The 52,637-nt window shown below is 52.9% G+C and carries 45 protein-coding genes and 1 pseudogene (1 of these 46 running past the window's edge); 34 read left to right on the top strand and 12 right to left on the bottom strand.

The annotated features are described in order from the left end of the window. Positions 1-1,803: 1,803 nt before the first annotated feature. From AC5S26_RS22430 to AC5S26_RS22415, 4 genes are all read left to right on the top strand, one after another. Complete coding sequence (locus tag AC5S26_RS22430) at positions 1,804-2,718, top strand: NADP-dependent oxidoreductase (RefSeq protein ID WP_494187161.1); 915 nt, start codon at positions 1,804-1,806, stop codon at positions 2,716-2,718. An 835-nt stretch (positions 2,719-3,553) separates the two neighbouring features. Then, positions 3,554-4,588: a ferritin-like domain-containing protein gene (locus AC5S26_RS22425; RefSeq protein ID WP_494187160.1), complete on the top strand. Its 1,035-nt coding sequence runs from the start codon at positions 3,554-3,556 to the stop codon at positions 4,586-4,588. 302 nt (positions 4,589-4,890) lie between these two features. Next, positions 4,891-5,478 carry a cytochrome P460 family protein gene (locus AC5S26_RS22420; RefSeq protein WP_494187159.1) on the top strand — a complete coding sequence of 196 codons (588 nt, stop codon included), beginning with the start codon at positions 4,891-4,893 and terminating at the stop codon, positions 5,476-5,478. 28 nt (positions 5,479-5,506) lie between these two features. Then, complete coding sequence (locus AC5S26_RS22415; protein ID WP_494187158.1) at positions 5,507-6,139, top strand: cytochrome P460 family protein; 633 nt, start codon at positions 5,507-5,509, stop codon at positions 6,137-6,139. A gap of 657 nt (positions 6,140-6,796) precedes the next feature. On the opposite strand, the gene pdxR (AC5S26_RS22410) is transcribed toward AC5S26_RS22415, so the two are convergent. Beyond that, positions 6,797-8,212, bottom strand: coding sequence for a MocR-like pyridoxine biosynthesis transcription factor PdxR (gene pdxR, locus AC5S26_RS22410; RefSeq protein ID WP_494187181.1), 1,416 nt, complete (start codon positions 8,210-8,212; stop codon positions 6,797-6,799). Between the two features lie 489 nt (positions 8,213-8,701). On the opposite strand from pdxR (AC5S26_RS22410), the gene AC5S26_RS22405 reads away from it, so the two are divergent. The 9 genes from AC5S26_RS22405 (at position 8,702) to AC5S26_RS22365 (ending at position 14,651) form a co-directional block, all read left to right on the top strand. Next, entirely contained in the window at positions 8,702-8,812 is a 111-nt protein-coding gene (locus tag AC5S26_RS22405) for a hypothetical protein (protein WP_494187180.1), read from the top strand. Positions 8,813-8,850: 38 nt separating this feature from the next. Then, positions 8,851-9,372 (top strand): peptide-methionine (S)-S-oxide reductase MsrA, encoded by a 522-nt coding sequence (msrA, locus tag AC5S26_RS22400; protein WP_494187157.1) that lies wholly within the window; start codon positions 8,851-8,853, stop codon positions 9,370-9,372. 450 nt (positions 9,373-9,822) lie between these two features. Continuing rightward, entirely contained in the window at positions 9,823-10,428 is a 606-nt protein-coding gene (locus AC5S26_RS22395; RefSeq protein ID WP_494187156.1) for a sulfite oxidase-like oxidoreductase, read from the top strand. Next, complete coding sequence (locus AC5S26_RS22390; protein ID WP_494187155.1) at positions 10,349-11,176, top strand: ferredoxin reductase; 828 nt, start codon at positions 10,349-10,351, stop codon at positions 11,174-11,176. The genes AC5S26_RS22395 and AC5S26_RS22390 overlap by 80 nt, the downstream gene beginning before the upstream one ends. Before the next feature lie 308 nt (positions 11,177-11,484). Continuing rightward, complete coding sequence (locus tag AC5S26_RS22385; RefSeq protein WP_494187154.1) at positions 11,485-12,021, top strand: peroxiredoxin-like family protein; 537 nt, start codon at positions 11,485-11,487, stop codon at positions 12,019-12,021. A 443-nt stretch (positions 12,022-12,464) separates the two neighbouring features. Beyond that, positions 12,465-12,824, top strand: coding sequence for a cupin domain-containing protein (locus tag AC5S26_RS22380; RefSeq protein WP_494187153.1), 360 nt, complete (start codon positions 12,465-12,467; stop codon positions 12,822-12,824). Positions 12,825-13,250: 426 nt separating this feature from the next. Continuing rightward, a complete protein-coding gene (locus tag AC5S26_RS22375; RefSeq protein ID WP_494187152.1) occupies positions 13,251-13,427 on the top strand; it encodes a hypothetical protein in 177 nt (58 codons plus the stop codon). Positions 13,428-13,568: 141 nt separating this feature from the next. After that, a complete protein-coding gene (locus AC5S26_RS22370; RefSeq protein WP_494187151.1) occupies positions 13,569-13,973 on the top strand; it encodes a YybH family protein in 405 nt (134 codons plus the stop codon). A 366-nt stretch (positions 13,974-14,339) separates the two neighbouring features. Further along, positions 14,340-14,651, top strand: coding sequence for an NAD-dependent epimerase/dehydratase family protein (locus tag AC5S26_RS22365; protein WP_494187150.1), 312 nt, complete (start codon positions 14,340-14,342; stop codon positions 14,649-14,651). 248 nt (positions 14,652-14,899) lie between these two features. On the opposite strand, the gene AC5S26_RS22360 is transcribed toward AC5S26_RS22365, so the two are convergent. Together AC5S26_RS22360 and AC5S26_RS22355 are read right to left on the bottom strand one after the other, a co-directional pair. Then, positions 14,900-15,352 (bottom strand): transaldolase family protein, encoded by a 453-nt coding sequence (locus AC5S26_RS22360; protein WP_494187179.1) that lies wholly within the window; start codon positions 15,350-15,352, stop codon positions 14,900-14,902. A 67-nt stretch (positions 15,353-15,419) separates the two neighbouring features. Continuing rightward, positions 15,420-15,890, bottom strand: coding sequence for a transaldolase family protein (locus AC5S26_RS22355; protein ID WP_494187149.1), 471 nt, complete (start codon positions 15,888-15,890; stop codon positions 15,420-15,422). A 464-nt stretch (positions 15,891-16,354) separates the two neighbouring features. On the opposite strand from AC5S26_RS22355, the gene AC5S26_RS22350 reads away from it, so the two are divergent. Both AC5S26_RS22350 and AC5S26_RS22345 read left to right on the top strand, forming a co-directional pair. Further along, complete coding sequence (locus AC5S26_RS22350; RefSeq protein WP_494187148.1) at positions 16,355-16,861, top strand: YkgB family protein; 507 nt, start codon at positions 16,355-16,357, stop codon at positions 16,859-16,861. Positions 16,862-17,588: 727 nt separating this feature from the next. Then, the gene (locus AC5S26_RS22345) at positions 17,589-18,515 is read left to right on the top strand and encodes an NADP-dependent oxidoreductase (RefSeq protein ID WP_494187147.1); all 927 of its coding nucleotides are present in this window, start codon (positions 17,589-17,591) and stop codon (positions 18,513-18,515) included. Between the two features lie 180 nt (positions 18,516-18,695). Here AC5S26_RS22345 and AC5S26_RS22340 read toward each other — a convergent pair whose 3' ends face one another. After that, a complete protein-coding gene (locus AC5S26_RS22340; RefSeq protein ID WP_494187146.1) occupies positions 18,696-19,148 on the bottom strand; it encodes a response regulator in 453 nt (150 codons plus the stop codon). Positions 19,149-19,504: 356 nt separating this feature from the next. On the opposite strand from AC5S26_RS22340, the gene AC5S26_RS22335 reads away from it, so the two are divergent. From AC5S26_RS22335 to AC5S26_RS22325, 3 genes and pseudogenes are all read left to right on the top strand, one after another. Then, a complete protein-coding gene (locus AC5S26_RS22335; RefSeq protein WP_494187145.1) occupies positions 19,505-20,155 on the top strand; it encodes a carboxymuconolactone decarboxylase family protein in 651 nt (216 codons plus the stop codon). A 109-nt stretch (positions 20,156-20,264) separates the two neighbouring features. Then, positions 20,265-21,032: pseudogene (locus tag AC5S26_RS22330) on the top strand (indole-3-glycerol phosphate synthase TrpC). Positions 21,033-21,311: 279 nt separating this feature from the next. Continuing rightward, the gene (locus AC5S26_RS22325; protein ID WP_494187144.1) at positions 21,312-21,851 is read left to right on the top strand and encodes a hypothetical protein; all 540 of its coding nucleotides are present in this window, start codon (positions 21,312-21,314) and stop codon (positions 21,849-21,851) included. A gap of 266 nt (positions 21,852-22,117) precedes the next feature. Here AC5S26_RS22325 and AC5S26_RS22320 read toward each other — a convergent pair whose 3' ends face one another. Further along, on the bottom strand, positions 22,118-23,473 hold the full coding sequence (locus AC5S26_RS22320) for an NAD(P)/FAD-dependent oxidoreductase (protein ID WP_494187143.1): 1,356 nt from the start codon (positions 23,471-23,473) through the stop codon (positions 22,118-22,120). Positions 23,474-23,803: 330 nt separating this feature from the next. Here AC5S26_RS22320 and AC5S26_RS22315 point away from each other — a divergent pair, with 330 nt between their 5' ends. Then, positions 23,804-24,232, top strand: a complete 429-nt coding sequence (locus AC5S26_RS22315; protein ID WP_494187142.1) for a styrene oxide isomerase — start codon at positions 23,804-23,806, stop codon at positions 24,230-24,232. 402 nt (positions 24,233-24,634) lie between these two features. Here the strand turns inward: AC5S26_RS22315 and pdxR (AC5S26_RS22310) are convergent, their stop codons facing one another. Further along, entirely contained in the window at positions 24,635-26,110 is a 1,476-nt protein-coding gene (gene pdxR, locus AC5S26_RS22310) for a MocR-like pyridoxine biosynthesis transcription factor PdxR (protein WP_494187141.1), read from the bottom strand. Between the two features lie 41 nt (positions 26,111-26,151). Between pdxR (AC5S26_RS22310) and AC5S26_RS22305 the strand changes: the two genes are divergently transcribed. From AC5S26_RS22305 to AC5S26_RS22245, 13 genes are all read left to right on the top strand, one after another. Beyond that, positions 26,152-26,685 carry a carboxymuconolactone decarboxylase family protein gene (locus AC5S26_RS22305; RefSeq protein ID WP_494187140.1) on the top strand — a complete coding sequence of 178 codons (534 nt, stop codon included), beginning with the start codon at positions 26,152-26,154 and terminating at the stop codon, positions 26,683-26,685. Between the two features lies 1 nt (position 26,686). Then, positions 26,687-27,067: a cupin domain-containing protein gene (locus AC5S26_RS22300; protein WP_494187139.1), complete on the top strand. Its 381-nt coding sequence runs from the start codon at positions 26,687-26,689 to the stop codon at positions 27,065-27,067. Between the two features lie 56 nt (positions 27,068-27,123). After that, positions 27,124-27,594, top strand: a complete 471-nt coding sequence (locus tag AC5S26_RS22295; protein ID WP_494187138.1) for a DoxX family membrane protein — start codon at positions 27,124-27,126, stop codon at positions 27,592-27,594. Positions 27,595-27,808: 214 nt separating this feature from the next. Then, complete coding sequence (locus AC5S26_RS22290) at positions 27,809-28,441, top strand: response regulator transcription factor (protein ID WP_494187137.1); 633 nt, start codon at positions 27,809-27,811, stop codon at positions 28,439-28,441. Positions 28,442-28,644: 203 nt separating this feature from the next. Then, positions 28,645-28,935, top strand: coding sequence for a GNAT family N-acetyltransferase (locus tag AC5S26_RS22285; RefSeq protein WP_494187136.1), 291 nt, complete (start codon positions 28,645-28,647; stop codon positions 28,933-28,935). A 330-nt stretch (positions 28,936-29,265) separates the two neighbouring features. Continuing rightward, positions 29,266-30,249, top strand: a complete 984-nt coding sequence (locus tag AC5S26_RS22280; RefSeq protein WP_494187135.1) for a zinc-dependent alcohol dehydrogenase family protein — start codon at positions 29,266-29,268, stop codon at positions 30,247-30,249. 22 nt (positions 30,250-30,271) lie between these two features. Then, the gene (locus AC5S26_RS22275; protein ID WP_494187178.1) at positions 30,272-30,868 is read left to right on the top strand and encodes a GNAT family N-acetyltransferase; all 597 of its coding nucleotides are present in this window, start codon (positions 30,272-30,274) and stop codon (positions 30,866-30,868) included. A 2-nt stretch (positions 30,869-30,870) separates the two neighbouring features. Further along, positions 30,871-31,464 carry a peptide deformylase gene (gene def, locus AC5S26_RS22270; RefSeq protein WP_494187134.1) on the top strand — a complete coding sequence of 198 codons (594 nt, stop codon included), beginning with the start codon at positions 30,871-30,873 and terminating at the stop codon, positions 31,462-31,464. Positions 31,465-31,536: 72 nt separating this feature from the next. Further along, the gene (locus tag AC5S26_RS22265; RefSeq protein ID WP_494187133.1) at positions 31,537-32,175 is read left to right on the top strand and encodes an FMN-dependent NADH-azoreductase; all 639 of its coding nucleotides are present in this window, start codon (positions 31,537-31,539) and stop codon (positions 32,173-32,175) included. A 1,621-nt stretch (positions 32,176-33,796) separates the two neighbouring features. Then, positions 33,797-37,159, top strand: a complete 3,363-nt coding sequence (locus AC5S26_RS22260; RefSeq protein WP_494187132.1) for an FG-GAP-like repeat-containing protein — start codon at positions 33,797-33,799, stop codon at positions 37,157-37,159. A gap of 41 nt (positions 37,160-37,200) precedes the next feature. After that, positions 37,201-41,664: a choice-of-anchor D domain-containing protein gene (locus AC5S26_RS22255; RefSeq protein ID WP_494187131.1), complete on the top strand. Its 4,464-nt coding sequence runs from the start codon at positions 37,201-37,203 to the stop codon at positions 41,662-41,664. 357 nt (positions 41,665-42,021) lie between these two features. After that, a complete protein-coding gene (locus AC5S26_RS22250) occupies positions 42,022-42,555 on the top strand; it encodes a hypothetical protein (RefSeq protein ID WP_494187130.1) in 534 nt (177 codons plus the stop codon). Positions 42,556-42,573: 18 nt separating this feature from the next. Then, the gene (locus AC5S26_RS22245) at positions 42,574-43,236 is read left to right on the top strand and encodes a hypothetical protein (RefSeq protein ID WP_494187129.1); all 663 of its coding nucleotides are present in this window, start codon (positions 42,574-42,576) and stop codon (positions 43,234-43,236) included. Between the two features lie 650 nt (positions 43,237-43,886). Here AC5S26_RS22245 and AC5S26_RS22240 read toward each other — a convergent pair. Beyond that, positions 43,887-44,801, bottom strand: a complete 915-nt coding sequence (locus AC5S26_RS22240) for a hypothetical protein (RefSeq protein WP_494187128.1) — start codon at positions 44,799-44,801, stop codon at positions 43,887-43,889. Positions 44,802-44,816: 15 nt separating this feature from the next. Beyond that, positions 44,817-45,191, bottom strand: a complete 375-nt coding sequence (locus tag AC5S26_RS22235) for a DsrE family protein (RefSeq protein ID WP_494187127.1) — start codon at positions 45,189-45,191, stop codon at positions 44,817-44,819. A gap of 89 nt (positions 45,192-45,280) precedes the next feature. On the opposite strand from AC5S26_RS22235, the gene AC5S26_RS22230 reads away from it, so the two are divergent. Next, a complete protein-coding gene (locus AC5S26_RS22230) occupies positions 45,281-45,844 on the top strand; it encodes a TetR/AcrR family transcriptional regulator (protein WP_494187126.1) in 564 nt (187 codons plus the stop codon). An 86-nt stretch (positions 45,845-45,930) separates the two neighbouring features. Here AC5S26_RS22230 and AC5S26_RS22225 read toward each other — a convergent pair whose 3' ends face one another. The 4 genes from AC5S26_RS22225 to AC5S26_RS22210 form a co-directional block, all read right to left on the bottom strand. After that, the gene (locus AC5S26_RS22225; RefSeq protein WP_494187125.1) at positions 45,931-46,269 is read right to left on the bottom strand and encodes a DUF1348 family protein; all 339 of its coding nucleotides are present in this window, start codon (positions 46,267-46,269) and stop codon (positions 45,931-45,933) included. 130 nt (positions 46,270-46,399) lie between these two features. Next, positions 46,400-47,857, bottom strand: a complete 1,458-nt coding sequence (locus AC5S26_RS22220; protein ID WP_494187124.1) for an efflux transporter outer membrane subunit — start codon at positions 47,855-47,857, stop codon at positions 46,400-46,402. Next, positions 47,854-49,080, bottom strand: coding sequence for an efflux RND transporter periplasmic adaptor subunit (locus tag AC5S26_RS22215; protein WP_494187123.1), 1,227 nt, complete (start codon positions 49,078-49,080; stop codon positions 47,854-47,856). Before AC5S26_RS22215 ends, AC5S26_RS22220 begins: the two co-directional genes overlap by 4 nt. A gap of 15 nt (positions 49,081-49,095) precedes the next feature. Next, the gene (locus AC5S26_RS22210) at positions 49,096-52,272 is read right to left on the bottom strand and encodes an efflux RND transporter permease subunit (protein ID WP_494187122.1); all 3,177 of its coding nucleotides are present in this window, start codon (positions 52,270-52,272) and stop codon (positions 49,096-49,098) included. 193 nt (positions 52,273-52,465) lie between these two features. On the opposite strand from AC5S26_RS22210, the gene AC5S26_RS22205 reads away from it, so the two are divergent. After that, positions 52,466-52,637, top strand: the beginning of a protein-coding gene (locus AC5S26_RS22205; protein ID WP_494187121.1) for a TetR/AcrR family transcriptional regulator. It continues 548 nt past the right edge of the window; only the first 172 of its 720 coding nucleotides appear in the window; it begins with the start codon at positions 52,466-52,468; its stop codon lies off the right edge, out of view.

The following is a 52,637-nucleotide window of genomic DNA, read 5'->3' as shown; positions in this document are numbered from 1 at the left end:
TGATGATTGCCATTGACAAGCTGGGGCCCTTGCATTGGACAGTGGGTATGACAGCTATTAACGATGGGTAGCATTCACAGTCAAGCAAAGCAGCGTTGGCTGAACAAAGCTCACACGTGAATTTCCCACTCATTTGACGCGAATTTCGGGTACAAAGTCAGGTACAGTCATCAGGTTGGCTTCTTTACGCTCAGATCCCCTAAACTCTTCAATAGCAGTGATTTCTTGATCTTGAGGTTACGCTCGACTACATTTATTTTTCATAGACTTACAGTAATCGTTAGAGACTCAAAATCCGTCGGAGTCAACTCCATGGGGGTTCAACTCCCCCTCCCGGCACCATCTAGTTTTCCCCTAAATCATTTCCTATTAGTTACTTAGATCCGCCTCGGATGCGCCGCTGAGGTGATCGCGTGCCCCTTCGGGTACAAATTTAGGTACAGCGCGCATCTCATTCACTTTGAGTGACTTAGAAGGCTAAGAGACTTTCATGGCGTCGTCGGATGCGCTCTGTTTCTCCTATTTACGCTCGATTACGGAATGCGCAGCGGATAAAGTGTCCGCTCAAATCTTCAAACCGCTCGATGCCGACCATTCCCCTGAAGGCATCGTTGCCGCGCTCCTTGGGACCGATCATGATTCGATGAGTGCATGGCCATTTATCACTCATCGAGAAGAAGAGTGTCGAGCTTGTACCAACTGTCCTGTCGTTGTTGCACATGCGAGATCCCAGACGCGTTTCCTAGAGATTTCTTGGGTGCGTCTGTATTTGGAGTTACACGCTCTCATCACATCAACCCTCCGAAAGCCCTACGGAAACGCCGACGCAAACGGATGAGGTTTGGATCGAGCCAGCCGGCTCTGCATCGGTCGCAATTTTGATTTCATCTGCAACATCGACCCAGATCTCCACTAATTCGACGTCCCGGCCGCACAACTTATCATGCAGCGTCACGGAAAGCTATCGGTCGCTTGCATTCTCTTTTAGAGAATCGACTCCGTGACGTAGATCGCTAGCCATGAATGCGCCAAACGTTCTCGATAATCTTTAGGTGGTCATTGAAACCTGTTGTAAAAATGCTCGGGCAATGCTTGTTCATCGCGAAATCCTTAAGGGCCTTGGATCGCCAAGAGGGTCGAAAAAGGTTAACTGTATCCAGAGTCGCAGCGATGTTTCAAAGTTGTGACCGTCGATATCTTCACCAGGTTAGCTATACCTTTCTACAGGTAATGGTGGCGGCTAGATCTCTAGAATAGGATCGTCGCGGTACACCAAAACGCTGCTTACACAGCATTGTGAGACCAGGCATTTGGATGAATCATCTTTGTACCAGGTTCTCAAGCTTTGAGGAGTTGCTAGCAGCGATAAAGACCGGCCGATCGACGCCGGAATGAAGAGGTGAAGCTAATGGATAGGGAAATCGAAGCAATCATAGCCCGTGAGGCCGGTTACGGCCAAGTAAGTAAACACGAACGCTCTCGAGGTAAATCGGCAGAAAGGGAAGAACTTCGTAGCGACGCCTACAGTGATGCCGACGCTCGGGAAGAGATGATCGAATCGGCGAACGACTCAATGACACCCTCGTCAATGACAGCCAGGATGCCTCTACGGAAGGCATTGACAATGGCGGTTGGAATCACGACGACTAGCGTGTTGAGCTCTTCGAACTAGAAGATTTCCATGTACTGCTTCACCTCAGCATTTATTAGCTACCCATTGGCCCCTCGCATTAGAGGTCGTGCGGGCTTTTCATTTCTGCAACAGTTCACTAAAGCCAACAAATGACCGAGGAGAAACCTTTCATGAAAGCAATCATTGCGACGGATCAGGCTGCAGGAACGGCCGGGGTGAAGCTGGTGGAACGGCCCAAGCCGGAGGCGGCGATAAACGATGTCGTTGTCCAGATTCATGCCTCGGGATTCACCGGGGATGAGCTGACGTGGCCCTCGACCTGGACCGATCGGACAGGCCGTAATCGGGCACCTGTGATCCCAGGACACGAATTCGCCGGCGTGGTCACCGCTCTTGGCTATGGCACGACAGGGCTATCGATTGGACAGCGGGTCTTCGGCCTTACAGATTGGTATCGGGACGGCACGCTGGCTGAGTATGTGGCCGTTGAGGCACGCTACCTTACACCATTGCCGGGCGACGTTGACTTCACAGTCGGCGCGGCTCTCGCGATGCCAGGCCTCACCGCATGGCAGGGTCTGTTCGATCACGGCCGCCTTCAGACTGGGCAGACCGTTCTTGTGCACGGTGCAGCCGGCATAGTCGGTTCGATGGCTTGCCAGCTTGCACATGACGCCGGTGCGTACGTCATTGGTACCGGACGGACCGGCAGCCGTCAGACGGCTCTCGACTTCGGCGCACAGGAGTTTGTCGACCTCGATCACGACGCCCTGGAAGACGTTGGCGAAGTCGATCTAGTGTTCGACGTTGTCGGCGGCGACATCGCGAAGCGGTCTGCGGGCGTGATTCGTCCCGGTGGGACGCTGGTGACTGTCACAGGTCCGACCGAGGCGCGACCCTCTGGTGGCCTTATGATCGACTTCGTCGTTGTACCCGATCGGGCTCAATTGAGTGAAGTCGTCCAGCGGGTGCGGCGTGGTCAGCTGCGGACAAACATCGGCAACGTTGTTGCCCTCGACGATGCCGTTACCGCCTTCAACCGGACTGAGCGAATCAGGGGAAAAACGATCATTCGCGTGATTTAGTGCGGACTTGAAAGATTGGACAACATCCACGCCGTCAGGACAGCCGGAGTCAACGTGGCACTGACTTCATTCACAAACGCATGGTGTCGGACTGCACACAAGTGCCGGAAACTTTGCTTTGGTGTCACCACAACTTCGCAGAACTAAATATCAAAATTCTAACTTCACATGTTAATCCCAGGCGGCTGCTGTCTACATCTACGACCTCACGCCCGTGATATTTGCAAGCCAGTGAAAAGCTAATGGAGACCGCGGTAAAAAGACCTTCTATCTCAAACTGCGCCGTGATCATTCTTTAAGAAATACAACGTATCGAAGCGCCTTTTACTCCAGCAGGAATTCATCGTTAGGCGGACTGCACACGACGTTGCTTAACTTATAGACTTACGCGTTCTCTGGCTTCCTGTCGTCCCGCCAAAGTATTCGGGTATGTGGATTGCGTACAGGCAAGGTTCAATACAAACCACGGGAATAAAGACGCTGACACAACGAGACCATCGAGGTAGTCGTGCGTCGCCTCTTGCAACTCGAATACACAGCAGAGCGACGCTCCTATAGAAAACTTCAGGCCTCTGGCTGTGACGGCGGTCAGCCAATTTGTCCGATTTGATGATTAGCCTACAAGTGTTCCGGGCGCTCTCGACGGTCTCGGTCGTTAGGCAACCCACAAGCGAGACTTTGCCCAACGAGAACCACGGATGAAAGAAAGGTTATCCATTCAGAAAAATTTCTGCCTCCGATAACACGTCTACTTGACGCGGTTATCTCGGCATTTCTGTACGTCCTTCGCGTCTCGGGCATAAAACGCGACAACAACTATTGATCGGAGAAAGTCATGAACGTTTCAATACCAGGATCTACACTAAGTCGCCGCTCGTTCTTCAAAAACACAGCAGTTGGAACTGCGGCACTTGCGATACCCGGCTTCACACTTATAGGTGGCGCGGAGCCAGCATTTGCTGGCCCACCTCCCAAGCTCAATCGGAGCGACATTGACGTTCTAAAGTTTCTTGCGGCAGCGGAACTCATCGAAGCAGATCTTTGGGGGCAATACAGTGAGCTCGCTACTAATAACCGTGAATTCCGTGCGGCCCTTCAGAGGATCGACGACTCCATGCCTGACTATGTCACCGGGGACTTTGATGACGAGACGAGTCACGCGGCATTCATCAATGCATTCTTGGTTGCTGCTGGCCAGGAGCCCATCAATCTCGATCCGTTCCGTACCTTACCTAGTGTTCAAGTCGAAGGAGCCCGGAATATGGGGCGCCTCACAAATCTCACAAATTTGACCGTAGATACCAGTTACTACGAGCGGTACCGTAGCGCGGGAAATCCAGACTTCGGTAACACGTTCGAACAAGTCGTAAACATTACAAATCAACCTACGATACCGACGTCTGACTCGATTCGCGGCCTTCATATGCTGTCCGTCGCACAGACAGCTGCTTTTCACTTCGCCGCTATCGAACAGGGCGGAAGCAGCCTGTACAACTCGCTGATCACTAAGGTGACGAATCTCGATGTTGTGTCGATTCTTGCTTCAATCGGTCCCACCGAGGCCTTTCACTTCGGTATTTTCCAGACAGCACTAGAAGGCATCCGTAAGCTGGAAGTCCGAAGTGGCCCCGACTTCCCTGATATCAAAGTTCGTCCAGACAAGGGTGCCATAACGCCCCATCCGTGCACCTTCATTGACACCAAGTTTCCTTCTTGCTCGGTGATCCGGCCTCGTAATACGAGCACGGGAGGCGCCCTCGCAGCTGCGACGGGGCTTGTAAAGTCCGGCCTATTCGAAGGGCAGAGTACGGAATTCTTCAACGCAGTGGTCGCGCTTGCGACAGCAGCTGATGCAGCCGTCCGAGGCTGAGGAAATCGTGTTTTCGGGGGGATATCAAACCGTTAGGCGAGATATTCCCCCGGCTCATCCTTATGAAGGCTGGATTTACGAAGACGACCTTTCCATTTCAGGAGACTTCTCTCGTGGCAGCCGATACTGGAGAAATCTATAGCAAGCTGAAGTCATCATCTCGCTATCCTCTGTTTGACTGCCGCTTCACATGAGGTCCATCAGACGTCTGGACCATTTGACGGTTTTTAACAAAGAACAGAAACGGTCCGTCTATCCATGAGCTGGCGCTCTCGCAATTTGAACTCCTGGAGGGAACTCACGTGAAATACTACCGAGTCGCAATCTTCGTCATTGCATTCATGGCATTAGGCACCATTTGTTTGAGGCTCACAACCCCCACCGTCGCAGCTGCTGAAGATGAGGCATCGTTCGCCAAGAACTTTTCGCTTGTCGACAAGGACGGCAACATAGCCAAGCCCGATGACTACCGTGACAGATATGAAACGCTCGGAACATTTTTTGTTCTTGATCCGGCGGGTAATCAAATGCACATGACCTACGCGTCCCCGGGTACTGCAGCGTATTTTCGGCAGAACGGAAAGTTTGCTGACGGGACAGTGCTTGTTAAAGAAGTATTTGGAACCGAGCATGCGCAGATGACAACTGGCGATGCGCATTGGCCTTCCGGGACCAAGGTCTGGTTCGTCATGATTAAGGACGACAAAGGCCGCTATATGGATAGCAAACTCTGGGGCGATGGCTGGGGTTGGGCTCTATATAAATCCGATGCGCCAGACAGGCAGGTTGCGGTCAGCTACAAGAAGGATTGCCAAGGATGTCATATACCAGCGCAGAAGACCGGCTGGATCTACACCCAAGGTTATCCGGTCCTCCACTCCTCGAAGTAGCAACACCTTTATCTGTCAGGAGATATCAATGAAGAAGCGTTTAGTGGTTCTTGCAGTGGTTGCGACTGCTATCGCGGCAATTGCGCTTGTAAAGAGGACGCAGACCAAAAGGGTCTTTGCTGCGCAAAATGCATCGGAGGCGGCATCGTCAAATATGACCGCACATTTTACAGCTGACGGTAAGCTCAAGCTTCCGGCAGGATTCCGCAGATGGGTATTTCTTGGAGCACCTCTGACGCCAAACGCCCTCAATGACGGAGAGGCGAACTTCCCCGAATTTCATCATGTCTATGTTGAGGAAAAGAATCTAGACATATACCTAAAGACCGGATCTTTTCCGGAGGGCACGATTCTCATCAAAGAGCTGACCCGTGTCCTTAAGCCGACCTACCCGGATGGTTCACGGACAGAGCCCTCGGGGAGGGGATACTTCAACGGAGAGCTAAATGGGATTGATGCGTCGGTTAAAGACAGCAAAAGGTTCCCAAAAACAAACGGTTGGGGATACTTCACGTTTGGTCATCATCCGATGCCGTACGATCAAGTCGCACCTGAATCCCCCATTAGCGAGTGCGCTGGATGCCACCTTGCGAACGTTGCGCGGACTGATATGACCTGGGAGCAATTCTATCCAATACTCCGTGACAAACCGAAGCCGTGAGGGCGACACATTTTCGCAACAGCTATAGAGCTTTGTTGGGGCAAAAGCGGACTAAGGGATGTCGTACTCAATTATGTTGGAGAAACCTCCGGCATCGATTTGCGTTTGGCCTATTGGCATCAATAGGTGGGCTCTACATAATCTCTGTCATGATCAAACCTCGTCACCTTATCCAGTCAGGAGATGTCATTAGAACATGCGCGCGGAAGCGAAGCTGTTAATCAGCTTGATAGTCGAAAGTCTCTACGATAACGTTGAGCGGCTCGAAACTGAGATTGTCCACAACCAGCAGGAAGACCCTTTGCTGTCCCTCACCTGATTTCGGTTCAAGCGAGTTTGCGTGAGAGCCTGAGACTCGCAGAGGGATGTCTAGTTGAAGTCCAGGATGAAGGGAGCCCCGTTGGATCGGGATAGGATCTAAACTCTCGTGGCGCATCCCCAGAACGACCACTTCGATCGCGGGTCGCCACTGCCTTGCGGAAGCATATTTCAGAGATCATGCGTAAGCTTGCTAGGTTTGTTGGGCGGTTAACCTGACGAAGTTGTCTTCTCTGGATCGTCTTTTCCGCGAGCCCATACAGAGATCGTTGATGCGGTTCTTGCACATTCCTCGGATTAAATGAAAGGGCGCACGGTGGAGTGTGCGTGGGAAGGGGCTCATCGAGAGAGGACAGCTTCCAAGACCGATACGCCTCTTTTTATCTCATTCTCGTTGCACCCTGCGAAGCCAAGAAACAATGCAGGCTTCTGCTCGTACTTGCTGACGAACGAAGACATTTGAAAAACTTCCACTCCCAGTTGTTCCACCCGTCGTGCCAATACTGGTTCGGTGATACCGGTTTTGACCCAGGCGACGGTACACATCCCAGACTGAGCATGCTGTACATCCAGCAAACCAGCTAGACGCGTGTTTCCTTCCTCTGCAAGAAGCCGCGAACGATCAGAGTAGACCTGCCTCATCCTCCTAACGTGGTGTCCGAAGTGACCTTCGTTGATGAACTCCGTTAGAACGGCCTGATCTAACGTCGGAGCATGTCGATCAATGAGGCTCCGTGTGATCCTAAAGTCCTCGACTAACCGTTCTGGAACAACGATGAATCCGATGCGAAGGGCATTGAAGAGCATCTTCGTAAATGTTCCGACATAGAGGACCGATCCAGATCGATCGAGGCTGTGAAGTGACGCGATCGGCTTCCCAGAGTAGCGATACTCCGCGTCGTATTCATCCTCGATAATCCACGCCCCTGCACGTGCAGCCCAGGAAAGAAGGGCGACTCGTCTCTCCGCTGACATGACAGTTCCAAGTGGAAACTGATTGGCGGGTGTCACATACACAACACGGGCAGCGGGAGAGGATCTTATCGCTGCTTCGACGTCGATGCCGTTTCCGTCGATAGGGACCGGAATAACATTCGCCCCAGCACCCTGAAATGCCAGAGAGGCTCCAGGGTACCCAGGATCTTCCATCCACACCTCGTCGCAGGGGTCGAGAAGCACTCGGGCCAGGAGGTCCAATGCTTGTTGCGCACCTGATGTCACGATGACCTGTTCAGCGGAACAACGTACTCCGCGGGACTGGCCCACATATTCTGCGATGGCTCTTCGCAGCGGAGGATATCCGCCCGCATCACCTTGCCCATACAAGGAACGGGGTGCTTTGCGATACACGCGTGCAGCAATCCGGGCCCACAGTTCGACCGGAAACAGGTCGATGGCCGGTTCGTAGCCGCGAAACGCTTTGCCGATCGAATGCGAAGCCGGTAAAACGAATCTAGTCTTAACAAGGTTCTGTGTGCGCGTTGCAATAGTTGCTCTGGAGTTCACCTGGCGACCAGACCTTTGCTTCGTCCGAGAAGTCACGTCCCGCCCTAGCGGCGGCAGTACAAATGTCCCAGCACTCACTTCTGACGAAACAAATCCCTCAGCCTGAAGTTGCCGGAATGCCGACACAACTGTGCCCCGAGCAACGCCGTATTGTGTTGCCAGATTTCTCGTGGACGGTAACCGGGCTCCAACTTTCAATCTGCCGTCAATGATTGATGAACGTAGCTCCGTATAAAGCCAGCGCCACATCTCCTGGCGGTCCTTCCTGGGTTTCAGGACCAGGTCTTGAAATGTTCCTGTTTTCGGCATTGATTCGCACCGATCGTGGACTATTCCTTCGAACAATTATGGTACTTACCGTTGTTCCCTTTCAAGATGGCTGCACGGCGAAGGCAAATCATCGGATTGAAAAAGAAGGTAGTTAGACCGGGATCTGTTGTGACCCCGTTGATTCGCAGATGGATCATTGAGTGCATAAATGAGTGCCCTTGCGGAAAACCGTCTCTTGAGCGGTGCAGATTCCTAACTGTAGTTTTGTTGAGGTGGTCCTGCGCCAAAGAAGCCGACAATGGCGCAAGTACTTCTGTCGTTGGCCCACGTGTAGTTTGAGCCTCATTCTAGATGGCCCAGCTTCGTCAAACCAATTAGCCCTGAGCGGGTGATAGAGAACCATGACACCACTCATGGAATCAAGCGGACGAGGTCCGATCGAAAGATGGCGATAACCATCTTGGCCATATTTTTGATGATGGCTCGCGCGAGAGAGGCGGGCTGCGAGACGGCATCAACCCGGCGTCTCTTCGGTTTATTCCTCTCGATGAGCGCGAAGGCAAAGGGTCCAGTCAATAAAATAAGCTGTTCGAATCACAGGAAAGGTGAGAAGTAATATGGTCAACTCTACGGAGAAAGCGATTCTCGCGGGCGGCTGTTTCTGGGGCATGCAGGATCTATTCCGCCGCTTCCCAGGCGTTATCTCGACCCGTGTCGGTTATACAGGCGGCGAAGTGGCCAACGCCACTTATCGAGATCATGAGGGGCATGCGGAAGCCATCGAAATCGTCTTTGATCCCGATAAGCAGACCTATCGCAAAATCCTTGAATTCTTCTTCCAGATTCACGATCCAACGACGCCCGAAGGGCAGGGAAACGATTATGGCTCAAGCTATCGTTCGGCTATTTTCTATACCAACGAAGGACAGAAAGAGATCGCTGATAAAACGATCGCCGATATCGACGCCTCGGGAATCTGGCCAGGGAAGGTCGTAACTGAGGTTTCTCCCGCGACCACCTTTTGGCAGGCAGAGCCGGAACACCAGGACTATCTCGAACGTCATCCAAACGGATACACGTGTCACTTTATCCCTCCGAAATGGAAGCTCAACACTCTTCGCCCGACAGAATTACGTTGAGGGGGCGTGCCAAATCGTTGACGGAGCATTAGCTGAGTTCACGTCTGTCTTCGTCTATGAGCGAACAAGTGGAACTCAAAGGAGGTCCAGCATACATTCGGATCCAGGCGCAGACCTGCCTGCAAAGGGCGAGCTTCGCTTTGATTTGGATCGGATTCCGAATTACGGGCGGACAAGGGGCCATCGATCGGTTCATCATCTCACCGCCCGCTTTCGTGCTGGAGAAAACTACAGCGTCATGACTGTCAAACCCATAGTGCGTCAAAGGTGGAGGATGAGGCACAATGACGACAGACAGCGAAAAAGGACCTCACTTCTTTGTGCCATCGCGAGCGACTTGTGAAATCCAGCAGCCAATGTCGGAATGCAATTGACGTGTAACATGCGGCCACTCAAACCATCTCCTCAAAAGAACATGTAATAAATATAAAGGTCGAAGGAAGGTAGAAAATGATTACTCGTGGTTTTGCAGGACGCCAAAGATCGACCGATCTAGCCTCGCGGATACCACCTGGGCAGCATCTCGTTGACGGATTTCCGGTACTGTCGGCGGGGCCGGTACCTGACGTCTATCTGGATAAATGGACTTTCGAACTGAGGAATGGAATGAGAGTCATCCGGAAATGGACGTGGTCAGAATTCAATGAACTGCCCAAAACCAAAGTCACATGCGATATCCATTGCGTCACCAGTTGGTCTAAGGTGGATACCTTATGGGAAGGTGTGACCATCGACAACTTGTTCGTCGCAGCCGGTATTGAGCCGACAACGTCCTTTGTGCTCGCTCATTCGTTCGACGGGTATTCGACAAATGTCCCTGTTGAGGATCTCGTTGGTGGAAAAGCGATGATTGCACTGCAGTATGATGGACGTCCCATACAGCGAGACCACGGAGGTCCGGCGCGGTTGCTTGTTCCTCATCTCTACTTCTGGAAGTCGGCCAAATGGATCAAGGGACTTCAGTTCACTACACGCGATGAGCCTGGTTTCTGGGAGAACAATGGATACCACATGTACGGTGATCCGTGGCGCGAACAGAGATACTCGAATGACTAAGCTGGCGGATCCAAGTCGCAATAAAGTGAGGTGGCAAAGCGCACGTGTGGTCGCGATTGAGGCTACTACACCGCGTATTAAGAGCTTCTCTCTCGTTCCGGAGATCCCATTTGAGTTCTACGCTGGTCAGCATGTTGACGTCAGACTAACTGCTGAGGATGGCTACACCGCGTTGCGCAGTTACTCGATCGCATCGTCGCCGTTCGAGACCAACCGATTCGAATTATTAATCGAGCGGCTCGACAGTGGTGAGGTGTCCCCGTTCTTTCACGAAATTGTGGCCATCGGTGACGATGTGGAGATAAGGGGTCCTTTGGGAGCCTTCTTTGTTCTTCGACCAGAAGATATTGGCCCCGTCCTGCTAATCGGGGGAGGCTCTGGCGTTGCGCCTCTTATGTCTATGGTCCGTTTCCAGTGTGGCCGAGATAAAGCAGTCCCGATCGCCCTTGTAGTTTCCGCTCGCACTTGGGATGACATCCTTTACCGAGAGGAGCTTCTCAACGGAGAGTCGTCAATCCCTCATTTCGGTGTGACCTTTGTTCTGACAAGGGACGTTCCTAGAAGGCCGTTGGACTATGGCCATAGGATCGATGCCACAATAGTGTCAACTTCTCTAAAGCGCCTCCCGCGGTTGCCTACTCGTGTCTATATCTGTGGCAGTAATCCCTTCGTGAACGCCGCGGCCGACAGTGCCATTGCTGCCGGGATCTCTCCGCAAATTATTAGGACAGAGCGGTATGGTGGTTGATTCGAGCTGGACGAACACACGAATAAACCCGGTTACAGGTACATGAGCAGCCTGGCGCGCCGACACGGCCTCGAACATCACTACTCAGGAACGGCCAGCCTCGATACGCCAAACAGATTGCTGCCGCATTGGGGCCGCGCGTTGTAACAGGCTTTCGCGCACATGGTCGAGGGTAGCTCCGAATTTGGCGAGGAACCTATAGAAATGAACAGCGTCTCCTCTCCCAGTTTCCACGATCATATGTATAGCCCGATAGAGTGACTCCAGCTTTCTGCCATTCATACACTAATCCGCTAAGAGAAATAAAGATGCTTATTCCCCGCGACGTTGCTCCCGCCCTCGTAGTTGAGACCCTCTCAGGAACCCCCTATGATCTGAGTCTTGAGAAGCCTGCTCAATTCTCCCTCGTCTGCTTTTATCGGGGCCTGCATTGTCCAGTCTGTTCGAGCTATCTTAGGGACCTGGATCGACTGACACCCGTGTTTGGAGCGCGAGGCGTAACCACCGTCGCGATCAGTTCGGATACAGAGGAGCGTGCGCGACAAATGTCTCAAAAGATAGGTGCCGTAAATCTGAGGATTGGATACGGTCTTAAGTTGCCAGAGGCACGTAAGTGGGGTCTCTATATCTCAGAATCGCGGGGAGAGAGCTCCATCGGGATCGTCGAACCACCATTGTTTTCGGAACCTGCTGTATTTCTTTTGAGACCGGATCGGTCGATCTATTACATCTCGATCCAGTCCATGCCTTTCGTCCGGCCCAATTTTCAGGAGATAGTGCAGGCGATCGACTTCATTATCAGAACTGATTATCCGGCGAGAGGTGAGTATACCGGAGCCGTTTAACGCAGACACGGGCCTCAAAGAATGAATTAGGATCTGCGAACCGTAGCTTATTTGTCACCCGCGCTGCCGAGGGATCCGACGAAGAAAAAATTGGGCAGGAGCTTTCTCCTCGGGAGATCTCAGTCCCGCGCTGATCCGGATGGCTATCGGACCAACAGGTCGCTCGCTTAACAGTTTGCAGGCGACGGTCAATTGCCATATCAGGAACGCCTTAGAAAAGCTCCACGCAAATTACCGGACTCATGTCGTGATCATCGGCTTTCGACGTGGCCTCTCCTGGAACTCGATAGATAACAGGACGACGCTCCTATAGAAAAATTCAGGTCTCCGGCTGTTCTGAAGGTCAGCCGATCTATGCGATTTGATGATTAGCCTACATACACTCCGTCATGCCCGGACACATGGCGCGAGAGAAAACGAGAGACAGAAAGAAGGAGAATTTCATGAGTGTTACACAAACATCAGAAGTCTCGGAGATCGAGGCTATACCAGCACCATTTCCAAAGACCAAAGGCGAAGCTACTCTCAAAGTCCTAAATAGTGAACAGTCCTTGGGCCCAGCAGTGGCCTTACTGACAATGGAGCCGGGAAGCGAAATCCCAAGACACCTACACGAGCGGACAACCGAAATGTCATACGTCCTTGACGGTGACTTCATCAGCGAAGGCGTCTCGTATCCGAAGGGTACGATAATCAATATCAAGCCAAATACAATTCACGGTCCCCATACGACGAAGACAGGATGCTCCGTCCTAGTCACGTTCAGCTATCCATCTGTTCTCGATGATTTTAAGTTGGCTTAGTATGTCGTCGTCGGAGTCGTGATTTCACGAGCCAGTGATCAAATCGGAGCCGTCTGCCGGGATCGCCAGGCGGCAACCGCTCGACCGAGGGCTCAATGCGTCAACTCTCACCCGAAGTGAGTCTCTCCGAAGCGGCGATAAACCTCCATAAATGGGCCTCAAGCTTCAAAACGATGTTGCAGAATCGTTCGTTAGGTCTTGGAGCGAATTCATGGATGTTATCGCCTCTATGGTGCTGAACGGGCGCGGGTAGGATAGGCAACTCGGAGAAATCAATGAAATTTAGAATCCACAGGCATTATTGGGACTGTGAAGCGATGTCGTCGCGAAAAGAACTTTTCGAACAAAATCGTTGAACGCTGAAGTAAATCCGGGTCGAGCCTTCTTGTAAATACGCCTCCGTTGGAGGGAATGGAGTAGACGGCGATGAACAAAGACGACGGTAATGAGAGCCTCATAATTCTTGTTGCAGAATTGCTCTATAAAAACCAGTTACTTCGTGAGTCCATTGCATCGAAGGACGAGGTTATCGAAGTGATCAACAACCATTTGATGACTGCGGCCATATCCGCTCGCTCGCATGGCGTTATGCCAACCAACTAACGTTTGTCCGGGATACTGCCAGGTACCCGTCATTCGAACATTCGTCCGCGCTGCGATCAATGGTCACGGACGCCAAAGCCAAACCGACCGTGTGTGTCATCGCGGCATCACGGTTCCACTACCCCGAAAAGGAGATCCCCGATGTCAAAGTCTTTCTCGCTCCCGACAAAGCCCGAAGGCGTTATCCCATCACTGATTGAGCGATTTAACTCCGGAAAGATCGAGGTGATGATGGCCTTGTACGCCCCGGAAGCCGTATTCATCGCGAAAGACGGGCGAACCATCACGGATCGCACCAAGATCGCTGCCCAATTCCAGCACGATATGAACCTCGGCCTACCGCTGAAGGCCAATGTGCGCCATGTATTCGTCAGCGATGATACCGCCCAGATCGTATTGGACTGGTCAATCGCTGGGAAAGGTCCCGACGGCGAGGATATCAACCTTAGAGGCTCGGCAAGCGACATTGTGCGCCGCGGTGAGGATGGATTCTGGCGGTACATTATCGACAATAACCAAGGGACAGCAGTGCGGCAACCCGCCTGACATGTGTGTGCCGCGCTACGGCTAGGCAACCGAATCAGCACGGCTGCTCGGTGTCTTCGAAGAGCGGCTCGTGGCGTCGCGACTGGATGATGGGCGCTGACTGCAGCATCACCGAATCTTCGCCGCTGAGCTGGTTACGTAACCTGATCAGCCTTTTCGAAGCGCGGTAGCTCGTCGGCTTCGACCGCTTTCTTCATGCGCAGGCCACGGCTCAACCGTGGCCTTGCGCGTCTGGCGATGCAGCGCGGAACTGCAAGTCACGGCTGTCTAGAGACGGTCTGCTCGAGCTTGAATTGACGTGGCGAGGCGCGATCCGCAAACAGAGACGATGATCAACATCCGGCGGTCGATGAAGGAGAGTACACCATGAAGACAGTCGTGATCGGCGGTACTGGCCTGATCGGCTCGAACACCGTCGCCATTCTGCGCCAGAGTGGTCACGGGGTTGTCTCTGCGTCGCCCAAAAGTGGCGTTAACACGGTCACCGGAGAAGGACTCAAAGAAGCCATCGCCGATACACAGGTGGTGATCGACCTTTCTAATGCGCCTTCACGCGACGCCAAGGCGGTAATGGATGTTGTCGACGAATCCTTCAACCCGCTCAAGCTCCGGTCTGAGCATTTGTGCGTATCCAAGGGACGCATCCCGGAGATCTGGTTTGGGGTGAACTTCGAATAGGACCGAAAACATTACCTCCTCCTCTCAATTGCGGATGAATGTACTTGTTGTTTGGGAAACACTAGCAAACGAATGTGACCAGACTAGATTGAACGTTTCGATGTCAAATACTGGAATGACGGGGACTTTGCGGATGGACTCCTAAAGGGCTCATCATTCTACGTTCATTTATTAGTGAGATTATTTAAGAGTTGTCGCCCTTTGCGCGATGATCTTTATCAGTTCGTCCCAGGACTTCGAGAACGCAGCTACTCCGTCTTCTTGAAGTCGAGCTCCCAATGCATCCACATCGATGCCGCCAGACACAAACTCTCTGATCGCCTTATCCGCCTCGTTGCCGTCCGAACCCAGGGTTTGCCGGAATCGACCGTGTGAAGCAAAGGATTCAACGCCAAATCGGGCATCGTATTGATCGTGAACGGGGCAATCAGCGCGTCGATATAAAAGGTATCCGGAAAGTTGGGATCTTTCGTTCCCGTGCTTGCCCATAAGAGCCGTTGGGGGCGCGCGCCAAAGTTATATGATCGCTGCCATCGAGGGGAACATAGCAGGCGCAGATACTGTCGATAAGCGATTTGAGCGACGGCGATTCCAAGGCGCCCCTGCAACGACTCAGGTACCTTGTCATGGACGGCTACGTCCCAACGACTGATGAAGATAGAGGCGACGGAGGACACATCCGGATTGAGACCAGCAGAAATTCGCCGCTCAATTCCACGAAGATTCGCGTCAGCCGCAGCTAGATATTGGTCCGGTGAAAAAGAAGTGTCACATTGATCGGAATACCGGCAAAGATCGAGTCTTCAATTGCGCGTAAGCCTCAAGGGTACCTGGAATTTTGATGTAGACAATCTTGCGATTGGCCTGGTTGTGCAGGGTTTTCGCTGCCTCAATAGTTTCTTCCGCATCGTGTGCAAGCGAAGGCGGGACCTCAAGAGACGTCCATCCGTCAACGCCATTTGTATGGTGATGTATTTGATCGAAGAGCTCAGATGCTCTTACGATGTCCGCCAAGGCAAGAGAGAAGAAAACATCCTGCTCGCTCTTTCCGGCGCGCACTCCTTTCAGGATATCGTCGTCGTAGGACGTGCTCTTCTTAAGAGCATGGTTGAAAATAGTGGGATTTGAGGTTAGGCCTGTCACAGACAAGGCATCTCTGTATGTTTGCAGTGTGCCGCTGTCCAGAAGGTCACGGGTCAGATTATCGAGCCAGAGACTTTGACCGAAATCTTTCAGCATCTCCGTTTGGTTCATGCAGTAAACCTCTCCATACACGAGATCGTGTCCTGTTGTAGGCCAAAGTGTCCGCAGAGACGCTAACAAGATCGACCAAACAGGTTAGGGGACACTTTCGTGAGATCCTGCGGACGGCCCTTCGAGTCACCATCTTCGTGGCAGTGTCTGACCTGTAGATTTCTGTAGGTATCGTTCAGGTTGGTGGTCGCAGTAGGCGGACACAAATAGATGTGCCAAATGAAATGAGAGTTCAGGAAAGGCTCACTTAGGATCTTAGATCGCGTTCTCTCCGGTGATCTGAAGAAAACTGTAATTCGACTACTGAAGCTTTGCTGAGGACAAGGGTGCGGTAGACCGTTCAGACTTCTAGACATGCTGGTGAGACAGGCGCAAATCAGGCTCCGATAGCACACACGTCTGAAGGATTTGCGCCCCATTGATCCAGGAATTCCATATGGAGGAATTTCATGAATGGTTCATGCACCCAAAACACAAACCTTTGGGCACGCCGAGTAACTCAGATCGATTCGATTGGACATGCATTGCTGCGTTACGGTCTGGTTGTCGCGATCGGATGGATTGCGGCAATGAAAGGCACAGAGTACGAAGCGAAAGGCATCCAGCCGCTGATTGCCCATAGCCCTCTGCTGAGCTGGGGTTACAACATCTGGACGGTTCATCATTTCACGATGATCATTGGTGCCCTTGAATTAGTCGTAGCAACGCTTATCGCTATTCGCTATCGGTTTCCCAAAGCATCCGCGGTGGGCAGCGTCGGTGCTGTCTTCATGTTCTTAACAACGCTGTCGTTTATTCTGACCACTCCTGGCTGGGAGCCAAGCTTAGGAGGTTTTCCGGCACTCTCGGGCGACGTCGGTGAGTTCCTGATCAAGGATCTCGTTCTTTTGGGGGCAGCACTGTGGACACTGACGGACTCACTTCAGGCCGCCTATGATCTACGGAGCGGGGCATAACTTTATCAAAGCCGCTGCGGCTCGTGATCCACGAAGCCGCCAGCGCTCTTAATCCGGCCTAATAAATAAGCGACGAGACGATCATTCGGATTTGTTCGTGGGGTCTTTTAGCAGGTCCAGCAACTCGCCTGAGTATCCCGGCCGTTGTGGTGAGAACGGGAGTCGGATGAACGCACGGCACAGCCGTCTCAGGCGTGTCTTTCGACGATGGCCGGCAGACAAGGGCACGCGAATCATTCAGTTCGATGACTCGATCTGCAAAGCATATCCGTCACGATTCCGCGGAATAATCCTCTGCCAAGAGTAGATCGAGACAACGTACATCGTTTCGAACATAGTTGGGATCAGATTCCGAAACCAGATCGACAATGCCGCCGTCATTGCTGACCGCTTTCACGATAAGCCGACCAACATAATCATCCAAACGGACATACTGCCCAATCTGAGGGGCCGGTAGCATAGTCATCTCCTAATTCTGCGATCCTGCGATCTCGCATGATCCTCGAGACCCATTCCACTCTGGAAGAATCCCCACGACTGTGATCGTAAAGGGAAAACACGGAATGCCAGCTAATGAAAAGTGTAGGTAAGCGGCCGAAAAGAAAGCCTACATTTCCAATGATCGACAAATTACCGAGGGGACTATTCCTATGAAACTGACATGGCACGGCAATAGCAAATGGAGCAGCCACGCTACGGGCGAGAATTTGAAACAGGGAGGTGACCGATGAAGGCCATCATCGTGATGGATCAAGCTGCAGGAACCGCAGGAATGAAGCTGGTAGAGCGTCCCGCACCAAACGGGGAGGGTGCAAACTACGGCGACGTCATTGTTCAAGTGCGTGCTTCGGGATTCACCGGAGATGAGCTGTCGTGGCCCTCGACTTGGGTCGACCGTCTGGGTCGCGACCGAACGCCTTCGATTCCTGGCCATGAGTTAGCCGGAGTCATCACCTCCCTCAGTTATGGAACGACCGGACTTTCGGTGGGCCAGAGAGTATTCGGCCTCACAGACTGGACTCGAGACGGCACACTGGCGGAGTATGTCGCCGTCGAGGCACGCAACCTCGCACCACTACCAGGCGACGTTGACTTCACGGTGGGCGCAGCCCTGGTTATGCCGGGCCTGACTGCCTGGCAAGGGCTATTCGAACACGGCAAACTTCGTGCGGGCCAGAGCGTTCTCGTACACGGCGCGGCTGGCGTAGTCGGTTCGATGGCGACGCAGCTCGCAAGTGATGCTGGCGCCTACGTTATCGGCACAGGGCGCGCTGGCGGCCGTCAGACGGCCTTCGACTTCGGCGTGCAGGAGTTCATCGACCTCGATAATGACGTGCTGGAAGATGTTGGCGGGGTAGATTTGGTTTTCGATGTTCTCGGGGGCGACATCGGGAAGAGATCCGCAGGCGTGATTCGTGCTGGCGGAACGCTGGTGACCATCACCGGCCCAACAGAAGCGCGGCCCGCGAACGGCCTGACTATCGACTTCGTTGTCGTACCTGATCGCGCGCAATTGACGGAGGTCGTCCAGCGGGTCCGGAGTGGTAGGCTACGTACAAACATCGGCAAGGTGGCTACGCTGGAAGATGCCGTCGCAGCCTTCAACTCAACACAACGGATTAAGGGCAAGACGATCATCCGTACTCATCCGTGAGGACTCCTGGATATTCTAAAGCCCTCACCCGCATGTATTCCGTAACTTTACGTATGGTGCTTGAGCGTCGCTGATGCTCAAGCACCCCCGGTTTTAGCTCACCCACCGACCTATAGTAGGGAGAGCCTCGTTCAGGCAACTTCAGACCTCGGAAGCCCTATATTTGCGGAACCGAGAAATCTAACTTCCATTTGGCTGAAGGTGCATAGAGGGGGCGAAGTCATGGATCGAGAGCTGAGCCTTGCAACTCTGTTCATCACATAGTTCGTGCGCATTGGCCACGGCATGCAGCAATTGAACCACTTGGACGGGCTTGCTGAGAAAAGTAAAGTTCGGTGTAGGGGCTTCGGCCACGCATTTTTGTATTAAAGAAAGTTCAGTGGCAGAGAGCAGAAAGAGGCGGCATGTTGGACATAGCGCGAAGATCTTTCTAACAAGTTCGATACCCGACAGTTGTGGCATCGCGTAGTCGCTTACCAGGATGTCGGGAGGTGTTATGGCGGCTGCTCGAAGCAGCGCACGAGGGCAGGTAAAATATTCGGTCTCGTAACCGCTCTCTTCGAAGATGGCTGCCAGCGTCCTTGCGATCAACACTTCGTCATCAATGATGTAGATACGTTTCTTTTTCACCATATTTCAACTTGCTGGGTCTGTATCACCGTAAGTCTGTCTCGAACGAAGAGACCTGAAGATAAATACAGTCGCGGACAAAGAGATGTCTTTCGTAACGTCACCGCTTTCTGCGCGGAGCAAACAGCTGAGTCTTAGCTACTTAGGATTGCGGCGTGAGTGAAGGAGATGGCAAGCCACCCCATTCACTTCGTCTCTATCCGGCCGGGCCTCCCGCCAAGATATAAGCCAGCCGCGGAAGCGAACGACGGGTCGCTGTTTGTGCGGCCTGCCTATCGAAATTGATAGCCCGACTAACTCCACCGAATGTGACAATTGCTGCGTGACGGACCATCCTCCCTTCATATTCTGAAAGCACCTTGAAGGTGAGTTCTAACTTTCTGGCGGCAACGACGACTGGTTCCTTCACGGAGGACCGACTGGCAACAGATAAGAAAGGCCAAATCATGATAGACGAAGCGATATTCACTCCCTTGCTTACGCACGAAGCCCTACCAAAATCACGTGAGATACTCGAGAACGCGCGACGGCATTTCGGCTTTGTTCCGAATCTTCTGGCATCGATGGCGTCTTCGCCGGTAGCTCTTGGCGTCTACTTCAATGCAAGTCTTGGATTCGAGCTTGGGACGCTGACGCCTGCAGAACGACAAATCGTACTGCTCACAGCAAGCAAAGAGAATAACTGCGCCTATTGCAGCATTTCGCATGGCGCCTTGGCTCGCTTCTACGCAAATGTTCCTGTGGATGCGCTCAGTGCAATCGAATCTGGTGGAAGCCCGCAAGACCACAGGTTAAGTGCCCTTGTCTCGATCACACGAGAATTAGTCGCCCAACGGGGGCAAATCTTAGGGGAAGTAATCCAACAATTCTTCGATGCCGGGTACAGGAAGGAGCAGTTGCTAGAAGTCCTGGTCGGAATTGGGATCAAGACGATCAGTAACTACTTCGACCATATCGCGACGCTTGAGATAGACGATGAGGTTAAGCGGATGATCTCGTTACAAATCTAACCAGAGGCGGACCGAATCGTGCTGCCCGAAGTTCAAGTTGTGCCCGTACGAACTACAGGAGTTCTGTTAGTGAGCGGTCAGATTTCCAAAGCCCGAAACGTAGTATCCAATGGTGATAAACCCGATATCCTCGCCCGTATCGAAAGTTACAAGCGACAGAAGATTTTCGCAGCCAAAAAGCTCATCTCCGCCGCTGCGATGCGGAAGTCCGCTCTGCGAGCGCTTCCGCCCCAAGGGGTTTGCAACTGCTATCCGTGGACATCTCGCGGAAGGTCGACCGGCGCTGATTGCGGAAATCAAGAAGACAAGTCCATCAAAGGGATTGATTCGTCCGAATTTCGATCCTGCAAGCCTCGCGCGGGCGTACCTCGCAGGGGGTGCCAGCTGCCTGTCCGTGCTGACCGACGAGCCTTCCTTTCAAGGCCATCCTGACTATGTGCGTATGGCGGGGGAGGCTTCGGGGTTACCTGTTCTTCGCAAAGACTTTTTGTTCGAAACCTATCAAGTCGATTAAGCGCGTGCGTGGGGCGCAGACTGCATCCTGGTCATTATGGCTAGCGTCAGCGACGCCGAGGCTCGAGAACTCGTCGACGCTGCACACGATCTGGGCATGGATGTACTGGTTGAAGTGCATAATGCGCAAGAGTTGGATCGCGCTCTTCCGCTGGGGACGAAACTCGTTGGCATCAACAACCGCGACTTGCGCAGCTTTGAGGTCTCGCTCGCTACTACAGAACAATTGGCAGCTCAGATCCCAGCTGATCGAATTATTGTGAGTGAAAGCGGAATCGCAGACGATGCAGACATCGAAAGACTTACCGCTGCTGGCGCTCGGACGTTCTTAGTTGAGAGAGCCTCATGCGTCAGACGGACGTAGCTGCCGCAACGCGGATGCTCCTGTTCGGCTGATTCCTCTCATGAGGGCCAATCAAACTAATCACGGCCAGAAATGCCGTGGCAATCCCTTTAAGCGCCGTCACTGCGGGGGTTATTTTGCTCGAGATTATGTCAGTTTGCCAGGCTGTAGAAATCTTCAGGTTACTTTGATGATCCTTGATTGAAGATCGAGGCACCGATGAAGTGTGTGACGATCGAAACGTCCATCGCCAGAAAACAGATGTGATTGTCAGAGAGTAATGTAAGGAGAATGATTAAAATGCCAGAAATCCCAACGTCACAGAAACAAAGTGTCAAGCATCTTGCCGCGCGAGCCGTAGTGGCATATCGCGTTGGATTTCCGGTTGCGCGACTTTCCGTTACGAATAGTAGCGAGCGCCTTAGCGGTATCGTATGCGACTGGAAGAGCCAGCGTGACTTACTCCACGATGACGAGAAGCTGCTAAGCAGAGCCTTCGCCTTCATCTACGTCGGATCGATCGCCGACCAGGAAATTGGTGGTCTGATTTCCGATGAGTTGCACAAAGAGCTCGCCGCCGACATGTCGAGTGTTCTTGACGTGCGACAAACTGCAGTCGATTGGGGTGTCGCCAAAACAGTGGCAGACACCAATCCTTTTGCACATACCGGATACAAGTTGGCCTCGCGGCTTTTGCGAACGGACCAATCGCTGATTGAGGCTCTCGCTCGCGAGCTGGCGTCCCAAGGTACGATTGAAGGCGCCGTTCTGACGAAGTGGCTGGAAGCCAATGCGAGCCCTCTAGATTTGAATGATCTTGAAACAAGAACGACATTCTGAACGCAAACACTAACTACTGTACGAGAGTGGGAACATCCCGCCGACGATGGTGCCGGAAAACCGTAGATGCGGTTGGAAACAGAAGAGGGAGAGCTTTCCCCGTTCCGTGGGCGATCAGAGTCGTCCTACAGGAATCGTAATGGACGAACAGTTGGCTGCCGTAGGGAATCGAGCTCTACGGTGGTTCTCGACCGACGGCAATGGGCCTTGTATATCTGATGCCCCTTGGATTGGAGTTGCCCCGACTTAATGTTCTGGTCGGTTCACTATCTTTTAGTAAGTGAGTTCCAACCGGGAAGCTCACGAGAACCGACGATCAGTCTCACCCCGTCTCGAAAGCGAAGGTAGGTGCGCACCCATGATGCGAAAACCGAAAGGCGATTTCGGAAGCCAATGAGAAAAAATATGTGGACGCCCATCCACGTCAGCCATGCGAGAAGTCCGCTCCAGTTCGTATGGAAAGGCCAGCGAATTTCAGCAACTGCCGCCTTGCGCCCAATCGTCGCAATGTTACCTTTATCGAAGTAGTGGAAGCCTGGACCGTCCTCGAGGGCCTCTGGATGTTGCGTAAGGTGCTTAATGCGTGTTCCGGCATATACTCCCATCTGCATTGCTGGTTGCGCAACTCCAGGGATTGCAGATCCACCTTGCTCCAGGTACGCGAGATCGCCACAAACGAAGATGTTAGGCAGCCCTTTGGGGCTCAAGAACCGATCTACCAGAACCCGGCCGCGCCTATCTACATCTACGCCGAGCATTCCTCCCAGAGGAGAACCTTGAACTCCGGCGGCCCAAAGCGTACAGGCGCTTTCAATCCTTTCGCTACCGACCATCACATAGCCAGGTTGAACATCCGTGACGTGAAAGCCGGTACGAACCTGAACGCCTAACGCTTCGAGCTGTTGAACCGCTTTCTGGCGGAGCTCTTCTGGGTATGTTGCCAAAATAGACGTCGAACCTTCGAGGATGCACACCTCTGTTGAAGATGTGTCGATATGTCGGAAGTCTCGTAGCATGTAGAGGTTTGCAATATCGGAGATCGCTCCGGCGAGCTCGACCCCCGTTGGACCGCCCCCAACGATGACAAACTTCAGCGGGGTGTGGAAACCGGTCTCTACCATCTGCCGTTCCGCGAGTTCGTAGGCAAGCAGCACCCTTCTGCGAATCTCAGTAGCGTCTTCAATCGTTTTTAGACCGGGCGCAATATGCGCCCATTCATCCTTTCCGAAGTAGCTATGTGTTGAGCCGGTGGCTAGGACCAGAAAGTCGTAAGGAAGTGTGATGCCAGTCTTCAAACACACAGTTTGAGCGACAACATCAATCTGACATGCCTCGTCCATGAGCACTTCGACGTTGTTGTGATCGCTGAGAATGGAACGGATTGGCTGCGCAATATCCCCCGGGCTTAACACCGCGAGAGCGACCTGGTAAAGCAACGGGTGAAATGTGTGATGGTTATTGCGGTCGATGATCGTGACATCGACATCTGCGGAGCCCAAGGTCTTAGCAGCATTCAGCCCCGCAAAACCCGCGCCCAAGATGATGACTTTCGGACGAGATTTGGAACGTGGGTAGTCAATCATTAGGTCGGCTTCGAAGTCGAAATTTAGAGGATTATGCATGGATCTGGATTTCTAATTTACCGCGAGCAACGTTCAGCTCGACCCCTGAGATCATCGGTAATTTGCCTGTGGATTTCTCTAGGCAACTCGATATGGGGCGGACCGCCAAACGGCAATGTCGACGAACAATCCAACATCGTTGAACAGAGTTCCTGATGAGTCTCAAATTCGAACGGGAGCATAGATTCGCAAGATCACCTAGAGAAATCTTTAGCAATTGAAAGTCATCCCCTGGCTATCATCAGCCTCTATACCGCCTTGATTAAGGAATGGAATGACCAATGAAGAAGCATGGACACTGACACACGCCAAAATTAAAGGGGAACTACTATGACAACCGCAAACCGACGACTGATGTGGCACGGTATGTTCTTGTTTCTCCTCGGCCTCGTAACTGGCATGCTCGAGACGCACTTTACCAATATGCGAATGGGCGTCTCTGCGCATCTGGAGGGGGTGATGAACGGCACTTTTTTGGTTGTGCTTGGCGCTATCTGGACCGAGATAAAGCTCTCGCCGGCAGCCAAGACAGCTGCATTCTGGACGGCCCTTTATGGGACATATGCTAACTGGTTTTTCACCACTCTTGGCGCAGCATTCGGCACTGCCGCTGCTAATCCAATTGCGGCAGCGGGCCATCAGGGGAAACCCTGGCAAGAGACTTTAGCGGGTGCGGGATTTCGAAGTGTTGAGGTGGCGATCGTGGCTGCCTCATTGTTAATTTTCTGGGGTCTTCGAGGTAGGGCACTAAGTAAGTAATGCTAGTTCAAGCCGCCGATTCAATGTCACCGATGAGGAAACACCAGGAGAGCGATCGAGAAGCTTTTGTATGTTGACGAAGTGCACGGTGTCGCACATCGTGCCGGACTAATATGCCCGTGCTGTCACGTCAGGTAGTAGCGAAGCACAGTCCTGAACGGCCGCGGTTTCGGAGTAACGTCGCTTAAGCGTTCCCAAGCTCGTGCGACCCAGCAAAGATTTATCCGATAGATATTATGACATCTGAGTCCCGACAAGTGCTCCGCGTAGTTGGTCGCCAGTGGCCTAAAGCCTCCAAGCTGCTCCCGCACGCAACGGTACCCGCCAATTACACCCTGCATCCATAAATTCGTAAGGCAGGAAGAAACGCTAATACATTTCGGAGCGGCCGTTGATGCGCGCTCATTGAGAAAATGCGGCTTCCAAGACCGATACCCCTCTTTTTATCTCGCTCGCGTTGCACCCTGCGAAGCCCAGTGACAACCCCGGCTTTTGTTTGTACTTCCTGACATATCTGGACATTGGAACAACCTCTACTCCTAGTTGTTCTACCCGTCGTGCCAACACTGGTTCGGTGATACCGGTTTTGATCCAGGCCACGGTACGCATCCCAGACTGCGCGTGCTGTACATCCAGCAAACCGGCCAGACGCCTACTCGCTTCTTCCGCGAGAAGCTGCGAACGATCAGAGTAGATCTGCCTCATCCTCCTAACGTGATGTCCGAAGTGACCTTCGTTGATGAACTCCGTTAGAACGGCCTGATCTAACGTCGGAGCATGACGATCAATGAAGCTTCGTGTGATTCTAAATCCGTCGACTAGCCGTTCAGGAACGACGATGAATCCGATGCGAAGAGCGTTGAAGAGCATCTTCGTAAATGTTCCGACATAAATGACCGATCCAGATCGATCGAGGCTGTGTAGCGATGCAATCGGCTTACCGGAATAGCGATACTCCGCGTCGTATTCATCCTCGATAATCCACGCCCCTGCACGCGCGGCCCAGGACAGAAGGGCGACTCGTCTCTCCGCTGACATGACAGTTCCAAGTGGAAACTGATTGGCGGGTGTTAAATAGATTACCCGCGCAGTGGGAGATGATGTTATCCCTCTCGCAATATCTATACCGTTTCCGTCAACCGGAATAGGAATTACATTCGCTCCCGCGCTCTGAAATGCTTGACACGCTCCAGGGTACCCGGGATCTTCCATCCACACCTCGTCGCCGGGGTCGAGAAGCACTCGGGCCAGGAGGTCCAATGCTTGTTGCGCACCTGATGTCACGATGACCTGTTCAGCGGAACAACGTACTCCGCGGGACTGGCCCACATATTCTGCGATGGCTCTTCGCAGCGGAGGATATCCGCCCGCATCACCTTGCCCATACAAGGAACGGGGTGCTTTGCGATACACGCGTGCAGCGATCCGCGCCCACAGCTCGACCGGAAACAGGTCGATGGCAGGCTCGTAGCCACGAAATGCCTTGCCGATCGAATGCGAAGCCGGCAAGAAAAATCTAGTCTTCATAAGGCTCTGCGTGCGTGTTGCTACAGTCGCCTTGGAAATCGCTTGACGGAGCGAGTTGCGTAGAGTTGGAGAGCCCGTCGCACGGCCCGCCGTCGGCAGTACGAATGTTCCAGCACTAACTTCGGACGAAACAAATCCCTCAGCCTGAAGTTGTCGGAATGCTGCCACGACTGTACCCCGGGCAAGGCCGTACTGTGCAGCGAGGTTTCTCGTGGACGGCAACCGCATTCCAGATTTCAACCGGCCATCCATAATTGCGGAGCGCAGCTCCGTGTAGAGCCAACGCCAAATCTCCTGGTTATCCTTCCTCGGATCTAAGGCCAAGTCTTGAAATGTCTCTATTTTCGGCATGTTTTCAGGCACCTATCATGGACTAGTCCTCGCAGCGGATTATGGCTCTGCTGGCTACTCCATTTCAATATAGCCTGACTGTGGAAGGAGAATACGTAGTGAAAATGAGATTGGAGCCGGCGAAGGCTTCACCCGCCGCTTACCATGCGATGCTTGGATTAGAGAGCTTTGTAGGTAAGTCATCGAAACTCGAAAGTTCTCTCTTGGACTTGATCAAGATGAGAGCGTCACAGATCAATGGGTGTGCCTTCTCCATTGATGTGTATTCCAAAGACGCGCGCGTGAATGGTGAGACAGAGCAGAGGCTGTACGTCTTGTCTGCATGGCGAGAAACCAGCTTCTTTACGAACCGTGAACGCGCGGCTCTCGCATGGACAGAAGCGCTGACCCGTATCGCGGAAGCTCAGGCACCTGATGAAGTCTATGCCGAAGTCCGGAAGGAGTTTGGTGAAGAAGAGATCGTTAACCTCTCAATGGCGATTATTACGGTCAACTGCTGGAATCGGCTTGCGATTGCTTTCCGTAAGATCCCCGGCGAATATCAACCGGCTAAGACCGGTTGGACGGGTGCATAAAATGAAGACGCTTATTCGCTGTCTATTTATTTTTGGATTTGCCACGGCCACGCATGCTCAGGAAGTGAACACACTCTTTACGAAGCGGGTTCCGGAGATACCTGGTAAAGAGATTGAGGTCGTTACTGTCAACTATGCGCCCGGAGGGAGCAGCGCAGTCCACCAGCATGATGCACATGCGGTTGTCTATGTTCTCGAAGGGGAAGTTGAGATGCAAGTTCGAGGAGGCACACTTCATCGGCTTGGCCCCGGCGGAATATTCTACGAATCTCCTAAAGACATCCATAGCGTAAGCCGGAACACAAGTAAAACGAAACCAGCGAAGTTGGTCGTATTTTTTATCAAAAATGAAGGAGCTCCGATTCTGACTCCCGCCCGCTAACGTGGGACTTCCCGATTCCCACTCGGCCCACAGCTGTATTTCACGTGGAGGCACATATGCATTCGACAACCGCTGAGTTCTCCGAGAAGGGGACAGAGACTATCCGATTGTTCGCTCGGTTTGCGTTGGGAGTTTCCTTTCTTTCCGCGGTGGCAGACCGTTTTGGTTTATTAGGGCCATATGGAGCAAAAAATGTGTCTTGGGGAGATTTCGACCATTTCGTGCGGTATACAGAGACGGTGACGTCTCTCTTCCCCAGTTCATTGGCGCTATATTTTGCATGGTCAGCCACGGTAGCGGAGACATTTCTTGCAATATTGCTCATCGCAGGCTTCAAAACGCGATTGGTATCAGTTTGCACCGGTCTCCTTCTTTTGTCGTTTGCGGTGAGCATGGCCACAGGTCTTGGTATTAAGACGCCATTCGACTATTCCGTTTTCTCTGCCGCCGCTGCAGCATTCTTACTGTCGTTATGGGAACCTGACAAATTCACGCTGGATAAATTCCTGAGCCGATCGCACAACTGAGATCCGATCACAAATAGCGCTAACTTCGATATCGACAACGCTTCGCTTGATAGAGACAGCTACTTCAAGGAGCCATAACTCGATTGTGGGGAAAGCCGTTGCTGTACATGATGTGGCCAGATACGTCGAAAGCCTGCCCAGTGTGCGATAAGGGGCGTTTTAGAACTATCAGATTCAAAAGATCTCTCTGGCTTAGTTTGATAGGAGGTGCAATATGCCGCGACCGAATCCGATAAGGATATTGTTGGTCGATGACAATCCGATTTTTCGCGAAGGGCTCAGTATGGTGATCCAGTCTCAGCCTGATTTGTTCGTTGTGGGCCACGCAGACAACGCAGAGAATGCTCTTTCTCAGTTTCGTAACATGCGTCCAGACGTGACGATCATGGGTCAAGTACTTCCAGATGGTAGCGGTACTGATGCACTCGTTGCCATTCGGAATGAGAATCCTCGCGCGATCGTGATGATGGTGAGTGCTTCGAAACGAGATATGGAGGTACGCCGTGCGCTCGGTGCCGGGGCTGCTGCCTATGTTTTGAAAAATACCCCAAGTGCAGAAATGCTCCGCGTGATCCGTTGGGTCTCTGAGGGGCGTAGGCACATTCCTTCCGAGGTAGCCCGCACCATTGCAGAATATCTGGGACAGGAAGAGCTTTCTCCGCGAGAAAACTCGGTCCTAAGGCTGATCCGCGATGGTTATCGGAACAAACAAATCGCCGGCTGTTTAGGGATTTGCGAAACCACGGTCAATTTTCATATCAGAAACATTGTTGAAAAGCTCCAGGCCAACGACCGGACCCATGCCGTGACGATCGGTTTTCGACGAGGCCTCTTGGAGCTCGAATAGACAGGACCGCAAAGCTCCTATAGGAATCTTTAGCCCTCCGACTGTTCTGAATGTTAGCCACTCACCTTGATTCCGCTATTAGTCTACGAAGACTCCGTCATGGACGCATGGTGCGAAGAAAACATCTGCATTGAAGCTAAGGGGACAATCTTGTGACGAGCGACGAAGTGGAAGCCTTAATCAAAACCAAGACTCGGGATAGAGTGACGATTCACCATGTCAAAGAGCACGTGGGCGACTCTGTAGCGTTTCTGAGCTACTCCATCGACGGACAGAACAAGGTGACGATCTGGCACACCGAGGTTCCAACGCCGCTACAGCACATGGGTATCGGAGGAAAGCTAATAGAAGAAGCGATCCGACTGATCTCGCGTGACGCGTCTGGCCTCCGTATCGTGTGCCCGTTTGCGAAGGAATATCTCGCGCGTCATCCTGAGCTTGGGAGAGGCTACGCCATCGCTGCTCAAGCTTCGATTGCAGACGATGAATTTTGAAATGGCATGAAACCGTGGGAGGGTGCTACTACCTACGCTGGTAGCTTTATGGTCGACCCGGAACTGTACCTGTTATCTGAGTAGGCAAACTGTACCGTCGACTCCCGCACAACATCATTGAGGATTGTTGGAAGAGTTTACTTGAGGGTCTTAAGGACGGCTCGCGTCCGGAAGTCTTGGATCGTTGGGTCCCAGAAGAGTATGTACCGAAGGCATGGTCATTAGCCTGACGTGGACTCTTGCGTTCGAGTCTGCAAGGTTAGCTGCCAACCTGTAGAGACCTTCAAGACACAGCAGGGCGGCAGTCACTATTTCGCAGGAGGTAAATGTATGCCAAAAGCAGTGAGGTTCCGCAAGCTTGGCGGCCCTGAAGTATTACACATCGAGGACGTGCCGGTGAGGCATCCTGAGGCGGGCGAGGTTGCCATCGATGTTGAAGCAGTCGGCATAAACCGTGCCGAGAGCATGTACTACCATGGGAATTATTCCGAGCAGCCTGAATTTCCCTCCGGCCTTGGATATGAGCCCGTTGGAATAGTCACAGCAGTTGGAGAAGCAGTGGATTCCTCACTCATAGGCAAGCGGGTCGGAACGCTCCCTGTCTATTCCATGAACCGGTACCCTGTGCTTGGTGAAAAGGCCATTGTGCCAGCCGACGACGTCTTGGAAATACCTCCATTACTATCATCTGTCGAAGGAGCAGCCGTTTGGATGCAGTATCCGACGGCGTATGGAGCTCTCGTAGAGTTTGCACAGGTTGGTCCAGGTGATGCGGTGATACTAACGGCTGCAACCTCTTCGGTTGGGCTCGCTGCATTACAGGTAGTGAAAGCTCAGGGAGCAATTTCTATTGCAACCACAAGAACTTCAGCAAAGAAGCAACTGCTACTTGATCTCGGAGCGGACAATGTAATTGCTACTCAGGAGGAAGATTTGCCGGCACGCGTCCGTGAGATTACAAACGGTAAGCTCGCTCGAGTAGTCTTTGATGCTGTCGGGGGATCGTATATTGATACACTCGCGCAAGCTGTCGCTCCTGAAGGCACGATCTATCTTTACGGTCTGCTCTCAGAGGAAGCCAATAGCTATCCTGCGAGCGCTTTCTTTAAGAGCATTTCGCTTACGGGCTACATGATGCACCAAATAAAGACGTCCGAACGCTTCGAACGAATGAAGCGGTACGTATATGAGCACCTCGCGGATGGTTCGTTCAAACCCCATGTGGACCGTACTTTCCCGTTCGAGCAAGCTCCCGAAGCATATCGGTATCTTGAGAGCAATCAACAGGTAGGCAAAGTGGTCATAACCCTGTAGGGGAGGCAGAGCGGTGGCGCGCATGGCTCGGTCAGTCGTAAGCTTCTTCGACTCCAAGCAGGGAAAAAGCTGGAAAGCAAGAGGAGCAGTAATGGAGTTCAAGGTACGGCGTTGTGGACCTGGAGACGAACGCGCTTTTTCCGCACTCGGCAGAGCCACCTTTCTAGAAACTTATGCAGGGACGGCGGAAGCGAGCGACATACTAGCTTATATGGAGACGGAACACTCCGTGCAGCATTATCAGCATTGGCTCGCGGGAAGATCTGCACATATCTGGGTTGTGGAGACAGAGATTGGAGGTTCAGCTGTTGGATATTCGGTGGCGTTTAATCGAGACAATGGGGAACTGAACAATCAGATGGAGATCAACCGTATTTACCTGTTGCATCGCTTTCACCATAATGGGCTCGGCAAACTCATGATCGACGTGATTCTAGCTACTGCTCGAGAGAAGAGAGTCAGCACACTGATTCTCAAGGTTCACGAACTCAACAAGAATGCTATCGACTTCTACGTCCGACATGGGTTCCGCATTGTCGGAGATGAGCCGTTTCGAGCCGGTGAGCACGATTATAAAGTCCTGCTCATGAAGCTCGAATTGTCAGAGTTGCCGGAGTAGACATGAGGATAAAGATAGCTAGTGTCGGAGAGTCTGTCCTGCGGGATGCAGCACGGGCGCTTCGTCCAGAAGAGATCGGTTCCGGCCGCATTCGCGAACTCATCGAGCATATGCGAGAGACTCTCGCCGATGCTCCCGGAGTGGGTTTGGCTGCCACTCAAATCGGGGAATCTTTACAGTTGGCAATTATCGAGGACAAGGCGGAATATCAGGCGACATTGACAGCAGCGGAGCTGGCGGAAACCGAGCGGAAGCCGGTTCCGTTCCACGTGCTTATCAACCCGGAGATTGAGTTGTTATCGCCTCCAGAGATAAGTTTCTTCGAGGGCTGTCTCAGCTTGCCCGCTTTTGTGGCGATGGTTCCTCGGGCCCGAAATGTAAGAGTTCGTGCTCTCAACGAAAGAGGCGAACCTGTACAGATCGAAGCGGAAGGTTGGTATGCACGAATTTTGCAACATGAGATCGATCACCTGAAGGGGGTCATTTATATTGACCGTATGTGGCCCCGCAGCTTCTCTTCCGTTGGCCATTACGTTCGGGAATGGAAACCAAAATCAACCGTCGAACTGGTGACGAACTTCCGTTCCAAGCCCTAAGCATCAAAGCAATATGGCGTTATGGGCGCGCTGAATTGGTTCGACAAACATGTCCATCCGCAGGAGGCCGATATGGCAAGATTGCTCTATGTGGAAGCCTCGCCCCGAGGGCATGATTCGACGTCCATTAAGATGGCCGATGCTTACCTTGTAGCTATCCGCGAGCAGAACCCGGTTCTCGAGATCGACACGCTTCGTATCTGGGAAGAAAAGCTACCGGAGTTCGATGGAAACAAAGCTACAGCCAAAATGAACATCATCAGCGGAAGGGAACTGAACGCCGAACAGCGGACGGCATGGCAGGAGATCGTCGAGGTAACGAATCGCTTCATTTCGGCGGACCGATACCTGTTTGCTGTGCCGATGTGGAATGGCGGCATTCCTTACCGGCTGAAGCTGTACATCGACATCATCCACCAGCCGGGTCTGCTGTGGGGTCTGGACGCCAAGACAGGATATTTTGGTCTGCTCAAGAACAAGCATGCGACACTGCTGCTGACCTCGGGCGCCTTTGCTCCTCACTTTCCGTCCCCGGCCTTCGGCGTCGACCACCATTCGACTTATATGCGTGACTGGCTCAACCAGGCCGGAGTCACGGACATCGATGAAGTCCGATTCCAGCCCACCGATTTGACGGCGAATCCGGACGGCGATCTCGTAAAGGCGAAGAACGCCTCGACAGATCTCGCAAGGAAGCATGGCAAGCTCTGACCCGAATCGCGAACCCTCATCAGTCTTCGTGATGTGATGGAATATCGTCGCCAGAAGATCTCCTAGACAGTGCCCTCGAACAACCCCCCTCTTTGGGGATGCAGTCGGTTCTGCCTCACAATCCTTGCTTTAGCAATCAAGTTTGCGAAGACAATCGTAGCGAGCGAAACCGACGAACCTGGCCTTGGGCTTGCTTCGTCGGACGACTTTCAACGGAAGAACACGATGCCTGGCGAAACGTATCGGGGCGAGTGTGATCGAAGTGTGCCACGAGCATTGTTTCCAAAAGACAGCAATGAAATTACCCATACCGTACGGGATGTTAACCCTGAAGGCTCCTGCTCCCGGGCTCGGCGAAGGACTCCACACTCGATGTCGTCTGCTAGAACCTCTCGTGGCAAGCTTCTGGAAGTAGTTCAGCGTCCTGCTGCGCGCGAGTGCAATAACCCATTAATGTTGTTCGAAACTTGACGTGGACACGCAGATGTCCTGGCATTTCAGTCCTGTCAGTAGGAGCCCAGAATGGGCAATTTACTCTTTTGGCAAAAGTTCAGCTTCTGAATCATGTCAAAAAGAACCCAAATTTCGGGTACAAATTCAGGTACAGACATCAGGTTGGTTCATTTACGTATAATTAGACTAAACCACTGACAACAAGTCACTTGATATGTTTCGACCCTACGCTCGGTTACGCTTATTTTTCATTGACTTACGGTATTCTTGGGAAACTCAAAATCCGCCGAGGGCAACCTCGTGGGGGTTCGACCCCCCTCCCGGCACCACCTATCCGATGTATTTTCAGTGCTTTGCGAAGAGTAGCTGGAATCTCGAGATAGGTTCAGGTACAAAATCTGGTACAGTGCGCATCCTACTTCTTTTCAAGAAGTTGAAGATATCTCGTACGCATTTTTCGCCGGCACTATATCTATAGTTATGCTCGGTTACGCTCGATTACGGAATGCGCAGCGGATAATCAGTCCGCCAACCCCACCGCAACCTAAGTTTTCTGTCACTTTTAGATCAAACTCGGGCCAGATCGGAGGGCAAATTCCAAAGGCAAACTCGCTGTCGTTGTGCGTAGACTTAGAAGACCCCACTTCCCTGACCGTCGGCGAGTTTCGAATTAGATATTGAAAGCAAGAGATTCGAGCATAAGCTGGGATTAATCACCAACCTGTCAAAGTTGCATTCCCTGCACATCCAGGACAACTGTCAGGGCCTCTTCTCTGAGCGGATTGCTCAATCCGGCGATGCTGAAACCCAAACAATCAGTTGAAGGCGGGTCTGCACCGTGCAAATCATGTAGATCTGTTCACACTAAAGACCGCAAATCAGGATACTTTGAAATTTGCTGCAAGATTAAGAGAAGGATGTGGACGGATTCTCCGCGTCGTCCTGTTTTCCAAACAGGACTTCGTGTCGGGTGTAGTTGTTCCTCAGAGTTGCTAGGAATAAACACGCCTAACATTCCGTTTCAGCCAATTCGCCCCCCCTCTACACCGCTGCAGAGTTGCTTTAAGGTTTCGACTTTACGATTGACAGCTTTTTTCCAGCTCTCTAACATGGCCTCACAGCCCATAAGAAACTGACAGGAACAAAGCTCTCTGGGCGGAGGCTCGTCTTGCGTCGTTTGTGTATCTGCCTGGTCATTCTGCTATCCGTTTTGCCTGTCTCGAGTGAGACCTTTCAAGCTGTCCGTCATCTTTCGGTCTCTATACCCGGCGGGGCGGCAATTCAGGCAGATTTCAATGGAGATGGTCTACCTGACTTCTTTTATTATTCCCCGGCTTACACACCTGATTCTTCAATCCGGGCCGAAGTCCTGCTTTCTCATGCGGATGGCAGTTATTCTGATCCGCTAACCTTATCGCTGGATGGCACTCCCCATCAATGTCGCGCCTATGACGTCAATGGCGATCACCTCGCCGATCTTGTCTGCGCGTCGCTAACGTCAGGATCCGCTTTGCAGCAGGTGATATACACCTTCATCGGGAATGGCGATGGCAGCTTCCAAGCCTCGATCCGCACAAATATTTCCACTAACAATTCCAATACAGCGCTTGGTGTCATCACGGCAGGAGATATCAACGGCGATGGCAAACTCGATCTGATTCTGGTCGATCTGCAGCAGCTCAATGCTATTTATCCGATGCTTGGCGATGGTGTTGGACACTTTACCCTCGGCACTTCGTTTAATCTGCACTACTACAGTTTGACAGCCCACTCTCTCGCCGAGATGCATGACATTAATGGAGACGGCAAGCTCGATCTTCTATACACAGAACCATTGCAGGTTTATCTCGGTAATGGGGATGGCACGTTTACTTCCGGATTTGCCAACGGAAGCTACGTGAATTGTTTTTTTGCTGACTTCGATAAAGATCAACATCTTGATGCAGAATGCCTCGAAGTAAGCTCCTTCTCGTATGTGATCCTGCACGGCAATCCGGACGGTACTTTTAACACCACGCCAATTGCAACACCCGGGTTCAGCACAACATCAATTCTTCTGGCCGCACAGGACTTGAATGGAGACGGCATGGCGGACATGATCGGCGTCGGCAACGAAGGAACGGTCATTTATCTTGGCAAACCGGGGCTCCAGTTTGCACCCCCCACCCTTTATTCGTTTTACCCCCGATACAGCAACTTCGGACTAAACGATCCCTTAATCGGCGACTACAACGGCGACGGTGTCCTGGATCTGGCGACAGCGGCTTTCGATGGTCTCTACATCGCCTATGGACGCGGCGACGGCTCTTTCCGCGCATCACGTCCGACCGAATCGGGAACGACCATCGGTGGGATCGCTGTGGGAGACTTCGATGAGGACGGAGTGCCGGACGTTGTCACCTCGGGTAGTCCAAGCCTCCTGTTAAATCATGGAACCGGTGATGGCACCTTCGCTACGTCGACACCAATTCAAACGGATAACCTTGCGGCCAATGCGGGAACGTCCTCGATGATACTTCAGGGAGACTTCAATGGCGATGGCCATCTCGACCTGCTCACCGACAACAACGCTTTGACCCAGATTCTATTCGGGAGAGGCGATGGCACATTCAACGACCCGGTTATCGCGAGTTCCACTTTCAACTTCATCCCTATGAGGGGTGCAGTCGTTGCTGATATCAACGGTGATGGACGAGCGGATTTGATCGCACCATACAACTCGTATCCCACGGGAGCGGTATGGTTGATGCTCTCCAATGGAGACGGAAGTTTCTCTGCGCAGTCGATCGCCAGCTTCAACAGCACTTTGTCCGTTTCGGCGGCCGACGTGAACGGAGATAGCAGGCTCGATCTTGTCGTTTCGATTGCCGGAGGAGTCCAGATATTTTTAGGGAAGAGTGATGGCACATTCGATCAAGTTGCTTCGGCGCCTGCCGCGCCTTCTACCGGCAACGGCACTTTCAATCCTGGCCAGGCTGTCTTCGGAGATTTCGATGGCGATGGAAAGATAGACTTTGCCGTCGCGGCGATCAACAGTCTGAGTGCTTATTATCTAACCGTTTATTTCGGCAACGGCGATGGAACCTTCTCCGCTCCATCCACCATCACAACCGGAGTCGTTTCTACCGGGCTGTCCTTGAATCTTGCTGCGCATGACCTGAACGGGGACGGCATGGACGATCTGGTATACAGCGGCAGTAGCACATACCAAGCGGCAGAGATTTCTATTCTGCATGCCAAACCGGGCCGAACCTTCGATGCCGGCATGGGGCTGCTGGCTGGTTTCGGTACGTTGACTCCATCGATTGCAGACTTCAACAAAGATGGACGGCCCGACCTACTGTTCTCGAACTCTTTTGCTTCCCCAGGTATCTTCACCGTTCTATTAAACCGGGAGTCGACCAGCACGACTCTTACTGCGGATAGTACAACTATCCAGTATGGCCAGAGTGCGGGTTTTACAGCGACGGTTGCGTTCTCCGCCGATAGCGCCTCTGCGCCGCCCCCGTCGGCAACAGTCACTCTCAGTGGACTGCCCCGTAGTCCCATCACTCTCCCGATCGTATTTTCGTCTCCTGGCGCCAATGCTCCTTTCTCCGGAACAGCACAGTATGAGGCTATCAATCTGCTGCCTGGCACATACAACGTGACCGCAAGGCTTAATGCGAGTTGCTGCCTCACTCCCTCGAAGTCTGCAATCACAACCCTTGTAGTGGCCCCCGCGGCGACAACAACCACTCTTGCGCTGACTCCAGTACCACCACTGACAGGACAACCGGCTACTCTTCGTGTACAGGTAAGCAGCCAAACGACTGTGACCTCGGGCACGATTACCTTCTTCGATCGGGGAACGCAGATTGGTACCGCGCCTGTTGCGTCCGGAGCAGCCAGTTTTGCCACTTCACCGTTGTCCGCAGGTACACATAGCATTACGGCGGTGTTTGCAAGCGACCAGAACTTCCTCACCTCTAGTTCGCAACCGCTCACCCTCACGGTCTTTGATAGTGGCTATCAACTCACGGCAGCTCAAACAAATCTCTCGCTCGGCGCTAACGGCAGCACGGACCTTGTAACACTTTCGCCGGTGCAGGGCTTCTCCGGCAAGGTAACTCTAAGCTGTTCGGTCACGCCGGCTGACAGCATCACAGCCGCCACTTTGCCGACCTGCAGCTTGTCGCCAAGCGTCGTTACTCTGGCAGGAGCTCCGGTCAGCTCTACTCTCACTATCTCCGACAATAAGAGCAGTACCACAGCAGTGTCTGCAGGTGTATTTCCCGGATGGTTGGGTTTGTGCCTTATTGTCCTCGTCTCTGCACTCTTACGTAGACAGAATCGTCTCTCGTGGAGCGCCTTTGCCACGCTCCTTACCATGCACGCCGTGACACTGCTTTCAGGATGTGCCGGACGAGTGACGAGCCCCTCTGCAGCTGCTAATGCGGCCATAAAAAACTACACCGTTACCGTTACTGCTTCGAGCGACATGCCAGGATCGGCCCCTGCTCCCCTCACGATCACAGTACACAGAGAGTAGAGATCGTTATGAACTTCCGTCCTTCTTTGAATCTGCCCCCTATGACTATGACTCGTCTGTTCTGCTCGCTTGTGCTGGCTGCCCCAGTGTTTTCCGCTCAGGCGTTGATGGGAGCCCCCATTGCTCGGCAGAGCGCTGATACCCAGTTGCTCCCACTCACGTTTGAGGAGAACCGTGGGCAAGCGCCCGACGGTGTCCGTTTCCTCTCCCACAGCTCCGACGGGGAGTTCCTGTTTACCCCACGCAAGGTGGTGCTTCCGTGTTCGGCCAAGGGCTCTCCCATCTCTTTGCTTCTGGGGAACGATGCGTCTTCCTTGCGCGCCGAAGAACCAACGAATGGCGTCGCCAACTACTACGCAGGTAACGACCGCACGCACTGGTTGCAAGGCATTCCGCTTGACCGGCAGATTCGTTATGAGCAGGTTGCCCCCGGCATAGATCTCGTTTTTCATGGAAGAGACGGTCATCTGGAATACGATCTTCAGGTAGCTCCCGGTGCAGATGTAGAGGCGATGCGTCTCAGTTTGAGCGGTGGAGCGTCGTTTCATCTCGAAGCTGACGGCTCAGCGACCGTGCAACTGGCGAACACCAACTCGACCTGCCAGGGATTGCATTTTCTCGCACCCATCGCAACGCAGCAGATCGATGGAAAGACTGCCACGGTGGAGAGTCACTTCACGCTCGATGCTGATGGTCACCTCGGTTTCACTGCGTCTCATTACGATCGCAGCCGTTCTCTCCTCATCGACCCTGTCGTGAGTTACACAAAGATCATCGGCGCCAGTAACGGTGTGGAAGTCTCCGCGTTAAAGGTGGATGCCAGTGGAGCCGTCTTTCTAACCGGTCAGACCTACGCCTCAGACTATCCGGTTGCTGGTGGAGGACAAGGGAGTATCGGGCAGAGTGGTAGTGAGCAGATCTACGTTACAAAACTCGATCCCACTGGGACACAGATCCTGTACTCCACATATATACCCTCACCTGGCTTCAACACTGCTGAGGCGATTGCTCTGGATGCTTCGGGTAATGCCTACGTCACTGGCATCACGGGCAGCTCCAGTTTTCCTACGACTTCGGCGAATCTGGGTACATGTACAAATAGCTTTTGCAACACCGGCTTCGTCGCCAAATTCGACGGTACCGGAGCGATGGTCTATTCCACTCTGATCGGTACAGGGCAGCAGCTTCCACGCGGTATTACTGTCGATACCGACGGCAATGCTTATATCGCAGGCAACAGCAGCGACAATGGCTTGAAGACAGTCAATGCGTTTCAACCGTCGTATACCGGCATGGTTTGTACAACATGCGGCGGAGTTTTTTTTGCCAAGCTGAACCCTACTGGAACGGACTGGGTTTTTTCGAGCTACTTTTTTAGTCCTGGCCAGATTGGGGCATCCGCGATGGCAACTTCCATCACCCGCGACATCCAGGGCAACATCTACTTCGGAGGCAACGGCACCTCCGTTCCTCTCAAAGGCTCTTTCCAGGATGGCACCGGGGGCTCCTTCGTTGCGGAGTTTGCACCAGATGGCAAGACGCTGCTGTTCAGCACGCTTCTGGGTGGTGATACCTTCGTCGCCGATACACTCGGGCAGATTCAGGTAGGGGCCGATGGAACGATTTATCTCGCTGGATCGCAGATCGCGCCTGACTTTCCCTATACCGTCGAGGCCTACCGCCACCCCATCTACTCCATTGGGTACGCTCAGTCTAAACAGTACCTCTTTGCCAGCGCCATCAATCCGTCCCATACGGGCTATACCTGGTCGACCTATCTGGGCGAAGGCTTCGTCAATACAACAGCGATGGATACGAAGGGCAACTTCTATATCGCGGGCAGCTTTGGGCTAAATTCGTTGCCCTTCAAAGATGCGGTTGCCGCTGACAGTCCCGGCGCTGGAGCCTTCATTTTGGGGCTTACGCCAAAGGGTGATCTGGTAAGCTCCACCGGCTTCGGCGGACGGGTGATCTCACAAGTCCCAAATGGCATGGCGATCGATCCGTCAGGTAACATTTACATCGCCGGTACGGCAAATTCTTTGTCGATCAATAATGGCTTTCCTTACGGCTTCTACGACCCCATCAACGTTGGCACAGGCACCGCATATACCGACCAGGCGAGATCTGGTAGCTATTCGAGCTTCATAGCGAAGATCGCGCCGACGAATCAGCCGCAGATCAGCCTCACCTATAGCGGGCCAATGCTCGAGCTCCGCAACGCAGGCAGCGCAGACCTGCATATCGTCAGCATCGTGCCGGGTAACAGCATCACTTCGATCATCAATGCCTGCGGTACCACTGTGGCAGCAGCAAGCTCCTGCTTTCTGACCCCACTTAGTACAACGCGAGGTGGAACCCTTACGATCAATAGTGATGCCCAGCCCTCTTCCCAGACCTTCACGCCCACTGGCCTTGCAAGCTCTCTTGGCGCAGTGGTGTACGTCGATAGCAGCCAATTGAACATCCCTCCCACGCAGAACGGAACAACCAGCGTGGCAAAGCCACTCTATATTTGGAACCTGGGCAACGCCGGGGTCGCTATCAGCTCCATCCTCACCTTCGGGTGGACCTCGCAGACGAACGACTGTCCCGCCATACTCGCGCCTGGCACGTTCTGCACAGCGAGCGTTACCGTGAAACCCGTTTCGGCGGGCGCGCCCAGTGGCTCGTACGATATCGGGGTGGTCTACGGCAGTGGGAGCCGTGTCGATGTCTATCCTAACTTCACGCCAAATCCAGTGGATGGGCCCCTGTTGTTTTCTGCCGACAGGAGCCTGCAATATGGTAATGTCCAGCTCGGGACAGCGTCGCTGATTCGTACCGTTACGATCACCAATAGCGGAACCGCACCTGTCACTGTAGACGTGCCGTCCTTCTCCGGCGATGGAGCCAGTAGCTTTACGGTTGCAGCAAACACCTGCACAGGCATCGCTCTTGCGTCTCAGGCGAGCTGTGTGATCGGTGTCAGTTTTGAGCCTCTGCAGGCTGGGCGTCTTGCGGTGCCGATGCTTTTGTCTGGCGGTGGTTCGTCCACGACAATCTACGTTATCGGTACAGGCATCAGCACGCCCAGTCTCTCAATCAATCCAGGTTCCTTCGACTTCGGCAACGTCGTGCCTGGCACCACAGCGACCCAAACCGTGCAGATTAAAAACACGAACGCCACGGAGATCGCTCTCACTAGCATTACCGCAGGCGCTGCAGACGGTGGCTTACAGCCCGATTACAGCCAAACGAATGACTGCGGCGCTACGCTTGCGCCCAATGCGAGCTGCTCCATCACGGTTACATTTGGGCCGTCGGTTCTGGGAATGCGTAAAGGAGCCGTCACGCTTATGATCGATGGCGGCGCTCTGACATCGAAAGTATTGCTGACAGGCACCGGAGTTCCTGCATTTCTTGCAACTCCTAACTCGTTGTCCTTCTCTTCTACTCCTGTCGGCAGTAAGGCGTCGCAGAGCATATCTCTGGTCAATCAGTCCAGCATGTCGCTCGCACCTGTACTGACAACTACGGCTCCGTTCTCGATCGATTCAACGACTTGTAACGGTCCGCTCGCCGCTGGAACAAGTTGCTTAATTTTCGTTGGCTTCCAGCCAGACTCTAATGGTCCTCAGGCTGCGGTGCTCACCGTTGCTTCCGGGGAGGTAAATCCTATCACGGTACCACTCTCAGGAACCGGGACTGTCTCCGCAATCACGCTTTCGCCGACATCCCTGACTTTCGAAGGGACAAACATTGGCACTTCCGCAGCAGCTCAGACGATAGCTCTCACGAACTCTGGTGCCGCTCCCCTTACGACGCTCACTTTTGGGATCTCCGGTGTCAATCCTAAGGACTTTACGCTGACGACAACGTGCGGCATCTCCCTCGCTTCCCAGCAGAGCTGTCTCCTCAATGTCGTCTTCACGCCCTCGAGCGCCGGCGCTGAGAGTGCCACGCTTTTCATTTCCAGCAATGCTGCCACCGGTCCGACAACAGTCGCATTGGTTGGGACAGGAAACAGCTCTGGTCTCGCTCTGTCTACCTCCTCCCCCACCGCCACAATCTCCGGCGGTTCCTCCGCTACCTACACACTGGTGCAGCAACCGCGAGCAGGCGCAACAGGAACTATCACCTTCACGTGTGCAGATCTGCCGCTATACGCGGCATGCAGCTTTTCTCCCCCGAGCCTGTCGATTGCTAATGGAGGCAGTACAACGCTTACCGTCACAACTTCCCAAACTCAGACAGCCGCGCTCCACCCACCGATAAACATTGAGGCCGCAGTTTGTCTCGCAAGCTTATTTCTGTTGCCGGCGGTGCGAAGACGCTCTTGGTTGACTCTACTATCCTGCCTCCTGCTGTTCGCATTCGTGGGTATAGGAGGATGCGCCTCATCCTCAAAGCCATCTTCCCTATCCTCAACCAATCTCACGCCGAAAGGAACATACACTTTCCACGTGATTGCAAGTGCGGGCACTCAGATGCAGACGATTCCTTTGACGCTGACAGTACAGTAAGCGCGAACCGATGATCTTCAGCTGAACTGGTAACAGTCATCTCCGGAAGATCGAGATGCTCCTCGGTTGAAGACATTCTCCCTGGACATGCCATAAACAACCAGCAGTATTGACCAAGAACTAGGAATTGAAGTCTCGCCGGCTACCATTTGGAGTGAAAGTCCGCAGGTACGCCGAATAGGAAGTTCCATTGAACCAGCGGCTTCAAAGGCACCACTTCGAAGCTGCTGGAACAGCATTAAGAAATCTAAAAGGCAACTCCTCGCGCAAGTGGACGAAGCTACCGTGCGAGCTATGCGGTGAGCAGTGATGGGCGCTTATGGCATACCAGGGGAGGACCCGGCTGAGTATGCCCGAATGGCCACAATGATTCCTTTGCTGAGCCATCTCAAACCGCCAAATCTCGTCCATTTGCAAATCGAGCGCTTTTCCCCCTACTTCCAGCATCCGGAATCCCACGGTCTATCCTTGCGGGGGCCGGTGCAGTGCTACTCGTTCCTATATGATTTGGCGCCAGAGGAGCTGACAGACATTGCGTACAACTTCGAGTTCCAGTACATCGATGGGCGGAATCCAGACTCGTACATTGGAGAAGTACGTACCGCAGTGGAGGACTGGCAGGTTCCTTTCAATGCAGGATCGAGTCTCACGTACGCACGTGGACCGGGATTTCTGCGGATCATTGACAGCCGCGCCAATCAAACGCCACGTGCGTATACAATGGCGCAAGTGGAAGCAGAGGTCTATCTCACCTGTGACGACGGAGCGACTATCGAGAGGATCTGGTCTCATCTGCGAGGCGTCGAAATGGAGTTGTCACGACGCGACATACAAGATCTGCTGAAGGATTTCATAAGCGCAAGGCTTTTGATCCGCGATGGAGATCAATAACTCTCTCTCGCAATTCCGTTGAGCGATGTCGATAGGGAAGAAGAAATTAGACCGGCGCAGGAATCTCTGATTCTGATCGCCACGGCGTCGGTCGACATCCGAACGAATAGAACCAACGGGCTTGAAGAGGGGATAGGAGCGTGGGACGACCCGATTCATCCGCTAAATCGCGAGAAGATGGGACTTAGGCGTACCCCGTTCGGCAACATCAATTACAACGGGACGCCAGGCGACTATCGAGGGTACATGCTGCCTCGTTATCATCCCGATTTTTTGGAGTCGATTGAACCCGGCGTACGTTCGATGGTGCAAGCAATTGTCAACCGGGGATGGATAACTTATTTCAGTTGTGAAGGTCACTACTACGCAGGAAAATCTCTAGATCCGTTGAAAGATACGTGGGCATCATTCCTCGGACTAATCAAGAATACGGAAAAAGTGATATGGGAATTCGAAGCGATCCGAAGCCAGCTGGAGATTGCGCAACTACAGCCTTTGCATATTTCCATTCGGAGGATGTATCTGGACACGGGAAACGACCGTCGAGATACCGTTGAATTGTGGATCGAGCGTGATCCAGCGGCGTCCTGGAGAGAGTATTTCCAACATCTCAATGATTTCTCGAGCGTCGTGGTGATGTTCTTGACAGAACACGCAGTGAGGCAGGTCCTGAAACAATGACGGTTTTTGTCACAGAATATGTGATGCTTCATCTCGTCGGACTTGACACCAAAAGTTAGAAGTCCGGTTATGATCCTTTGCGTCGCTCCTTGCGGGTGTGGCGCCATCGCCATGAGCATCGCAATTGGGTGTATGCCTACCCCTTCGACCACTCAGTTTGGTCAACCTACATCTGCTCCACAATCTCCACGTCCTTGCACGCCGTGGTCTTCCCCGGTTTGCTACCGACACTTCAATCCTTCACAGAAGTTCACTACCTGCTCCAGTTGGCATCTTAGCTCCTTGTTCCGGTGCCATTCCTACTCACTGGTACAAATCGGTCAGGCACTCCACCGTGAGTCTTCTCATGCGCTCATGCAAATTCCTTTGGGGCTTCCCGGACCTTTGGTTAGCTGCCGCCGAAGCAATTGCTCGGCTCTCTGCCCTTGGCTGGAGCGAAAAGCGAAGCAGTTGGGTAGCCTCAACTATCGAGAGCCATAGCTACTCGGCAAGACTGCGCCAGCCACTCTCGAAGGTTCTATTCTGCAGGATGCTGACCGCCTGGACGCGATAGGCTTTACAGGAATTGCGCGGTGCTTCTATACAGCTGGCCGCATGGGGCAGCGATCTACGAGCCTTTTGACCCGCGTGGGGAGCGAAGGACTTTGACGTTAAGGGTTGAAAGGCGAAAGTGGTCGCGTTGTTTCGCAAACAGGCAGGTACACTTGGGTCCAGCTCTGAACTGTTACCGTCGTCCAGCGTGTGCGTCCGTCGTCTTCATAACTGACGGCGGCCGTACCCGTAATAGCAAGTGCTTGGCCGCGCTTGAAATCGGGCAGGAGAATACTTGCCCGTGAATCGATCTCGAGATTTCCGAACGTATTGAACAGACCATTGCCTGCATAGTCAGGAAAATAAATCGTGTTTTCCGATGGGCTGCGCACGAATCCAGGATTGCCTCCGCGATGTGAGGCGTCCAGGCCGCGCTCAGGATGCCGCGTCGCAATGAACAAGATATCGGTCGCTTCAAGAATGTCCAGCTGTTCTCGCGCCAATGATTTTCCTTCTTGAAAAGGAATAGATGGAGCATTCTCTAACCAAACCAGAGTACGCTGCGTGATGTACTTTGGACAGTTGGGATAGGCCTCTGTCACCCTGAGCACCATAAGCTTGTCAGACGCTCTTTCGAGCCGACCATTGACCCGCAGACGGCGGCGAGTGGCGAAATCCAACACAATTCCACCAACGAGTTGTTGTTCTTCGGCGGCACTGTGGATTCGTTCGTCCAGTGGCCCTATTGCCTGTTCAAGGTCCAGTTCGATGGCATCGCGGGTTGCGGACATCCAACCGGTTTTACCGGCGGCGGGGAGGCACCACATCGCTTCCTTATCGAGCACAGCAAGGATTAAAAGAGACTGCTGTTTTAGGAAGGGAATTGCCCCTCCTGGAATGTGAGAGGAGATCATAGCGCTGTTGCGATTTGCCTGCTGCATCTCGCCAACCCGCTGCTGAACGCGGCGTTCGCCTTCGTGAAATGGGTCCATCGACATACTTATCTCCAGGTTGCACAGGCGGCCATGAGACATGGCCGCCCGATGGAATTAGAAGATGAGGACGGGGCTGTCCTCGACAAGCCACTTTCGAAGGCTCGGGAGTCCGGTCGTCCCGGGCACCTGGTTCTCCGAGATGAGCGCCATGCCGGAGGCGACTGCATCCTCTGTTGCGCCGAATACAGCCGAGCATCCGCAGGACACACCCGCAACACGGTCTTTGACCAACTCGAAGAGTTCATGCACAGGATGCTTGGGATCTGATAGCAACTTCGGCCAACGAGTCCCGGCGCCCTGGAACAAAATGCTCACTTCATCACCACTTTGCTTGAGCTCATATGCTGCGGCTAGGCCGTTGAATACTCTGCCTAGCGCTTCCTCGGAGTTCGTATTTGGGTTTGACAAGACTACGATTACCGCTTTCATGACATTCTCCTTTAGACCGATCGGTCAATTTGAAATTATATTAGACCGATCGGTATAATCGTGCAAGCGTGACTGGGAGACACGGATTAATGGCAAGAGCCAGTAAGGCGGGGGCAGACCAGGTTTTCAGCTCACTCATCTCCGTTTTTCGCAATCATGGATTCGAGGGGGCGAGCTTGAGCTTGTTTACTGAATCATCAGGCCTCATAAAAGCGAGCTTGTACCATCGCTTTCCGGGAGGGAAGGAACAGATGGCGCTTGCGGCCCTTTCTGAAATTGATCGTATTTTTTCGACGCACGTGCTCGCACCGGTCGATTCGGAAGGAGATCCCTCTCGCCGATTGAAACTCATCGCAGAGCGATTGGACGAGTTTTACGAAGGTGGAACTCAAGCTTGTCTGCTTGAGACCCTGAGTAGCTCTGGCACACCCGAATCCGTTCGAGCTCATGTGAAGAACACACTCGGCTTTTGGATTGAGAAATTCATGCAGTTATCAAAGGAAGCAGGTCTTCCGGCGAAAGAGGCGCGGATACGCGCTGAGGGTGCAGTTGCAGCGATTGAGGGTGCCCTAGTCGTTTCACGAGCCCAGGAAAGCAACAGGGAGTTTAGACGAACTCTAGAGTCTCTTCCTGGGCGCCTTCTGAATCAATAGCCTGGAATACCGAGAGCACACCTCGCTTTGAGGGACGACGAACTGTCGCCCTCATTTCAAAAGTCACAGGTTTAGAAACGCGAAACTTACTTGAGAACACGGTCCGAATCCTTGATTGTCATGTCATTGATACTGACTTCGCGACGCTGCATTAGACCGGACGGAGCGACCTCCCAAAGTTCGTCTCCATAGCTGCGGAACCATTGGCCGCTGTCGTCATGCCACTCGTAAAAGAACTTGACGGCTATACGGTTGTTGCGGAAACTCCAAGGCCGGTTCTTCAGCCTGTAGCCAAGCTCCTGGTTCCATTTGCGATGAAGTGATTCGACGATAGCTTGGCGACCGGTTAGGAATTCGGCACGGTTGCTCCACTCCGTGTCCTCGGTATAAGCGGCGGCGACCTTCTCGGGTCGCGGGTGTTCCATAGATCCTCGGCGAGTTGCACTTTGCGTGTAACCTGCTCAGGATCAGTGAACGGCGGGGCGATGATAGTGCTCACCGTTTCTCCTCTGAATGATGAGTGATATCAAGGTTCTTTAGCATTCGCTAAGCGGATCAATACTTAGGAAGCTGTGAAGTATCCCAACCTCCGCCCACTGCCTTGACCAGCAGAACGCTCGCGTCCATCTCGTGTCGGCGCAACTCGATGTCATTCCTTTCATTTTGGAGGGCAGTCGTTTGTGATGTGACGACTTGCAGGTACGTGTCTACCCCATCCTGATAGCGCCGAGTAAAGAGATCCAACGCCTTCTCAGCTGCCGCGGTAGCTCTGCTTTGTTGCTCCACTTCCTTTGCTAGCACACCCAATTCGATCAAATTGTCTTCCACTTCCTGAAAGGCTGTGAGGCTGTTTTGACGGTAGAGAGCGACCGCGGCGTCATAGTTGGCAATTGCAGCCTCTGAAGTGGCGCGACGTCGTCCACCGTCGTAGATGACTTGGGACATGGATGGCCCTACTGCCCAAAGTCTGCTAGGCCAGTTGAACCAGCTGGCAGCTCCAGTGGATTGAAGGCCAGCTGCGGCGCCTATCGTCACCTGAGGGAAGTATGCAGCTTTGGCGATGCCTATCTGTTCGTTGGCTGCTGCGACGTGACGCTCTGCAGAAGCAACATCTGGACGGCGCTCGAGAAGTGTTCCCGCAACACCTACAGGTATCGATGGTGGTCTCAAGACGAAATCCTTTTGAGGGGCAATAGTTAATTGTGCTGGAGTCTTTCCGACCAACACTGCGATTGCGTGTTCGTAATTGGCCCGGATTTGAACGATATCGCTCTCGGCAACTCGCGCTGCCTCAAGTTGAGTTCGAGCCTGTTCGACGTCTGCTCTTGGAGACGCCCCACCGTTGTAGCGGTCTTCAGTAAGCTTGAGGGCGCGAGCGTATGCCGTAACAGTATCGCCAAGGAGCCGTTCCTGTAGATCAGCACTCCGTAGTCCGAAGTAATCGCGCGCAAGTTCGGCATGGAGACTCAGCTTCGCAGTTTCCACATCTCCGGCTGCTGCCTGCGTCTCCTCTTTTGCCGCGTTTACGGAACGACGAACGCGACCCCACAGGTCGACCTCATAAGAGAGTTCGAGCGGAAACGTGAAGTTGCCGGTACCGTTATTGGCTAAAGCCTGATTGAAGTACGGTTGGTTTTCGGAGGCTCTCTCATTCAGAATGCTCGGAGACAAACTGATGGAGGGAAATTGAGAAGCCCGATTGAACCGAATCGCCGCTCGGGCTTGTCGTAGCCGCGCTTCGGCAAGTTGAAGGTTCTGATTGGCTAGAGTGAGTTGATCTTCCAAGTCGTTGAGTTGGGTGTCTCCGAAGATGACCCACCATTTCCCTCGCTCAGCCTGGTCGTTAGGGCTTGCAACTTTCCAGTCCGAAGTATTCGCTGCGTTGCGAGGTAAGACCTCTTTAAACGCGGGGGGAGAAGGGATAATTGGTTTGACATACTTCGGTCCGACCATGCATCCGGTCCCGAATAGTGTCGCGGTCGCAAGCAATGCAATGGGATAGGGATTCTTCATTGGCCACCGTCTCGATTCTGGGAGCCAACCCGCACGGGCGTTCCGGTTGTGAGTGAATCGGAAGGATTGAGAATGATCTTGTCGTCTTGAGAAAGCCCCGAAGTGACCTCGAGTGTTGAGCCGTAATCACGGCCGACGGTGATCGGAATGAGCTGTGCTTTACCATCCCGTACAGCAGCCACTCGCAAACCCTCAGAGCGGAACAAAACCGTGTTCGCGGGAATGACTAGATTGTTTGCAGTCTTAGTCTTAGAGTCTGGAGCGCGGAAATGAGCCAACACATAAGCACCTGTCTTGATCTCATCTTTTGTGTTCTCGATGTCGATCTCAACCTTCAAGGTTCGACTCGTCTGGTCGATGGCATCTGAAGTGCGGACAATAGTTCCTTGGAATGCTCGGCCAGGATATTCATCCAGCGTAAGGTCCACTGGGCTTCCCAATCGCACGATGGCGGATTCTGCTTCGGGCACAGAGACATAGATACGCAGACGCGAGACAGCAGCCATATGAAACAACTCTTTTGGGCCTCCGGAGCCGGAGTCGATTAGGGCCCCGATATCCGTGTTGCGTGCGGTGATAACGCCGTCAAAGGGCGCGTAAACTTTCTCAAAAGATTGCAACTCCTGTAACCGGTCAACATTCGCTGAAGCGGAGCTAGTTGTGAACTTCTTTGCCTTGTAGTCGCTCAGGTACGTCTCGGCCTCTTGCTTCGACACGGCATCGTCATTTACGAGGTGTTGCCACCGGGTAGAAGTTGTGAAGGCGAGTTCTTCGTTTTCTTGTGCGGTCGACAAATCGTGTTGCGCTTGTTTGAGCTGTTGATCGAGTTCCGGCGTGTCGATCTCAGCTAGCAACTGCCCCTTTCGAACATGAGCTCCAATGTCGAAGTACCACTTCTTGAGGTAGCCATTTGTCCGAGCGTAGATAGGAGTCTCGATGAAGGACTCTGTTGTGCCCGGCAATACGAGCTCTGCTGTCCCTTGTCCAGGTACAACAGAAACTACGTTCACGAGTGGAACCGCCGCACGAGCTGTGACTTCAGCGAGTACCGTAGAAGCAGATCGGCGACTGAGAACTCCCGCCGCAACTACAACTATCACGATCACCGCTGCGACAAGTGCGCTGATCTTTTGGGACAGCGTGAACGGCTTACGAGTTGCATCCGAAATCAGATGCTCAACTCTGTCTTCGCTATATATCTTTTCTGAGTTCAGGTTTTCCATTCTTAGTCTCTTCCTTTACGCTTGCGCGGTCATTTCCGATTTCGGAGGATTTACTTCAGAGGCCTTCTCGATGCGTTTGTGTACGAGACCGAAAATCGATGGCACGAAGAGAAGTGTTGCCACGGTCGCTACGACCAGACCACCGATGACAGCTCGACCGAGAGGTGCGTTCTGCTCCCCGCCGTCACCCAAGCCCATCGCCATCGGGACCATTCCGATGATCATGGCGAGAGCAGTCATGAGAACTGGTCGAAGTCGTGTGCTAGCGGCCTCAATCGCCGCAAGAATGGGATCTCCATGATCAGCGAGCCGGTCCTTCGCGAATGAAACGACTAGGATGCTATTGGCTGTTGCAACACCCATGCACATAATCGCCCCCATGAGCGCCGGGACGCTGAGCGTCGTATGAGTGACGAACAACGACATCACGATTCCGGCGAGAGCAGCAGGAAGTGCCATGACAATGACGAAGGGATCAAGCCAGGACTGAAAGTTCACGACGATCAGCATGTAGACGAGAAGAATCGAGAATACAAGGCCGCCGAGGAGCCCTATGTAAGAGCTACGCATCGTTCCAAACTGACCACGAAGCGTAACGAAGCTTCCTCGTGGCAGGTCTTTCTGGTGTTTGGCCACGATTCGGTTTATTTCACGACCGACGGCACCAAGATCTCTGTCTTGAACGGCGCCGTAAATATCGACAACTCGCCGGATGTTGTAATGATTAATCGAACCCGGTTCCATTGTCCGTCTAATGCTCGCTACGTCAGTAAGGAGGCCCTGTCGAGTTTGACCGGTTCCTGAGATCGGTACGTTTTTAATGTCTTCGTGGGATTGAACTCCATACTGGGGATTCTGAACGACAAGGTTGTATTGCACTCCGTTTTTAGGGTTCAGGAAGTACATAGGTGCTACCTGGAAACTTCCACTGAGCGCAATCAGCATACTGTTGACTACGTCATGCTCAGTAAAACCGGCCTGAGATGCCTTGGTCCGATCAACATTTACCCTTAGTTTCGGGTAGTCCTGTTGTTGTTGAATGCGCACGTCGGCAAGACCAGATACATGGCGCAGTTCAGACAACATTTCCCCTGCGACTTTGGTATTACCCACAACATCCGCCCCTTCTATCTGGATGTCAACAGGGGCAGGTAGGCCAAAGTTCAACGTTTGAGTCACGATGTCCGCGGGAAGGAAATAAAAGGTGTTTCCCGGAAACTTGTCAGCGAGAGTGGCTCGAAGCGTTCGGACGTAGTTGCTAGTTGGGCCATGTTTCTCTTTGAGGGAGACGAGAATATCTGCGTCAGCCTCACCTGTGAGGCCTGAGGTGTTGTACATGTAGTTAATCGAGCTAAAGGGCAAGCCAATATTGTCGAGAATATTGTCGATCTCACCCTCGGGAACCACCGTACGAATGTACTGCTCGACTTCGTCAGCTGTTCGGGCCGTTTCCTCCACGCGCGTTCCCGTTTTGGCTCGAACATGAAGAATGAAGTGCCCGCTATCGCTCTCCGGGAAAAAATCCTGCCCGAGGAATGGAACAAGAACGAAGACGCAGACGCAAAGGAGAAGGAACGCCGGAACGAAGAGCTTCCTTCGTAGGACAAGTTGTTCCAAGAGTGATTGGTAGGCGTCTCGGAGCCGGAGAAAGAGTTTTTCAAACCCCCTTTGAAAACGAGAGAAGACATTGTTTGACGGGGTCGCATGCCCGTGATGGGGCTTGAGTAAAAACATTGCAAGCGTTGGTACAAGGGTCCGCGAGAGAACGTAAGACGCAATCATCGCGAAGATGACGGCTTCGGCCAGAGGGACAAAGAGAAACTTTGGCACTCCCGTCAAAAAGAACATCGGAAGGAAAACGATGCATATGCACATCGTAGAGACCAGCGCAGGAGTAGCAATCTGAGCTGCGCCTTCGAGGATGCCCTCATGGAGGCCGGCCCCCTCTTCGAAATGCCGTTCAATATTCTCGATGGTGACAGTGGCATCATCCACAAGAATTCCGACAGCTAGCGCGAGTCCACCGAGCGTCATGATGTTGATCGTCTGATGGAGGAAGCTCAAGGCGATCAAGGAGCAAAGGATAGAGAGGGGAATCGAGATTGCAATGATGATTGTGCTCCGCCAGCTTCCGAGGAACAGCAAAATCATGATGCCCGTCAATACAGCAGCCACTACGGCCTCTCTGATGACTCCATTCACCGCGCCCTTTACAAAGATCGATTGATCAGTCAGGGGCTGGATCCGAAGTTCAGGGGGCAACGTTTGGGCGACTCGCGGGAGCAACTGACGGGTTTTGTTTACAACGTCGATTGTGGACGCATCGCCCGCCTTGAACACGGTCAATAACACGCCACGCTTCCCATCCTGGCGCACAACGTTTTTCTGCGGAGCGAAGCCGTCGCTCACAGTGGCAATATCGCGGATATAAATCGTTGCGCCGTTGACGGTTTTAACAGGAAGATTATTTAACTCCTGAACCGTTTCGGTATCTGAATTGACGTCAACGTCATATTCGAATTGCCCGATCTTTGCGGTTCCTCCGGGTTGGATTAGATTCTGAGATTGCAACGCCACAAGGACGTCATTTGGCGAAAGTCCTTTTGACTGAAGCCTCTGCTGGTTCAGCGTAACCATTACCTGGCGGGTCTTTCCTCCGAAAGGGAAAGGGATCGACGAGCCAGGCACGGTGACTAGTTGGGTACGCAAAAAGTTAAGTGCAAGATCGTTCAGTTGAGGCTCGGAAAGCTTGTTGCCGGACAATCCCAGTTGCAGCACCGGAACGGCAGATGCGCTGTAGTTCAAAACGAGCGGAGGTAGAATTCCTTGGGGCATTTGCCTGAGGATCGCCTGAGAGATTGCCGTTACCTGTGCATTTGCTTTGTCCACGCTCGCGTTTGGCTGAAGGTAGACCTTGACGACCGCAGTCCCATTGATTGTCGTGGATTCAATATGCTCGATGTTGTCTACCGTTGTCGTGAGCACCCGCTCGTAGACTGAGGTTATTCGCCCTTCCATTTCAGTAGGGTTCAATCCGGCGTAATCCCACGACACGGCGATCACGGGGATATTGATGTTTGGAAAAATGTCTGTAGGGGTCTGAAGGATTACGACCGGGCTCAGGATCAGAATGAGCAGGGCCAAAACGATGAAGGTGTAGGGGCGGCTCAGGGCAATCTTTACAATCCACATTTGGCATTCCTTCTTGCAGTGAGGCAAGCGTCAGGTTGGCTTGCTAGTATCGAAACGCTACGTATAGTATGATTACCACAATTGCAAAGGGATTCAAAAAATGTCGGCGATCCGGATTTCTTGGCTTGTCGCATTCCGCCGAACCAGGAACACTATTCGTGAGAATGGTGGATGATATTTCAAGGAGATAGCGATGACGCAGTCTGCAATACTGTTCGATACAGGCTCAAAGGCAAAGCTGAAAGATGATCGGGGCGGAAGTTCTAAATCAGAATCTCGAGGAGGTCGTCCTCGCAGCGAGGAGTCTGAAGAAGCGATTCTGGCAGCGACCATCGAACTGCTCTCCCAAAAGCCCCTACGCGACA

The organism is Edaphobacter sp. FHG110511_03 (genome assembly GCF_059115365.1).
The sequence above is the reverse complement of the archived record's forward strand: the minus strand, read 5'-3'. Positions and strand labels throughout refer to the sequence as shown.

Coding starts and splice junctions, on each gene's coding strand:
- AC5S26_RS22430 (WP_494187161.1), top strand. CDS start 1,804: ATGAAAGCAATCATTGCGACGGATCAGGCTGCAGGAACGGCCGGGGTG.
- AC5S26_RS22425 (WP_494187160.1), top strand. CDS start 3,554: ATGAACGTTTCAATACCAGGATCTACACTAAGTCGCCGCTCGTTCTTC.
- AC5S26_RS22415 (WP_494187158.1), top strand. CDS start 5,507: ATGAAGAAGCGTTTAGTGGTTCTTGCAGTGGTTGCGACTGCTATCGCG.
- pdxR (WP_494187181.1), bottom strand. CDS start 8,212: ATGTGGCGCTGGCTTTATACGGAGCTACGTTCATCAATCATTGACGGC.
- msrA (WP_494187157.1), top strand. CDS start 8,851: ATGGTCAACTCTACGGAGAAAGCGATTCTCGCGGGCGGCTGTTTCTGG.
- AC5S26_RS22395 (WP_494187156.1), top strand. CDS start 9,823: ATGATTACTCGTGGTTTTGCAGGACGCCAAAGATCGACCGATCTAGCC.
- AC5S26_RS22390 (WP_494187155.1), top strand. CDS start 10,349: ATGAGCCTGGTTTCTGGGAGAACAATGGATACCACATGTACGGTGATC.
- AC5S26_RS22385 (WP_494187154.1), top strand. CDS start 11,485: ATGCTTATTCCCCGCGACGTTGCTCCCGCCCTCGTAGTTGAGACCCTC.
- AC5S26_RS22380 (WP_494187153.1), top strand. CDS start 12,465: ATGAGTGTTACACAAACATCAGAAGTCTCGGAGATCGAGGCTATACCA.
- AC5S26_RS22375 (WP_494187152.1), top strand. CDS start 13,251: ATGAACAAAGACGACGGTAATGAGAGCCTCATAATTCTTGTTGCAGAA.
- AC5S26_RS22370 (WP_494187151.1), top strand. CDS start 13,569: ATGTCAAAGTCTTTCTCGCTCCCGACAAAGCCCGAAGGCGTTATCCCA.
- AC5S26_RS22365 (WP_494187150.1), top strand. CDS start 14,340: ATGAAGACAGTCGTGATCGGCGGTACTGGCCTGATCGGCTCGAACACC.
- AC5S26_RS22355 (WP_494187149.1), bottom strand. CDS start 15,890: ATGCTGAAAGATTTCGGTCAAAGTCTCTGGCTCGATAATCTGACCCGT.
- AC5S26_RS22350 (WP_494187148.1), top strand. CDS start 16,355: ATGAATGGTTCATGCACCCAAAACACAAACCTTTGGGCACGCCGAGTA.
- AC5S26_RS22345 (WP_494187147.1), top strand. CDS start 17,589: ATGAAGGCCATCATCGTGATGGATCAAGCTGCAGGAACCGCAGGAATG.
- AC5S26_RS22340 (WP_494187146.1), bottom strand. CDS start 19,148: ATGGTGAAAAAGAAACGTATCTACATCATTGATGACGAAGTGTTGATC.
- AC5S26_RS22325 (WP_494187144.1), top strand. CDS start 21,312: ATGCCAGAAATCCCAACGTCACAGAAACAAAGTGTCAAGCATCTTGCC.
- AC5S26_RS22320 (WP_494187143.1), bottom strand. CDS start 23,473: ATGCATAATCCTCTAAATTTCGACTTCGAAGCCGACCTAATGATTGAC.
- AC5S26_RS22315 (WP_494187142.1), top strand. CDS start 23,804: ATGACAACCGCAAACCGACGACTGATGTGGCACGGTATGTTCTTGTTT.
- pdxR (WP_494187141.1), bottom strand. CDS start 26,110: ATGCCGAAAATAGAGACATTTCAAGACTTGGCCTTAGATCCGAGGAAG.
- AC5S26_RS22305 (WP_494187140.1), top strand. CDS start 26,152: ATGGCTCTGCTGGCTACTCCATTTCAATATAGCCTGACTGTGGAAGGA.
- AC5S26_RS22300 (WP_494187139.1), top strand. CDS start 26,687: ATGAAGACGCTTATTCGCTGTCTATTTATTTTTGGATTTGCCACGGCC.
- AC5S26_RS22295 (WP_494187138.1), top strand. CDS start 27,124: ATGCATTCGACAACCGCTGAGTTCTCCGAGAAGGGGACAGAGACTATC.
- AC5S26_RS22290 (WP_494187137.1), top strand. CDS start 27,809: ATGCCGCGACCGAATCCGATAAGGATATTGTTGGTCGATGACAATCCG.
- AC5S26_RS22280 (WP_494187135.1), top strand. CDS start 29,266: ATGCCAAAAGCAGTGAGGTTCCGCAAGCTTGGCGGCCCTGAAGTATTA.
- AC5S26_RS22275 (WP_494187178.1), top strand. CDS start 30,272: ATGGCTCGGTCAGTCGTAAGCTTCTTCGACTCCAAGCAGGGAAAAAGC.
- def (WP_494187134.1), top strand. CDS start 30,871: ATGAGGATAAAGATAGCTAGTGTCGGAGAGTCTGTCCTGCGGGATGCA.
- AC5S26_RS22265 (WP_494187133.1), top strand. CDS start 31,537: ATGGCAAGATTGCTCTATGTGGAAGCCTCGCCCCGAGGGCATGATTCG.
- AC5S26_RS22255 (WP_494187131.1), top strand. CDS start 37,201: ATGACTATGACTCGTCTGTTCTGCTCGCTTGTGCTGGCTGCCCCAGTG.
- AC5S26_RS22250 (WP_494187130.1), top strand. CDS start 42,022: ATGGCCACAATGATTCCTTTGCTGAGCCATCTCAAACCGCCAAATCTC.
- AC5S26_RS22240 (WP_494187128.1), bottom strand. CDS start 44,801: ATGTCTCATGGCCGCCTGTGCAACCTGGAGATAAGTATGTCGATGGAC.
- AC5S26_RS22235 (WP_494187127.1), bottom strand. CDS start 45,191: ATGAAAGCGGTAATCGTAGTCTTGTCAAACCCAAATACGAACTCCGAG.
- AC5S26_RS22230 (WP_494187126.1), top strand. CDS start 45,281: ATGGCAAGAGCCAGTAAGGCGGGGGCAGACCAGGTTTTCAGCTCACTC.
- AC5S26_RS22225 (WP_494187125.1), bottom strand. CDS start 46,269: ATGGAACACCCGCGACCCGAGAAGGTCGCCGCCGCTTATACCGAGGAC.
- AC5S26_RS22220 (WP_494187124.1), bottom strand. CDS start 47,857: ATGAAGAATCCCTATCCCATTGCATTGCTTGCGACCGCGACACTATTC.
- AC5S26_RS22215 (WP_494187123.1), bottom strand. CDS start 49,080: ATGGAAAACCTGAACTCAGAAAAGATATATAGCGAAGACAGAGTTGAG.
- AC5S26_RS22210 (WP_494187122.1), bottom strand. CDS start 52,272: ATGTGGATTGTAAAGATTGCCCTGAGCCGCCCCTACACCTTCATCGTT.